The sequence below is a fragment of the Thermostichus sp. MS-CIW-23 genome, assembly GCF_054059455.1.
In genome coordinates this window covers 1-54576 of record NZ_JBSSCC010000012.1, presented here as the reverse complement: position 1 = coordinate 54576, position 54576 = coordinate 1, and the positions used below count along the sequence as shown (strand labels likewise).

At 58.6% G+C, this 54576-nt stretch carries 54 protein-coding genes, 2 tRNA genes and 3 pseudogenes (1 of these 59 only partly in view); 22 read left to right on the top strand and 37 right to left on the bottom strand.

The genetic code is table 11. The features are described 5' to 3' along the window. On the top strand, positions 1-129 hold the final stretch of the coding sequence (locus tag ACVW0B_RS06310; protein WP_457491237.1) for a putative 2-dehydropantoate 2-reductase. 843 nt of this gene lie to the left of the window's left edge; 129 of the gene's 972 nt are visible here — the last part of the coding sequence; its start codon lies off the left edge, out of view; it ends in the stop codon at positions 127-129. Between the two features lie 79 nt (positions 130-208). Next, positions 209-781, top strand: a complete 573-nt coding sequence (locus ACVW0B_RS06305) for a metal-binding protein (protein ID WP_414341609.1) — start codon at positions 209-211, stop codon at positions 779-781. A 1169-nt stretch (positions 782-1950) separates the two neighbouring features. Here ACVW0B_RS06305 and ACVW0B_RS06300 read toward each other — a convergent pair. After that, a complete protein-coding gene (locus ACVW0B_RS06300) occupies positions 1951-2706 on the bottom strand; it encodes an ankyrin repeat domain-containing protein (protein WP_457491236.1) in 756 nt (251 codons plus the stop codon). Positions 2707-2947: 241 nt separating this feature from the next. Here ACVW0B_RS06300 and ACVW0B_RS06295 point away from each other — a divergent pair, with 241 nt between their 5' ends. After that, on the top strand, positions 2948-3556 hold the full coding sequence (locus ACVW0B_RS06295) for a DnaJ domain-containing protein (protein WP_457491235.1): 609 nt from the start codon (positions 2948-2950) through the stop codon (positions 3554-3556). On the opposite strand, the gene ACVW0B_RS06290 is transcribed toward ACVW0B_RS06295, so the two are convergent. Continuing rightward, a complete protein-coding gene (locus ACVW0B_RS06290) occupies positions 3553-4956 on the bottom strand; it encodes a 2-succinylbenzoate--CoA ligase (protein WP_457491234.1) in 1404 nt (467 codons plus the stop codon). The genes ACVW0B_RS06295 and ACVW0B_RS06290 overlap by 4 nt on opposite strands. Positions 4957-5102: 146 nt before the next feature. Between ACVW0B_RS06290 and petG the strand changes: the two genes are divergently transcribed. From petG to ACVW0B_RS06275, 3 genes are all read left to right on the top strand, one after another. Next, positions 5103-5216, top strand: a complete 114-nt coding sequence (gene petG / locus ACVW0B_RS06285; RefSeq protein WP_011433989.1) for a cytochrome b6-f complex subunit V — start codon at positions 5103-5105, stop codon at positions 5214-5216. Positions 5217-5279: 63 nt separating this feature from the next. Beyond that, positions 5280-6908, top strand: a complete 1629-nt coding sequence (locus tag ACVW0B_RS06280; protein WP_457491242.1) for a bifunctional pantoate--beta-alanine ligase/(d)CMP kinase — start codon at positions 5280-5282, stop codon at positions 6906-6908. A 115-nt stretch (positions 6909-7023) separates the two neighbouring features. Beyond that, positions 7024-8061: a hemolysin family protein gene (locus tag ACVW0B_RS06275; RefSeq protein WP_414373590.1), complete on the top strand. Its 1038-nt coding sequence runs from the start codon at positions 7024-7026 to the stop codon at positions 8059-8061. Positions 8062-8097: 36 nt separating this feature from the next. Here ACVW0B_RS06275 and ACVW0B_RS06270 read toward each other — a convergent pair whose 3' ends face one another. The 3 genes and pseudogenes from ACVW0B_RS06270 to ACVW0B_RS06260 form a co-directional block, all read right to left on the bottom strand. Beyond that, positions 8098-8421, bottom strand: coding sequence for a hypothetical protein (locus tag ACVW0B_RS06270; RefSeq protein ID WP_457491233.1), 324 nt, complete (start codon positions 8419-8421; stop codon positions 8098-8100). A gap of 15 nt (positions 8422-8436) precedes the next feature. Beyond that, positions 8437-8706, bottom strand: a pseudogene (locus ACVW0B_RS06265) (DUF4126 family protein); the annotation flags it as partial. Between the two features lie 291 nt (positions 8707-8997). Beyond that, complete coding sequence (locus ACVW0B_RS06260; RefSeq protein ID WP_457491241.1) at positions 8998-10968, bottom strand: HAMP domain-containing sensor histidine kinase; 1971 nt, start codon at positions 10966-10968, stop codon at positions 8998-9000. A 399-nt stretch (positions 10969-11367) separates the two neighbouring features. Between ACVW0B_RS06260 and ACVW0B_RS06255 the strand changes: the two genes are divergently transcribed. After that, positions 11368-12345 carry a deoxyhypusine synthase family protein gene (locus tag ACVW0B_RS06255; protein WP_457491232.1) on the top strand — a complete coding sequence of 326 codons (978 nt, stop codon included), beginning with the start codon at positions 11368-11370 and terminating at the stop codon, positions 12343-12345. Between the two features lie 47 nt (positions 12346-12392). Here the strand turns inward: ACVW0B_RS06255 and ACVW0B_RS06250 are convergent, their stop codons facing one another. Genes ACVW0B_RS06250 through ACVW0B_RS06240 form a run of 3 tightly spaced genes read right to left on the bottom strand, consistent with a single transcriptional unit; the run spans position 12393 to position 14396 of the window. Continuing rightward, positions 12393-12923, bottom strand: a complete 531-nt coding sequence (locus tag ACVW0B_RS06250) for an ankyrin repeat domain-containing protein (protein WP_457491231.1) — start codon at positions 12921-12923, stop codon at positions 12393-12395. A 4-nt stretch (positions 12924-12927) separates the two neighbouring features. Beyond that, a complete protein-coding gene (locus tag ACVW0B_RS06245; protein ID WP_414331279.1) occupies positions 12928-13746 on the bottom strand; it encodes an MBL fold metallo-hydrolase in 819 nt (272 codons plus the stop codon). Next, a complete protein-coding gene (locus tag ACVW0B_RS06240; protein ID WP_011433980.1) occupies positions 13743-14396 on the bottom strand; it encodes an anthranilate synthase component II in 654 nt (217 codons plus the stop codon). The genes ACVW0B_RS06245 and ACVW0B_RS06240 overlap by 4 nt, the downstream gene beginning before the upstream one ends. Before the next feature lie 195 nt (positions 14397-14591). On the opposite strand from ACVW0B_RS06240, the gene ACVW0B_RS06235 reads away from it, so the two are divergent. Together ACVW0B_RS06235 and ACVW0B_RS06230 are read left to right on the top strand one after the other, a co-directional pair. Beyond that, positions 14592-17000 (top strand): DEAD/DEAH box helicase, encoded by a 2409-nt coding sequence (locus ACVW0B_RS06235; protein WP_457491230.1) that lies wholly within the window; start codon positions 14592-14594, stop codon positions 16998-17000. Positions 17001-17040: 40 nt separating this feature from the next. Beyond that, on the top strand, positions 17041-17400 hold the full coding sequence (locus ACVW0B_RS06230; protein ID WP_414331067.1) for a hypothetical protein: 360 nt from the start codon (positions 17041-17043) through the stop codon (positions 17398-17400). Positions 17401-17811: 411 nt separating this feature from the next. On the opposite strand, the gene ACVW0B_RS06225 is transcribed toward ACVW0B_RS06230, so the two are convergent. From ACVW0B_RS06225 to ACVW0B_RS06190, 8 genes and pseudogenes are all read right to left on the bottom strand, one after another. Then, a tRNA-Ser gene (locus ACVW0B_RS06225) sits at positions 17812-17896 on the bottom strand. A 73-nt stretch (positions 17897-17969) separates the two neighbouring features. After that, positions 17970-18398 (bottom strand): DUF2358 domain-containing protein, encoded by a 429-nt coding sequence (locus ACVW0B_RS06220; protein WP_457491229.1) that lies wholly within the window; start codon positions 18396-18398, stop codon positions 17970-17972. Next, on the bottom strand, positions 18395-19192 hold the full coding sequence (locus tag ACVW0B_RS06215) for an MBL fold metallo-hydrolase (RefSeq protein ID WP_457491228.1): 798 nt from the start codon (positions 19190-19192) through the stop codon (positions 18395-18397). Before ACVW0B_RS06215 ends, ACVW0B_RS06220 begins: the two co-directional genes overlap by 4 nt. 15 nt (positions 19193-19207) lie before the next feature. Beyond that, entirely contained in the window at positions 19208-20548 is a 1341-nt protein-coding gene (locus ACVW0B_RS06210) for a TldD/PmbA family protein (RefSeq protein ID WP_457491227.1), read from the bottom strand. Positions 20549-20929: 381 nt separating this feature from the next. Further along, positions 20930-22255, bottom strand: a pseudogene (locus ACVW0B_RS06205) (RNA-guided endonuclease InsQ/TnpB family protein). Between the two features lie 4 nt (positions 22256-22259). Continuing rightward, on the bottom strand, positions 22260-22697 hold the full coding sequence (locus tag ACVW0B_RS06200) for a DUF4351 domain-containing protein (protein WP_457491226.1): 438 nt from the start codon (positions 22695-22697) through the stop codon (positions 22260-22262). Next, on the bottom strand, positions 22694-23149 hold the full coding sequence (locus tag ACVW0B_RS06195) for a hypothetical protein (RefSeq protein ID WP_457491225.1): 456 nt from the start codon (positions 23147-23149) through the stop codon (positions 22694-22696). The genes ACVW0B_RS06200 and ACVW0B_RS06195 overlap by 4 nt, the downstream gene beginning before the upstream one ends. A gap of 20 nt (positions 23150-23169) precedes the next feature. Then, positions 23170-24630, bottom strand: coding sequence for a TldD/PmbA family protein (locus tag ACVW0B_RS06190; RefSeq protein WP_457387919.1), 1461 nt, complete (start codon positions 24628-24630; stop codon positions 23170-23172). Positions 24631-24790: 160 nt separating this feature from the next. Here ACVW0B_RS06190 and ACVW0B_RS06185 point away from each other — a divergent pair, with 160 nt between their 5' ends. Beyond that, positions 24791-25531, top strand: a complete 741-nt coding sequence (locus tag ACVW0B_RS06185) for a uracil-DNA glycosylase (RefSeq protein ID WP_457384204.1) — start codon at positions 24791-24793, stop codon at positions 25529-25531. A gap of 47 nt (positions 25532-25578) precedes the next feature. Here the strand turns inward: ACVW0B_RS06185 and ACVW0B_RS06180 are convergent, their stop codons facing one another. Both ACVW0B_RS06180 and ACVW0B_RS06175 read right to left on the bottom strand, forming a co-directional pair. Beyond that, complete coding sequence (locus ACVW0B_RS06180) at positions 25579-26436, bottom strand: methyltransferase domain-containing protein (RefSeq protein WP_457491224.1); 858 nt, start codon at positions 26434-26436, stop codon at positions 25579-25581. Positions 26437-26558: 122 nt separating this feature from the next. Further along, positions 26559-27218 (bottom strand): CDP-alcohol phosphatidyltransferase family protein, encoded by a 660-nt coding sequence (locus ACVW0B_RS06175; protein WP_457491223.1) that lies wholly within the window; start codon positions 27216-27218, stop codon positions 26559-26561. 430 nt (positions 27219-27648) lie between these two features. Between ACVW0B_RS06175 and ACVW0B_RS06170 the strand changes: the two genes are divergently transcribed. After that, positions 27649-28632, top strand: coding sequence for an ABC transporter ATP-binding protein (locus ACVW0B_RS06170; protein WP_457491222.1), 984 nt, complete (start codon positions 27649-27651; stop codon positions 28630-28632). A gap of 95 nt (positions 28633-28727) precedes the next feature. On the opposite strand, the gene ACVW0B_RS06165 is transcribed toward ACVW0B_RS06170, so the two are convergent. The 3 genes from ACVW0B_RS06165 to ACVW0B_RS06155 all read right to left on the bottom strand — a co-directional run bounded on the left by ACVW0B_RS06165 (position 28728) and on the right by ACVW0B_RS06155 (position 30986). After that, entirely contained in the window at positions 28728-29843 is a 1116-nt protein-coding gene (locus ACVW0B_RS06165) for a glycosyltransferase family 4 protein (protein WP_457491221.1), read from the bottom strand. A 139-nt stretch (positions 29844-29982) separates the two neighbouring features. Then, a complete protein-coding gene (locus tag ACVW0B_RS06160) occupies positions 29983-30123 on the bottom strand; it encodes a hypothetical protein (protein ID WP_414357497.1) in 141 nt (46 codons plus the stop codon). Positions 30124-30254: 131 nt separating this feature from the next. Beyond that, positions 30255-30986 carry a M50 family metallopeptidase gene (locus ACVW0B_RS06155; RefSeq protein ID WP_414419234.1) on the bottom strand — a complete coding sequence of 244 codons (732 nt, stop codon included), beginning with the start codon at positions 30984-30986 and terminating at the stop codon, positions 30255-30257. 176 nt (positions 30987-31162) lie between these two features. Here ACVW0B_RS06155 and ACVW0B_RS06150 point away from each other — a divergent pair, with 176 nt between their 5' ends. Then, positions 31163-31789, top strand: coding sequence for a class I SAM-dependent methyltransferase (locus ACVW0B_RS06150; RefSeq protein WP_414350085.1), 627 nt, complete (start codon positions 31163-31165; stop codon positions 31787-31789). 86 nt (positions 31790-31875) lie between these two features. On the opposite strand, the gene ACVW0B_RS06145 is transcribed toward ACVW0B_RS06150, so the two are convergent. The 4 genes from ACVW0B_RS06145 to ACVW0B_RS06130 all read right to left on the bottom strand — a co-directional run bounded on the left by ACVW0B_RS06145 (position 31876) and on the right by ACVW0B_RS06130 (position 35676). Further along, entirely contained in the window at positions 31876-32703 is an 828-nt protein-coding gene (locus ACVW0B_RS06145) for a thiazole synthase (RefSeq protein WP_457491220.1), read from the bottom strand. Between the two features lie 32 nt (positions 32704-32735). After that, positions 32736-32933, bottom strand: coding sequence for a sulfur carrier protein ThiS (gene thiS, locus ACVW0B_RS06140; RefSeq protein ID WP_414350083.1), 198 nt, complete (start codon positions 32931-32933; stop codon positions 32736-32738). Then, a complete protein-coding gene (locus tag ACVW0B_RS06135; protein WP_457491219.1) occupies positions 32921-34183 on the bottom strand; it encodes an FAD-dependent oxidoreductase in 1263 nt (420 codons plus the stop codon). Before ACVW0B_RS06135 ends, thiS begins: the two co-directional genes overlap by 13 nt. 416 nt (positions 34184-34599) lie before the next feature. Next, complete coding sequence (locus tag ACVW0B_RS06130) at positions 34600-35676, bottom strand: ABC transporter substrate-binding protein (protein ID WP_011433957.1); 1077 nt, start codon at positions 35674-35676, stop codon at positions 34600-34602. A 571-nt stretch (positions 35677-36247) separates the two neighbouring features. Here ACVW0B_RS06130 and upp point away from each other — a divergent pair. From upp to ACVW0B_RS06115, 3 genes are all read left to right on the top strand, one after another. After that, a complete protein-coding gene (gene upp / locus ACVW0B_RS06125) occupies positions 36248-36937 on the top strand; it encodes a uracil phosphoribosyltransferase (protein WP_011433955.1) in 690 nt (229 codons plus the stop codon). A gap of 270 nt (positions 36938-37207) precedes the next feature. Further along, entirely contained in the window at positions 37208-38092 is an 885-nt protein-coding gene (locus tag ACVW0B_RS06120; RefSeq protein WP_457443093.1) for a hypothetical protein, read from the top strand. After that, positions 38079-38786 (top strand): tetratricopeptide repeat protein, encoded by a 708-nt coding sequence (locus ACVW0B_RS06115; RefSeq protein ID WP_414383967.1) that lies wholly within the window; start codon positions 38079-38081, stop codon positions 38784-38786. The genes ACVW0B_RS06120 and ACVW0B_RS06115 overlap by 14 nt, the downstream gene beginning before the upstream one ends. Positions 38787-38861: 75 nt before the next feature. Here the strand turns inward: ACVW0B_RS06115 and ACVW0B_RS06110 are convergent, their stop codons facing one another. Then, a complete protein-coding gene (locus tag ACVW0B_RS06110; RefSeq protein WP_457491218.1) occupies positions 38862-39014 on the bottom strand; it encodes a hypothetical protein in 153 nt (50 codons plus the stop codon). A gap of 63 nt (positions 39015-39077) precedes the next feature. Further along, the gene (locus tag ACVW0B_RS06105; protein ID WP_457491217.1) at positions 39078-40280 is read right to left on the bottom strand and encodes an LptF/LptG family permease; all 1203 of its coding nucleotides are present in this window, start codon (positions 40278-40280) and stop codon (positions 39078-39080) included. A gap of 173 nt (positions 40281-40453) precedes the next feature. Between ACVW0B_RS06105 and ACVW0B_RS06100 the strand changes: the two are divergent. Next, a pseudogene (locus ACVW0B_RS06100) lies at positions 40454-41937 on the top strand (pyruvate kinase). Between the two features lie 12 nt (positions 41938-41949). Here ACVW0B_RS06100 and lptB read toward each other — a convergent pair. Further along, positions 41950-42678, bottom strand: a complete 729-nt coding sequence (gene lptB, locus ACVW0B_RS06095; protein ID WP_414344406.1) for an LPS export ABC transporter ATP-binding protein — start codon at positions 42676-42678, stop codon at positions 41950-41952. 265 nt (positions 42679-42943) lie between these two features. Between lptB and ACVW0B_RS06090 the strand changes: the two genes are divergently transcribed. Together ACVW0B_RS06090 and ACVW0B_RS06085 are read left to right on the top strand one after the other, a co-directional pair. Next, entirely contained in the window at positions 42944-43240 is a 297-nt protein-coding gene (locus tag ACVW0B_RS06090; RefSeq protein WP_011433947.1) for a hypothetical protein, read from the top strand. 167 nt (positions 43241-43407) lie between these two features. Beyond that, positions 43408-43899 (top strand): pentapeptide repeat-containing protein, encoded by a 492-nt coding sequence (locus ACVW0B_RS06085; protein WP_457491216.1) that lies wholly within the window; start codon positions 43408-43410, stop codon positions 43897-43899. Positions 43900-43975: 76 nt separating this feature from the next. Here ACVW0B_RS06085 and ACVW0B_RS06080 read toward each other — a convergent pair. The 6 genes from ACVW0B_RS06080 to ACVW0B_RS06055 all read right to left on the bottom strand — a co-directional run bounded on the left by ACVW0B_RS06080 (position 43976) and on the right by ACVW0B_RS06055 (position 47281). Then, a tRNA-Leu gene (locus ACVW0B_RS06080) sits at positions 43976-44056 on the bottom strand. 90 nt (positions 44057-44146) lie between these two features. After that, positions 44147-45070, bottom strand: a complete 924-nt coding sequence (locus ACVW0B_RS06075; protein WP_011433945.1) for an NAD(+) kinase — start codon at positions 45068-45070, stop codon at positions 44147-44149. Between the two features lie 273 nt (positions 45071-45343). Then, a complete protein-coding gene (locus ACVW0B_RS06070; protein WP_457387930.1) occupies positions 45344-45952 on the bottom strand; it encodes a response regulator in 609 nt (202 codons plus the stop codon). A 251-nt stretch (positions 45953-46203) separates the two neighbouring features. Next, positions 46204-46518, bottom strand: a complete 315-nt coding sequence (locus ACVW0B_RS06065) for a DUF3007 family protein (RefSeq protein WP_457491215.1) — start codon at positions 46516-46518, stop codon at positions 46204-46206. A 28-nt stretch (positions 46519-46546) separates the two neighbouring features. Further along, complete coding sequence (ndhL, locus tag ACVW0B_RS06060) at positions 46547-46768, bottom strand: NAD(P)H-quinone oxidoreductase subunit L (protein ID WP_414331907.1); 222 nt, start codon at positions 46766-46768, stop codon at positions 46547-46549. 108 nt (positions 46769-46876) lie between these two features. After that, positions 46877-47281 carry an NIL domain-containing protein gene (locus ACVW0B_RS06055; RefSeq protein WP_414344412.1) on the bottom strand — a complete coding sequence of 135 codons (405 nt, stop codon included), beginning with the start codon at positions 47279-47281 and terminating at the stop codon, positions 46877-46879. A 306-nt stretch (positions 47282-47587) separates the two neighbouring features. Here ACVW0B_RS06055 and ACVW0B_RS06050 point away from each other — a divergent pair, with 306 nt between their 5' ends. Together ACVW0B_RS06050 and ACVW0B_RS06045 are read left to right on the top strand one after the other, a co-directional pair. Continuing rightward, entirely contained in the window at positions 47588-47758 is a 171-nt protein-coding gene (locus tag ACVW0B_RS06050) for a hypothetical protein (RefSeq protein ID WP_187147233.1), read from the top strand. Positions 47759-47765: 7 nt separating this feature from the next. Further along, a complete protein-coding gene (locus ACVW0B_RS06045) occupies positions 47766-50201 on the top strand; it encodes an endonuclease MutS2 (protein ID WP_457491214.1) in 2436 nt (811 codons plus the stop codon). Positions 50202-50408: 207 nt separating this feature from the next. On the opposite strand, the gene ACVW0B_RS06040 is transcribed toward ACVW0B_RS06045, so the two are convergent. The 3 genes from ACVW0B_RS06040 to ACVW0B_RS06030 all read right to left on the bottom strand — a co-directional run bounded on the left by ACVW0B_RS06040 (position 50409) and on the right by ACVW0B_RS06030 (position 51565). Next, positions 50409-50663 carry a hypothetical protein gene (locus tag ACVW0B_RS06040; protein WP_457491213.1) on the bottom strand — a complete coding sequence of 85 codons (255 nt, stop codon included), beginning with the start codon at positions 50661-50663 and terminating at the stop codon, positions 50409-50411. 121 nt (positions 50664-50784) lie between these two features. Then, positions 50785-51213 carry an urease subunit beta gene (locus ACVW0B_RS06035; RefSeq protein ID WP_457491212.1) on the bottom strand — a complete coding sequence of 143 codons (429 nt, stop codon included), beginning with the start codon at positions 51211-51213 and terminating at the stop codon, positions 50785-50787. A gap of 49 nt (positions 51214-51262) precedes the next feature. Then, positions 51263-51565: an urease subunit gamma gene (locus tag ACVW0B_RS06030; protein WP_011433938.1), complete on the bottom strand. Its 303-nt coding sequence runs from the start codon at positions 51563-51565 to the stop codon at positions 51263-51265. 359 nt (positions 51566-51924) lie between these two features. Here ACVW0B_RS06030 and ACVW0B_RS06025 point away from each other — a divergent pair, with 359 nt between their 5' ends. Together ACVW0B_RS06025 and tilS are read left to right on the top strand one after the other, a co-directional pair. Then, positions 51925-53094 (top strand): HrcA family transcriptional regulator, encoded by a 1170-nt coding sequence (locus tag ACVW0B_RS06025; RefSeq protein WP_457465939.1) that lies wholly within the window; start codon positions 51925-51927, stop codon positions 53092-53094. 53 nt (positions 53095-53147) lie between these two features. After that, complete coding sequence (gene tilS, locus ACVW0B_RS06020; RefSeq protein WP_457491211.1) at positions 53148-54131, top strand: tRNA lysidine(34) synthetase TilS; 984 nt, start codon at positions 53148-53150, stop codon at positions 54129-54131. The last annotated feature ends 445 nt before the right edge of the window (positions 54132-54576 follow it).

Sequence of the window (54576 nt, the reverse complement as noted above, 5' to 3'; positions counted from 1 at the left end):
ATCTTCGGCAACCCACTGCAGTACGCTCGACAAGCTGGGATCCATCTGCCACGGGTTGAAATGCTCTACCGACAGTTGCAGGTGTTGGATCGCCTGAATCGAGGGATCCCTGGGGAGCAGCAGGCTTAAGTTTTTCAAGATCCGGCGGAGCGATCCCAGGGCTGGAGCAGGCTTTCTTCTTGGCTTGCGGGTAGACTGAGCCGCAGTCGTGTACTGTTGCTCTGGCTTTATGCCGCTGGGATCCACCCACGATCGCATTACCCTCTGGACGGCCCCCGGCATCACCCTAGCCGCCGGTGTGTTGGGGAACAGCACCACAGTTGCCCTGGCTGTGGGATCCGCCTATCTGTTCAGCGGCCTGATGTTTTCTGGAGATCTGGACACCTGTTCCCGACAGTATCAACGCTGGCTGTTCTTGCGCTGGATTTGGCTGCCCTACCGCAAGTGGATGCGGCATCGCTCCTTTTGGTCTCATGGGCCGATTGTGGGCACCGCCGTGCGGGTACTGTACTTGAGCCTATGGGCAGGAGGAGCTGGCCTGCTGGGGGCTTGGCTGGGATCCCGGTTGGGCTGGTGGATGTGGCAACCCTGGGTGTGGGGCAGCGATCTCTGGCAATTGCTGCAAGTTCACGCCGAGATGCTCTTTTGGATTGGGATGGGGTTGGAACTGGGATCGGTGAACCACAGCCTAAGCGACTGGATGGTCTCCCGCTGGAAACGCTGGCGCAGAAAACGCCGTCAGGTTCGATCTCCTGCCAGGCGACTCAGCTATCGTGGCTAGGGATCCATTGGGCCAAGGTTTGATTTTTCGCCCGCCACGGCATTTGAATGGCAGTGAGGTTACCTACTGTTCCGCAACGCGTAGTCATTTATCTCACCGTCAAGGTGAAACAAACGACCGGTTGCTTCCTGCTAAGGCCTCCGGCCCGCTACGCGAGCAGTTGAAATAGAGGGTAATAAGAACCACGACTGCTATCAGCCCCTCACCCCCCCTTGAACCTGTGCTGTGCCCACAACTCCGCGACCTATCCTCTCAAGAGGGCTGAAACTGCAAATCTTGGCCAATTACCCTTTAGCCCAGGTACTCTGCTTGTGGCCATTTCGATTCAAACTGGGACACTGCACCCATACCTAAAGCCTTGAATACAGGGAATCAGAAGGCTCTCCTCAGTAGCCCAAGCGTCTCACCCTAACTTGAAACGACTACTTGAAGCAGTTTTGTCAAGAACATTTCCTCTTACGTTGGCTAGGTATTGCGATTCAATCTCAATAAAGCTATGCTGTTACTCAGTTGAGTGGTGGAGTCATATCCATCAGTCTTCCTCTCTTGTCTTGGATGCGGCAGGGATCCTGTGCTGGCAGAGCTGGCCATCTGCGTCAGCAGGGATCCCTTTTTCTCCTCTCCAAGGCTAAGCAAGGTTCTGTGCTAATGAGAGTCAGAATCAGTTGATAGAGAGATTTTTTGCTTGCTCATGTCAATCTGTGGAGGTGGCAGTGTAAAGGAGCAACAGCGGCTGAGGGTTATGGCTTTGGAAGGGGGCAATCTGGCTTCGGGAACCGGAAGACAAGACCGAATACAAAGATTGCTGCTCTAGTTTCCTTTGCAAACTTGTCAGAAGCTAAGGAAAAAGACCAACTTTTTGGGACAAACTGTCTGTCCTATGTCTTGTTTTGTCGTTCAAAAATTTATGTTGGGCTCAAGAGAAACTCTAGAAAAAAGTTGAATCAGGTGGAAGAATCAGTTAGAATCTAGCTGGCGTTAACGCTAACCGCGACGAAGAGACTGGAGGGAGGAAAGCCTAACAGCCTCTCTCCTTTTTTCTGTAGGGGTTACCCTCACTCTCAAACCCCATCTCATGAGAAGGGAGGAAGACCAAATACCCTATGACTTGAAATAGCAGCATTTTCATTAACTTTTGTTTTACTCTCTATGCCAAACTTGATACTAAGCTAAAGAGTTGCTCCTCGATCTTGTAACCATTGAGCAGCCAGCCTGTGTTGGCGTTTTTGTGCATAGGCTAAGGGGGTATGCCCATCTTCATTGCGAGGGTTTAGTTCGGCTCCATTTTCCAGCAAAAGCTCCAGGATTTCGATGTGTCCTTCCCAAGCAGCCCAGTGCATCGGTGTCGCCCCGAATCGGTTGCGCGCATTGGCATTGGCCCCGTACAAGAGCAAAAAGCGAGCAATCCCCAAGTTCCCTTGGGTGGCAGCTTCATGCAGAGGGGTTCGGCCTGTTTCGTCAGTGGCATCCACCGGCGCTCCCTTGGATAAGAGGCGGGCCAGAATGCTTTTTCGACCGGTGGCTGTGGCCCAGTGGAGAACACGACCAGTGTTGGCTCCCTTTTGGATGAGCAGACCGATTACTTCTACCTGATCGGTTAAAGCAGCCCGCTGGAGAGGGGTATAGCCATGGTTATCTGGGAGATTGATATCGCTGCCTGCCCTCAAGAGACGCTCCACCAGCTTGACCTGGCCGCTGGCGGCAGCCAAATGGAGAGGGGTAGCACCTGTGGGATCCAAGGCATTGGGGGAGGCGCCATATACTAAGAGCAAGTCCAGCAGTCCCAGATGGCCAAGGAGTGTCGCTTTGTGAAGCAAAGTCATTCCCTGAGCATCGACAGCATTCACATCTTCCCCCCGCTGCAAATGGGCCAATAATTGTTTTAGATCTCGATTGGCAAGAGCTTGATGAAGCGCTTCACTCATAACAGATGGAAATAAAAAAGCCAAGTTGCAATGAAGTTGGGCAACAGGAAGGGATCCTCGATAGGCCGGAATGGAGTCTCCAAACAACTTGGGCAAAGTCTAACACTGGATCCCTGCTGCTGAGGGAAGCGGGAGAACCAAGCGCTTGGTGGGATCCCTTGGTCAAGCCGGGGCCGCAGCGATAGACTAGAGCTGGTTTTTGGCCAGGTCTTTTCCCGCTCCCTTGACTTCGCCACTGTTTATGGATTACTACGCGATCCTGAACCTATCTCCTGCAGCGGACATTGAAGAGATTAAACAGGCGTTTCGACGGTTGGCGCGGCAGTTTCACCCTGATGTGGCAGGGGAGGGATCCCGAGAGCGTTTCCAACAAATCCACCAAGCCTACCAAGTGCTGAGCGACCCTGAGCAGCGGCGGCGCTACGATGCACAACGTCAATCTGCACAACGTCAATCTGCACAACGTCAATCTGCACCCAGCTCTCCTGCTGCCGGCGAAAGGCGGGTGGTCATTCGCAGCATAGGCCCCTCATCGGCAGAGCAGCCCAATCCGGAAGGGCTCAAGGAGGGGATTGCCCGCGTCAAGGCAGCCTGGCGGGAGCGGAAGTTGCCCACGGCGGTGGCCCAGGCGGAGGCGCTGCTGAAACGGTTTCCCAACTCCAGCGAGGCCATCCACATCTTGGCGTTGGCCTACCAGCGCTTCGGCAACCATTTGATCTACGAGGGGCGCTATCAGCAGGCGGAAGCCTACTTGAGAAAAGCTTTGGCCACGGAGCCGCACAACCGAGAATTGGCCTTTGAAATCAAGCGAGATTTAGCCCGTCTGGGCATTCGGGAGGGATCCCGCTAACTTGCCTGCGTTGGGATCCCCAACGTCTGAGCTGCCCACTGCCGGAGTTGTTGGCGGTTGACTTTGCCCTGAGGGTTGCGCGGGATCCCCGTACACCACAGCCAGTGCTTGGGGTGCTTGAAGGGACTCAGTTGGCGGCTTAGGTGTTGCTTCAGGTGCATCTCCAGCTCTTTGGGGATCCCCGTTTTGGGGACGACCACCGCCACCACCTGCTGCCCCCATTCGGCATCCGGTAGGCCCAACACGCACACATCTTCCACCCAGCCGCTGGCTCGGATCTCCCCTTCCACTTCTGCAGCCATCACCTTTTCCCCGCCGGTTAGGATTAGGTCATCGGCTCGACCTAACCAATAGAGGGATCCCTGTCGGTCTAGATAGCCCAAATCGCCGGGGGTAAAGCCTTGCTGTTGCCCTTCGCGTAAGCGGTGCGTAGCACTTAGGTGCGGGTAGTAGCCCAGTGCCAGCGACTCTGCCTGAATGTGAATGTAGCCCACAGCATGGCTGGGCAGGGGATCCCCTTTTTCGCTGCGGATCTGGAGCGTGGCGTGGGGCAGAGGCCGACCCAGACTGTCGCTCCCTTGCCAAAAGGCTTCTGGCAGTAACGTACACACCTGGGAGGCGGTCTCGGTCATACCGTAGGTGAGGGCAAGGGGAAGGTGAAGTTGCCGGGCCTGTTGCCGCAAGCTGGGCCAGGTGGGGCCACCGCCGACCAAAATGGCCCGAAATTGGCGCAGGCTCTCCAAAACTCCCGGATGGGCGCTGAGCAACAGCCGTTGCAACTGAGTGGGCACCAGCGATAGAAAGCTCCCCGGCAAAGGGGGATCCCAAGCCTTGGCCTGCTGTTGCCGTTTCCAATCCCAGACAACCCACTGCCCACCGCTCAGCCAGGATCGGACTGCCTGCATCAAGCCGCTGACGTGGTACAGGGGCAGAAGGCAATAGCTGTGTACAGGCCCAACGGCAAAGTGCTGTTGGTGGGCTTTGGCCGAGGCGCTGAGGGTCAGCCAAGAGTGCATGGCCCATTTTATCTGGCCGCCGGAGCCACCGGTGGGGATGCCGATCAACGGCCAATGGGAGCTGGGCACAGCTTCCCGCAACTCTCGCAGGCGCGGATTCAAGGGGGCGGGATCCCCTTCCAGCCGTCCCTGGCGCCAGCACCAGCCGGATCCCATATCCGCCAAAGCCTGTCCCCATTCCCGTTCTCCCCAGTGGGGATTACCCAAGAACAGCGGGATCCCCAAGCGTTGGCAGGTCAAAACTGCCGCCCACACCTGCACCGGATCGGAGTCTGCCACCAGCAGGGGAACGGCCTTGTCTGCCAAAGGGCGCAGTTGCTCTTCCAGTTTGGACAGGCACTCCTTCAAGTCTCCGCCATCCCCGGACAAGACAATTGACCTCATGGGCTATGGGTATGCCATCTCAACGGCTTCGCGGATCCCCTGCATTTTATTAGGGGATCCCCCCTCGATTTCCTTGGCAAGGAACGGTGAGGATAGGTTTGGGCTTGGCTTATCATGATCTAGGTTTGAACTGGGAGGTCTGTGTTGTGATCGAGCCGATTTTGTTGGGGATCGTGTTGGGAATGGTGGTGGTCACCTTGGCGGGCTTATTCGTGGCAGCCTACAGGCAATATCAACGCAGCAACAAGATCGGCCTGTAGGAGCAGCCTTTGGGGGGGTTGGAGAAAACCCATAGGGGAGAGAGAGATTGAGGTGGCATGGCGATGCACTGGCTGCGCACAGTCGCTGCTTTGCGGGAGCAGATAGCCAATTGGCGGGGATCCACCATCGGCTTGGTGCCCACGATGGGATCCCTGCATGAGGGCCATCTCAGCCTAATCCGCCGCTGCCGGCAAGAGTGTGACCACACGGTGGTCAGCATTTTCGTCAATCCGCTGCAATTTGGCCCCAACGAAGACTGGGATCGCTATCCCCGCGACGAGGAGGGGGATCGGGCCTTGTGCGAGGCAGCAGGTGTGGATGTGGTCTTTGCCCCTGACCCGCAAGAGATGGGAGCCGACCCCGCAACCGGAAGCGACCGCACCTGGGTCATGCCCCCCGAATCCCTTCTGCAGACCCTCTGCGCCCCCCACCGACCTGGCCACTTTCGCGGTGTAGCCACCATTGTGCTGCAACTGCTGAACCTGGTGCAGCCGCAGCGGGCCTACTTCGGCCAAAAAGACGCCCAGCAACTGGCGATCATTCAGCGTTTGGTTCGGGATCTGCAAATACCCACCACGATTGTTCCCTGCCCCACGGTGCGAGAAGCCGATGGCCTCGCCTGTAGCTCCCGCAACCGCTACCTTTCTGCTGCTGAACGACAGGTGGCTGCCGGGCTATACCGGGCCTTGCGTCGGGGATATGACCATTGGCAGGCCGGGGATCCCTCAGCAGAAGGGATCCTTGCCGCCGCCCGTGCTGAGCTGGAGCATACCCCAGAGCTGCAACTGCAGTACCTGGAATTGGTGGATCCCCAAACGCTACAGCCGCTGCCGCGGGTGGAAGACAAGGGCCTGCTGGCCATTGCTGCCTATGTGGGGCAGACTCGCCTGATCGACAACCTGCTCCTTTCCCCAGAGCAAGGGGATCCCTCGCCGGAGAGAGCCCAGCATGCGGCACCGCCCTCTTCCGGCACGACCTCTCCCCCGCGTCGCCCGCTGATTGCCATCGACGGCCCGGCTGGAGCCGGAAAATCCACCGTGGCGCGGGCAGTGGCAGCCCAACTGCAACTGCTCTACTTGGATACCGGAGCCATGTATCGGGCCATCACTTGGCTGGCGCTGCAAAGAGGGATCCCTTTGGACGATGCCGAGCAACTCACCCAACTGGCCGCCCAAACCCAGCTCACCCTGCAAAGTGGCACCTCTTCGACAGAGCCGACCCGCATCTGGGCCGATGGCGAAGAAATTACCCAGGCCATTCGCTCTCCGGAAGTGACCCGCTGGGTCTCTCACGTGGCGGCAGTGCCGGGAGTACGCCAGGAGCTGGTGAAGCGGCAACGCAGCATTGGCCGGGATGGCGGTGCTGTCTTGGAGGGGCGGGATATCGGCACCCACGTCTTTCCTGATGCAGAGCTGAAGGTTTTCTTGACCGCTTCTGTTGGGGAGCGGGCGCAGCGTCGGCAACACCAACTCCAAGCCCAAGGGCAAATGGTGCCTCTCGAAGAATTGAAAGCGCAAATCGAGCAGCGGGATCGCCGCGACAGCGAACGGCTCATCTCTCCCTTGCGGCCTGCCCCCGATGCCATCTTGATCGACACAGATCACCTGAGCCAATCCGAGGTGCAAGACAAGATTGTCATGTTGTACCGGCAACTTTTGGAGCGATCCGGCTCCGCCCATTTCGATCAGTAGCCTTAACTCAATCAAGAACAAATCAACGGGATGAATAAGATCTTCGAGGAGCTGACTGGCTTGAGCAGCTTGGGTTTAGTCCTTCGACGCCACCCATATCCCGTAACGGAGCGCTATGGTTAATGTCTTTCTCTTGGCCTTTTTGCTGCTCCTCTCAGGAGCTTGCTCTGGGGCCGAAACCGCCATCACGGCCATGGACAACCTGCGCCTGGAATCTCTGATCGAAGAACAAGGGGATCCACAGGGCTTGTATCGACTGGCCCAACAACAGCGCTCGCGGCTGATCACCACCCTGTTGCTGGTGAACAACTTTGTCAACATCGGCATTGCCGCTTTGGCCACAACCCTCTCCATTGAACTGTTGGGAACCCAGATTGGAGCTTTGGCCGCCACCGTGCCCACCACAATTGTGGTGCTCCTCTTTGGAGAAGTAGCCCCAAAGTCTTTAGCGGTGAGCCATCCGCTAGGGGTGTTCCGCTGGGTGGTGCGGCCTGTTCATGTCCTATCGGTGCTGCTGCGCCCTTTTAGCGACGCTTTTGAGTGGGTTGTCAGCAGGCTCTTCAATCTATTGGAATTCTCCCCCCTGACGGCCACCGCTTCTCTCAAGGATTTGGAGCTGTTGATCGATGTGTTGGGGCAGCGGGGGCTGCTGGATTGGCAAAAACGGCGGCTGTTCCGTGGGGCCTTGGCTTTGGACTTGCTGCAGGCGCGGGACGTGGCCAAGCCCAGAGTTAAAATGGAGACCATCTCCCACGACAAAACACTGCAGGATGTGGTGAAGCTCTGTTTGGAAACGGGCTACTCGCGCATCCCCGTGCAGGGAGAATCCAAGGACGAGATCGTCGGCATTATCCACCTCAAGCAAGCCTTGCGCTATCTCGATCAAAAAGGCAATGCCGAAGTGACCCAGGCGATGGCACCGCCTTTTTTTGTGCCGGACACCAAGCGGGTCAGCTTGTTGCTCAAGGAAATGCTGCGCTCTCGCCAACACCTGGGGATTGTGGTGGATGAGTTCGGCGGCACCACCGGCCTGATCACGCTGGAGGACATTTTGGAGGAGCTGGTGGGCGATATTTACGACGAGAGCGATCTCTCCCCCCTGCTGCTGCAGCGACAACGACGACAAGGTGGCTCTTCTGCCCCCTCTGGTTGAGCAACACGAGCAGTTGAGCTATCCACCCTCTGAGTTCTAGCCAGCCCCTGAGGGATCCGTCTCCGCAGCCGTTGGATTCTCGCGTGCGTCGGCGTCGGGAGTGAGCTCGACAAAGCCGGCATCGACAGGATAGCGGGCCACAAAAAAGATCCAGAAGCTGTGGATCCCTAGCCCCAAAGCCCACCAGCCCAACAGGGGCACCAGCCACGGCCAATCCGCGCGGTACAGTTGCTGAAAAAACACCAGCCCAGACCCGCTGCAGAGAAAAACGGCAATGTGGGCGGCATAGGTATAGCGATCATCCAGCTTGCGAAATTCGGGATCCCGACGGGAGGGCTTCCGGGGCCAGCGAGGCGGCATGGCAAAACCATCCAGTTAAAACCTTCTCCAGTGTAGAACAGCCGTCGGCGGGGATCCCTGAGACTTGGGATCGACATTTCTGCTGCGGAACCCCAGTTTCAACGCCCGTTTGCCCAGCCAGTACACCAGCAAACCCATCAGCAGCACTGCCAGCCAAGGGGCCAGCACCGCCACCACCGCCAGCAGCAGAGAAGTGACGTTTTCGCCGGTGGCCAACAGCGGGTTGCCCAGCCCCCCTGTGGTGGTGGTAGAGGTCACCAGTGTGGCACAAAAATGCGAAACTGAGGCCCAACCCCCAAAAAATGGCCGGTATGCCCTTCATATCCTCAGCGTTGATGGGAGTGCTGATACATTCACGCTGAACTCTCCTGAACATGGTTCAGGAAAGAAGCGATCGCATCCTGCCTATCTCTGAGCAGGAAGGCGGTATCCCGCAAAGCCCTGAGGAATACCCCCCGAGCGCTTTCCCCCTTCACTTCCCGGCAACCGTTGCGGTGGACTCAAGGATCAGGGGGAAACTTGGTCTACTATATCCCTCTCAATGACTTTTGCCAAACCGCCTAAAGCTCAGTAAATTCAGCAAAGTTCAGGGTTTTGGGGGTTAGAGGCATGCTCCCGCCAGCAGCAACTGGGGGGATCCGTCTCGGCTGGCTGAACCTCGAACTCCAGCGGTCCCTCCTCAGTGTACAGGTGCAGGTCGAACCAGAAGGTGGATCCCTGTTCTAGCTTGCTCTCCAGGCGGATGCAGGTGTGGTGCTTTTCCAGAATGTTGCGCACAATGGCTAAGCCCAAGCCCGTCCCCTCCAGGGTATGCACGCGGTTCTCCACCCGGAAAAAGCGGTCGAAAATCCGCTCCTGATCTTCTGGGGCAATGCCAATGCCCGTATCGGCCACTGCCACCCGCACTGCCTGCGGGGATCCATCCGCCTGAACCACCAGGTGGGCATGCACCGTCACCAGGCCCCCTGAGGGGGTGAACTTGAGGGCATTGCCCAGGAGATTGGTCATCACCTGCAGCAGCAGATCGTAGTTGCCCCAGACCAGCGGCAGATCCGGATCGACGAACTTGCGCAGCTGGATCCCTTTGTCGCGGGCCTGCAGGTGATGGGTGCGCAGCGTTTGCTCGATCACCGCCGAGATATCGACGCCCTCAAAGTGGTACTGCTTGCCCGATTCCAGACGAGACAAATCCAAAACATCGTTAACCAGGCGGGTGAGGCGGTCGGTTTCGCGGTTGGCAATTTCCAGGTAGTCCAGCCGCTCCGCCGAGGACATCTGCTCGCCGTACTCGTAGAGGGTCTCGATAAAAGACTTGATGCTGAAGAGGGGGGTGCGCAGCTCGTGGCTGATGTTGCTGATGAATTGGGCCTTGGCTTCGTTGAGCTCTGCCTCGCGGGTGATGTCCTGCACCGTCATCACGATCCCCTTGAGATTTTGCCGCCGCGGATCCGACACCGGCGAAAGCAGGATGCGAATGACGCGCTTGGTAGGGCCGGTGAGGTTGACGCGAACTTCCTCTGCTTCTTGATCCCCGCGGGCAATTTGCATCAGGGGGCGGGCCAGTTGCTGCTGCAGATCCTCCGGCAACAGCTCCGGCAAGGGTTTGCCCAAAACGGGATCCCCTTCCCAGCCAAACATGCGGGAGGCGGCAGGGTTGAGCAGCAGCACCCGCAACTCGGCATCCAGCAAAATGGCAGCATCGACGATGGAGAAGACCAAGGTCTCCAACTTGGCTTTGGCGGCAGCCAGTTCCTCGATGTTCTGTTCTTCGTAGCTTTGCAGCCGCTCCGCCATCTCGTTAAAGCTGTCGATGAGCTGGGCCAGCTCTCCCCCGAAGGGCAGGTCGATGCGCTGCTTGAAGTTACCTTTGGTGATCTCCTGGACACCTTTGACCAGCTCTTTGATGGGATAGGTGATGGTGAGGGCATTGACCACCGCTCCCAGGATGGCCAAGACCCACACCGCCAAAAACACCCCAATCGAGACCTCCCGCGCCAGCTGGGTGGAGCGCACCAGGGCGGGATTGGGATTGATGCCCAAGCCGAGGGTGCCCAAAAAGCGGCCCTGATGGTAGATGCCGACGAAAATATCCGTCACCCGCCCAGCAGGGGTAAGGTGGGTGCGCACCAGCGGTTGGCCCTCAGCAGGAGGGCGATTGTCCGGCAGTTGCATGCGACGGGTAAGGCTGAGGGAGGTTTTCACCTCCTGATTGGAGAACGGGATCCCGTAGTAGATGTTTCCTTCGGGATCGGCGTAGAGCAAATAGCGGATGCTGCTGGTGCTCTCAAAGTACTGGCGGGACAGTTGCGCCACTTCGCCAATGCGATCTTCCGCAATTAGAGGGGCAACATTGGCCGCCAAGAGCAGCCCCAGATCCCGGCCAAAGCGGGCCTCGTTGAAGCGGGCATCCTGCTGCACAGTGCTGACGGCCCAGAAGGTGAAACTGCTCACCACCAATGAGACCACCAGCGTTGCCACAAAGAGCAACTGAGTTTCCAACCGCAGTTTTTGCTTCCATCGCGCCCACCAGCGCTGCAGGGATCCCATCGAAGACCCGGCTGGCTTCGACTGCGAGGGATCCACAGCCCCAGGCAATGGCTCTGGAGACGGAGCAGTCGCTTCTGGAGATTGGGCTTCAACAATTGGCTCGGCTGGCTCGACGGTACTGACAGGAGGCATGAACCCAACGTGAACAGATAGCGTGAACGGATATAGGGCGGTGATTCGCCACCATTCTGACATGGGCAGGCGATCCCTTTGTCTCGGCCAAGGCCGGGTGAGAACCGGTATGGGATCCCGGCTTCGCAACGCAACCTGCTCCAGCCGACCTGCAGGGGAATGGTTGCCAATACCGATAAAGGTATCCCCAAGCAAAGCTTGTCAGCGCCCCTAAAGTTGATAGACTAGAAAATCGTGCTTCACCAGGTCAGAGTGACCGGAAAAATCGTGACCAACAGCCCCGTCAGCCAATTTATCCAACATCATTTTCGCCACTTCAACGCAGCCGCGCTGGTGGATGCGGCCAAGGGCTACTGTGCTCACCTGGAAAAGGGCGGCAAAATGATGGTGACCCTGGCCGGCGCCATGAGCACAGCAGAGCTGGGCCTTTCCCTAGCTGAGATGATCCGGCAGGGTAAGGTTCACGCCATCTCCTGCACCGGCGCCAACCTGGAAGAGGACATCTTCAACCTCATCGCCCACGACTTCTACGAGCGCGTGCCCCACTACCGCGATCTTAGCCCGCAGCAAGAGCAGGAGCTGCTGGAGCGGCACCTGAACCGGGTAACCGATACCTGCATTCCCGAAGAGGAGGCGATGCGGCGCCTAGAAAAAGCCCTCTTGGAAGAGTGGATGGCTGCCGACCAGGCGGGCGAGCGCTATTTTCCCCATGAGTTTATCTACCGCATCCTGCGCAGCGGCCGGCTGGAGCCCTACTACCAGATCAATCCGCGGGACTCTTGGGTTTACGCGGCTATGGAGGCCAACTTGCCCATCTATGTGCCGGGATGGGAAGACTCCACCACCGGCAACATGTATGCCGCCCACTGCATCACGGGTGAGATCCGCAATGTACACACCGTCCGCACAGGGATCGAGTACATGATCCACCTGGCGGACTGGTACACGCACACCTCGGCGGAGTGCTCCATTGGCTTCTTTCAAATTGGCGGCGGCATTGCTGGGGATTTCCCCATTTGTGTGGTGCCCATGCTCCATCAAGATCTGGGTCGCCAGGGCGTACCCCTGTGGGGCTATTTCTGCCAGATCAGCGACTCCACCACCAGCTACGGCTCCTATTCGGGAGCAGTGCCCAATGAGAAGATCACCTGGGGCAAGCTGGCTGTCGATACCCCCAAGTTTGTCATCGAGTCGGATGCCACCATTGTGGCACCTTTGATCTTTGCCTGGGTGCTGGGGTGGTGAGAGAAGCGGAATCAATCCATATGCCCGTCAGCGGATGCCGAGCGGGGTCAGCGGGACAAAAGGATCGCAGCTTCCCAGCGCCGCATGTCCTGGGCAATTTGCAGGGGGGTGAGGCCGTAGCCATCCGGCTCGTCGATCTCGGAGCCATGTTCCAGCAGCAGCCGAACGACCTCGGGGTTGCCGGACCAAGCGGCAAAATGCAGGGGAAGGCCACCGGCGCCAAAACGAGCGTTCACCTCGGCCCCTCCCTGGAGCAGGGCTTTCGTAACCTCAGGGTTGCCCAGGCGAGCCGCTTGGTGCAGTGGGCTAGCTCCCCCATGGTCTAGTTGATTGGGATCCGCCCCCGCTGCCAGCAAAAGACGGGCGTTGAGGCCGCTCTCCACGAAAAACAGGGCTGTCTTGCCCCGCTCATCGACAGCGTTGGCGTCTTTCCCCAGCCAGAGAGCCAGTTGCAGCCGCAGCGGGTTGGCTTGGGCCAAGGCTTGTGGATCTTCTGGTAGGGAGTATCCATAGAATCCCAGACCCCCCACTAGCAGGGATCCCAGTCCGACAGCGATTTTTAGGACCTGACCTCGCATAGCCCTATTCCTCAAAGAAAAGGATGGCGAGCCCCTGCCTGGGCAGAGCCTGGGCCGAGAGCAGCAACGGGTTGCTGAGGGCAGGTTGCGGGGCAGCAGCGGGGAAGAGACGCAAAAACTCCTGCAGCGGCAGCAGCTCGCATTGGGATTCCTCGGCGGCGGCCGTGCGATACATGGTGGGGATGACCAGCTTGGGCTGCAGCGCCTCAATGGCCGCCTTGGCCCCGGCAGGATCGTAATTTTTCGGCCCACCCCCCACTGGCACCAGCAACAGGTCGGGACGAGCAAGCAGGATGGACTGCTCCCGCGTAATTGGCTGCAGCGCCCCTCCCAAATGGACAATGTCGATCCCAGCCATGCGCCAGCGCCAACCCACGTTTACGCCAAAGCGAGGGCCACGGGGCATGCGTACTCCTTGCACCCGGATCCCGTCAATCAGATAGTCTCCCGGCTGAAACAGCACCTTGGGGTTGCCGGGCACCACATCCAAAGCACCCTCATCCAACAAGCGGCTGCTGAGCAACACCAGATCGGCAGCAACTCGTGGGGCAGGATAGCCAGCCGTACAGCCCGCCGGCCGAAACGGGTTGACCAGAAACCGTCGGCCCTCCCCCTCGAACAAAACACAACTGTGGTGCAGCCAAGTCAGTTGCAGCCCCTGCGAGCTGGAGCCGGGAGTGAACTCTATAGACCCTGGGGTTGTTGGCGTTTCCGAACCTTGTGCCGGCGCTGTCTGAGCGCCCGCTTTGCGCCCTCTGGCCAGGTTCACGGCCATCGATCCCAGCAGCCCAGCGCTGGCTTGCAGAAGCTGGCGACGCTTCATGGAGTGGGGATCCCTGATGTAACAACGGCAACGGTTTCCTGAGGTTTCTGCGAAACATTGGGCTGAGCAGCAGTTGAGGCTTTGGCGCTGCGCAGGAAGTTGCTCAACAAGCGCTTGCCCTCTGCAGTCAAGATGCTCTCCGGGTGGAACTGCACGCCCTGAACGTGGGGATAGCGGCGGTGGCGTACCCCCATGATGATCCCATCGCCTGTTTGAGCCGTCACCTCCAGCTCGTCAGGACACGTAGAAGGCTCGATCACCAAGCTGTGGTAGCGGGTGGCCGTGAAAGGCTGGCTCAACCCCTCAAACACCCCCACCCCTCGATGGTAAATGAGCGAGGTTTTGCCATGCATCAGCTCAGGTGCGCGCACGATCTGACCACCATAGACCTGGCCAATGCACTGGTGCCCCAGACAAACCCCCAAAATCGGCAGCTCTGGCCCCAGCTCCCGAATCAACTCCAGGGAGATCCCGGCATCTTCCGGCCGCCCTGGCCCAGGAGAGATAACTACAGCTTGCGGCTGCATTCGGCGCAGGTCGTCAACGGAGAGCTGGTCATTGCGAAAAACCTGAAGCTGAGCTCCCAACTCCCCCAGGTACTGCACCAAGTTGTAGGTAAAGCTGTCGTAGTTGTCGATGACGACCAGCACGATAGCATCCGGCAACGGCACCCCATTTTAGCACTTGCTTGAGCTGCTGTTCTTGATCCAAAGAAGCAGAGTAACTGGCGCTTTTTGCAGGGGAGCAGTCGACGCCCCAAGAAAGCTTGTATCCTAGAAGGTACAACCCACAGGAAGCGGTGAGTTGGGCGGGTTTCCAGGTTTCCCAATGTTGATTTGGATCCCATGAGTGCGCTTCTCCCCCCGGCAACCGATTTGCTGGACGAGTTGCGGCAGCTTTTCCCCTTTGAGCTGGACGACTTTCAGATCCGAGCCATTCAGGTTCTGGCTGCTGGGGAATCGGTGGTGGTTTGTGCTCCCACGGGATCCGGCAAGACCCTGATTGGAGAATATGCGATCTATCGAGCCTTATCCCAGGGCAAGCGGGTTTTCTATACAACGCCCCTGAAGGCCCTCTCCAACCAAAAGTTCCGGGATTTTGGCCAGCAATTTGGCCCGGAACAGGTTGGCCTGCTCACCGGCGACATCTCCATCAACCGGGATGCACCGGTCTTGGTGATGACCACCGAGATCTTCCGCAACATGCTCTACGGCACACCGATATCCTTGGCAGTGCAAAGGTATGCCTACGGCGAACGCGATGACGGCACAGAATTCTCAGAGGGCGAGGTGGATCCCTTGCGGGATGTGCAGGCGGTGATCTTGGACGAATGCCATTACATGAACGACCAGCAGCGGGGCACCGTCTGGGAAGAAGCGATCATCTACTGCCCCCCCACGATCCAGCTCATTGCCCTTTCTGCCACCTTGGCCAACAGCGACCAGCTCACCGATTGGATGAACCAGGTGCATGGCCCCACCCATCTGATCGACTCCAACCACCGCCCGGTGCCGCTGCAATTTCACTTTGCCAATCGCAAAGGGCTGTTCCCCCTGCTGGAGCAAACCGAGTCGGGGCAGTGGGTTCGCAACCGCCGCTTGAAAAGCAAACGGCCCAACTCCCACGAGCCCTCCTGGGCAGGAGTGCCGGACATAGCGCAGGTGTTGGAAAACTTGCGCCAGCGGGACATGCTGCCGGCCATCTATTTCATCTTCAGTCGCAAAGGCTGTGATATGGCCGTGGCCAGCGTAAGGGATCTGGACTTGGTAGCCAGCGAGGAAGAACGGCAGCAGTTGGCCGAGCAGATCGACCGCTTTTGTCGAGAAACGCCCGAAGCTGTCCGCCGAGATCAGTTGGATGCCCTTTACCGGGGTATTGCCGCTCACCATGCCGGCATGTTGCCTGCCTGGAAGGGACTGGTGGAGCATCTGTTTCAGCAGGGGCTAGTGAAGCTGGTCTTCGCCACTGAGACTTTGGCCGCCGGGATCAACATGCCCGCCCGCACAACTGTCATCTCCTCCCTTTCTAAGCGCACCGACAACGGCCACCGCCTCTTGACCGCTTCCGAGTTCATGCAAATGTCGGGCCGAGCCGGACGGCGGGGCAAGGACATCATCGGCCATGTGGTGACGGTGCAATCCCCGTTTGAGGGGGCCCAAGAAGCTGCGCGGCTGGCCACCTCTGGAGCGGATCCCTTGGTGAGCCAGTTTACCCCCACCTATGGCATGGTGCTGAACCTGCTGCAAAAGCACTCTTTGGAAGCAGCACGGGATCTGATCAACCGCAGCTTTGGACAATATTTGCTCTCGTTGCAAAAGTTGCCCGAACAACAGGAGATCCTGCACACGCGCGCCGAGCTGGAGGAGATCGACCGTCTCTTGGGAGGCATTGCCGACGAAGATATCGCCCGCTATGAGAAGATGCAGGCGCAACGGCGGGAAGAACGACGCATTTTGCGCTACTTGCTCAAACAACGGGAAGCTGAGCCGGATCCCACCTTGCGGCTGTTGGCTTTTCCCCACATCCAAGCCCAAGAGGAAAAAATCCGTGCCCTAGAAGCTCAAATCCGAGAGAACCCCGCTCACCAAGTGGGGAAAAAGTTGCTGGGTTTGCGAGAAAAACGACAGCGCTTGCTCAAGCGCCTCGAGCACCTGGAGCGGCAGAGCGATTCCGTGCAGGAGTTGCGCTGGCAACAATTTATGGCCTTGGTGGGGGTGTTGCAGGATTTCGACTGTCTGCAAGAATATCAACCTACCGATAGCGGAGAGGTGGTGGCTGCGCTGCGGGGGGATAACGAGCTCTGGCTGGCGCTGGCTCTGCTCTCCGGTGAGTGCCAGGGCTGTGCTCCTCATCATTTGGCCGGAGTTGTGGCTGCCTTGGTCTCAGAGGCTCCCCGTTCAGGCATCTACAGCCGGTTGCGCACCTCAGGACTGGTGGAAGATGTGCTGCACGGGTTACGGGGTTTACGGCGGCAACTGTTCCGCAGCCAACGCCAACACCAGGTGTTTCATGTGCCGATTGGGTTTGAGCCCAGCTTGGCCGGGATCGTCGAACATTGGGCGCAAGGGATCCCTTGGGAGACCCTGGAAACCAGCACCAACCTAGATGCCGGAGACCTGGTGCGCCTGATCCGCCGCACGCTGGATTTGCTTTCTCAGATCCCTTATGTTCCCCATCTGCCGGCGGAGTTACGGGAAAATGCCCGTCAAGCCCAAAAAATGCTGGATCGCTTCCCGGTGAGCGAGTTGATCTAGCGAGCTCAGACCGTTTGCTGTTCAGTGAGGTTGCAGCTCTATGATGCCCGCCGGTGAACCCACCCTCAGGGATGTGTTGAGTGTTATTGAAGAGATCCGGCAAGATGTGGAAGAGATCCGACAGGATGTGGAAGGACTCCGGCAGGATGTCTCCAGAACCAACGAGCGGCTAGAAGCCCTGGCAGCCGATCAAGCAAAGCGCTGGGCCGAGCAGGAAAGACGTTGGGCTGAGCAGGAGAGACGTTGGGCCGAGCAGGGGATAGAAAACCGGGTGATCCTAGAACGAATTGACACCTATCAAAAGGCTAGCGCCCAAGTGGTTAACCTGGCTTTTGCCTTGATTGGAGCTGCCACCGTAGCTCTTGTCGGCATTGTCCTACGGTTGGCCGTTAGTCTATAGTCAGCTGGTTCGGCAAAAACTTCGGCAGGCAGGATGGCCTTGCTTCTCTATTCGGCAACTGGTACGGCTTGTCCTTGAGTTTGGCATTCCGAATGGCCATCTCTGACAGGGCCATGTCCCACCCCGTCTGTTATATTGTGTCCCACTTTAGCCTGGATTACAGTGGGTTTCCCCGGTCTATCGTGGACACTAAAAAGCCCAGAAGCCTTGCTGGGTAATAGCTTTCTGGACTTCAGTGGACGTTATCGGATTACGGAGAGAGTGGGATTCGGTCGCGCCAGCGGGCCGGATGGCCCTACCCACGGTGAGTTGCTCTCACAAACAAGTTCCAGCGGAGAGAGTGGGATTCGGTCGCGCCAGCGGGCCGGATGGCCTTACCCACGGTGAGTTGCTCTCACAAACAAGTTCCAGCGGAGAGAGTGGGATTCGAACCCACGGTGAGTTGCCCCACACAGCATTTCCAGTGCTGCGCCTTCGACCACTCGGCCATCTCTCCAGATTGAGAACAGGGGCGACTTTCCAGAGAGCTAAAAAGTCAGCTTTGTGATCCTAGCAGAGGATGGAAGCCATCAATGAGATCCTTTGGGATCCCCAGGCCGAAACATTTGCAGCAACACTTGCCGGCGAGAGCACCGCCAGTAGTCAATGTGGGATCCGATTAACCCCGACTCATTGATCTGCATCTCTGTCCAGCCAGGGATGCACAGGCGGGGACGCCAAGGCAAAGCCAAAGCACCGCTTAGGATCCACTCGGTGCGGATCTGGCTGCCGGTTTGTCGAATATCCTGCAGCTCGAGACGGATATCCTCTATCCAACGCCCTATCCCCTCGATCATGCGGCGATAGCGATCCAAGCCGCGAAACTCGTTGAGGGGATCCCGGAAGTAAACCTGGGGATCGTAAATCGAATAAGTTTGATTTTTGGGAAAGCGAGCATAATCTGCCCGCAAGATGGCCACCAGATCGGCGCTAGGCGGGGCTTGGGAAGGAAGGCTCATGTCTTGGCCACGACAGAAAGAGACACCGTTTCTCCGGGGGCAGGGCAACACAACCGGATAGATTGGGACGTGGCGGCATTCAAGGCTGCCAGCTTTTCTCGAAACTCCTGCAGGCTGCCCAAGGGGCGGATCTGGGCGGCAAACCACCCGTGGTAGTCCACCTCTCCCATCGCGGTTGGGATCACCTGCTGGGGGCGTAGGGCTGCCACCACCTCCAGGGCCCGCTCTGGCCCCATGATCACCTCTCCCAAGAGGGGAAAGATCTGCCCCACCACCGGAATCAGTAGGGTATGGATGGAGCCAAACTCCTGCTGCAGCCGCGGGCGGACATCCGGCTGGGACAGATGAGGCTCGTAGTAAAGCCGTGTCTGGGAGGACACCTCTTCCAGCAGATAGCCCAGCTCACGGACAGGCCCTAGGGGCGCACCGGGAATGGCTGTGACCCGCAGATCCCCCCACTGAGCGGACTGCCAGGGATCCAGAGCCTGAACCGTTGCAAATCCTAGACTCTTCACGACTCTGGCTGCAGCCGGCGAGGCCAAAACGGGGATCCGCTTATCCAGGCGCTGCAACGTTGGTGGGTGGCAGTGATCCGGCTGGGCTTGGCTGAGGAGGATCCCGTCGATTTTGGGCAAGGTCTCCGGCGTAAAAGGGAGCGGCTGGCGGTGCTCCAGGCGGATGAACCAGGGCATCCCCAGAAACACCAAGGGATCCACCAGCCACGGATCCAACAGGAAGGTTTGCTCCCGGGTGTGGATGAGCCAACTGTTGAGGTCGATGCGGGTCAGTTTCATGAGTTGAAAGTAAGGTTATTGGCCGGTAATGGAGAGATCGGCAACCCAGATGCGGGGACACAGCCCACCCGGTGTGACTTGCGGCTCGGGCTCGACGTAGAAAATCGACTTCAACAACTCCAGAAAGTCTCCGGCCACTGTGGCGGCTTCGATGCTGATGCGCTCTCCTTGGCGCACCCACCACCCCTGAAACGGCAGGGAGAAGGATCCCTGTAGGGGCTTAACGCCGGCATGAAGCGCTTGCAGCTCATCGATCCAAACTACATTTTCAGCCGTAGCCAAGTCATAGGTGCTCTCCGGCGGTGCCCCGGCAAACACATGGTAGTAGTGGGCAGCAACCGTGACCTTAGCACCGATATTGGCGTGGCCGGTGGGCTTGGCTCCTAGGCGCTTAGCCGTACCGGCGCTGTGCAAAAAGTGGGTCAAGACCCCATTGGTGATGAGGGGGACGCGGCGAGTGGGGGTGCCTTCGCCATCAAAGCTGATCGCTCCCACATTGGTCGGGTGTAGGGCATCGTCACACACCGACAGAAGAGGCGAGGCAATGGTCTTGCCCAGGGATTCTGGGGTGGACAGGCTTTGGTTGTCCAAAATGTTTTGGGCATTGAACACATTGGAGAAGGCGCTCAACAAACTCAAAAAGGCTTCTCCGGAAAAAACCACTGTGTATTTTCCAGAGGGGATCCGCTCGTACTCCAGATGGCTAATCAGTTTCTCAGCAGCTTCCTGCACACAACCCTGGATATCCAACTCATCCAGGCTGCGAGCCACTCGCATGGCTCCGGCGCTGCGGGGTTTGCGGCCCTCTTGCTCTGCCTTGCTGTAGAGAAAAACCGAAGCAAGGGTATGCTCCTCTTGTCGCAGGGCTTGGTGGCTGTTGAGGTAGAAGCGGTTGATTTGCCGCTGCGCTAAGCCGTTATAGGGCACCCCCTGAATGGCGGGATGGGATCCCAGGAGTGCCTTTTCGGCAGCCACCAACTGTTCCAACAAGTCGCCGGCCAAAGCCAACGGCCCTTTGTCGTTACAAGGCTGGGCAATGGGCAGAGTGGCTTCCGGGCTGAATTGAGGGGCATGTTCCCGCAGGCCAAAATGGCTGGCTTCAAAGGCCGTTTGCAGGGCCAGTTCCAGCCCCGCCTCATCCACATCGGTGGTGGAAGTTACTCCCACCTGCCCTTGGTCGTTCCAGGCCCGCACCGTCACGCTGCAGCGATGGGAAGCCTTGACCTGGCGAGGTTCCCCATGATCTACCTGCACGCTGGTTTCATCCACTTGAGCCCCGTAGAGATCAAACTGAGGGATCCCCAGCCGCCGGGCACAGCTTTGTGCCTGTTCTGCCAACACCTCGACTTGCACCATTGCCACTCCCCAAGTTCCTGTTGCCATCCAGCGCCTCTAGTAAACTACCCGCACTCATGCTGACGCAGAGCGCTCCGCACCGCTAAAGCGAAAGAGCATGACTCTAGTCAATAATAAGCTCAACTATACTGAAAATAATGTATAATATGTTCAGTACGGATTACTACCAGTTGATCTTTCTGTTTACTTTCGAGTCTGCCAACATGGTAGCCAAAGCAAGGCAGAAAATTGGTAGTAAGACGACACGGAAACTGCGCTTTGGGTATTCTACTCAAAGCTTTGCGGGATACCGCCATTCTGTTTGGACTCCGTCCCGCTGACGCGAATGGAAACAAACAGAATGCTATCGCTGCATAGTTGAACAGTGATGTTCAGCAGTGTTCAGCGTAAATGTATCAGTGCAGGCTTTCGGTAGCCCTGTAGTTGGCAAGCCAACCACGGACCTCTAGGCTGGTTTACAGCAGCCCCAAGTTTGGCAATCATGTTGGCCCCATTCCAGTCCGCATCCCCTTCCCATCCACAGTGCCCACACTTAAACTGCTTCCCACTGCGATTTTGCTACGCAACGCTGACGCGACAGGATTGCGCAGGGTCGGGATGGATGTGCAAACACTTGTGACAGGTCTGCGAGGTATAAGCAAGCGGAACAAGGATCAGAGAAACCCCTGCAACTCTCGCCTTGTATTCCAGAAACTGCCTCAGTTGGTAGAACGCCCAACTGTTGGCCCTGCGCCGCTCGGCTTTGCTGCGGGGTTGTTGGTTGATACGCTCCCGTATCCCTGTCAAGTCCTCTAAAGCAATAGCGCTATTTGTGGCCTTTGCCCTAGAAACAATAGCTTTAGAGATGCGATGATTGACCCACGTTTTTGCTACGCAACGCTGACGCGACTGAAAGCGTCTCTCCTTACCAGACAGCCGTTGCAACAGTTCTCTGCATCTGCGCCGCGAACTGCGTGTGCCCTTACTGGCTTTGCGTTGGAGTACCGCCCTCAACCGGGAGTAGTGGTCTCGGACTCTGTTCAACTGCTGTCCATTCCAGTTGTCCCCCTCTGACGTATGGGCAATATCTGTCCTTCCCAAGTCCATGCCTACCACCTGAGCGGTGTTCTGCTGTTCCGGTAACTTTGCTTCCACGCAAATCTGGATGGAGTAGGAACCGTCTTTGCGCTTGACCAGAGTGGCCGTTCGCGTCAGCGGACCGGAGGTCTTTTTGGGATTGGAGCCTGCCGACTGTTCTCTCTGGTAACGGCCAATCGCCAGCTCAAAGCGTTCTCGACCCTCCACCGTGGTCAGCGACACCGTCCAGTCTTTCTCGCGAAACGAAAAGATACGAGCGTCGTAGGTAGCGAAGCCACCCTTGTTCGCGTTAGCGTCGCGTAGCGACAACGCTTTGACCGGGCGGTTTTTCTGTTGTGCCACCTTGCGAGCAGACGCTACCCGTCTGCATATCTGTTGGTCGCGTAAGCGGGACGTAGTCCTTGCCAAATTACTGGACAAGCCGAAACGGGCACGGATTTCGTAGTAGCACAGGGATTGGAGTTTCAGTGGGTTGACGACTTTCTCGGGTGTGTTTTGGTTGACCCAGTTCAAGGCTTGGCCGTTCGCGTTAGCGTCGCGTAGCGACAAAGCATCCAATGTCTCGTCCAATGTGGCGGCTTGCGACTGGGACACCTTGAGCTTGCAAGAAACGGTCAGGACTTGGGTCATAGCCTTATTGCATTTTACTCACATTCCTCCCGACCCTTGCCCTGTGGGCAGAGAGCGGGGCTCCTGCGGTTTCTAGCTGACGGGCCAGCCAGGCGGTCAACTCTTCCGAGCTGCTGAAGTCCAACAGAGCTTCCCCCAGCGCCTCCAGTTGTGACGTTGACAAAGCCCAAATCTTATTCTCAAGGGCCGGGTCAAGGGATCCCAACTTCCGCCTGAGCAGCCGCAAAACCAGCGTTGCTTCCCCGTGTTGCAATCCCTGTTGTAATCCTTGTTGCAATCCCTGTTGTAATCCTTGTTGCAATCCTTGTTGTAGCCCTTGTTGCAGGCCCAGTTGTAGTCCTTCTCTGCGTCCTTCTTTGCGCCCTTCTTCCAGCCCCTCTCGCAGAGCTTCTGCCCGCCACTCTTGGTAGATCACCGATTCCCTCATATCCAAAGACCTCATGATCTGCCAATCAAACCCCGATCCAATGCTAGTCCCGCCAAGACGGCTGTTGCGGCTGCCAATTCCCTTCTCTCACTGGGGTCTGCCAAGCTCTCTAGCTCACTGACCACCTCTCGCAAGGTTTCTGCTGGATCTTCCACCTGGCTTAGAACCCGAAACGGTAGCAGGGCTTGCCGATCCGCTCCGGCCCTCAAATCGCATTCCCACAGGCGGACAACATCAAACTCATGGCTCAGCCTCTCTAGACGAAAAGAGGTCTGGAAAACTCGCTCCGACCCCGTTTTGCGCAAGTCAATCGCGTTAGCGGTGCGGAGCACCTTGACCACCTGCTGCACCGATAGGTGAGGATACCTCCGATAGAGTCGGAGCCGAGCCACTTCTCCCATTAGCCAGCGGACAAACTGCTCTGGGAAACGCTCGGCCAGATATTTGCAGACGTTGTCATAGGCCATGTCGAGGTGGATCCCTGGAATTAGCGACCGCCCACGGTAATGGAATCTACCTTGATGTGAGGCTGCCCGACGGTGACGTAAATGCTGCCACTTACAGAGCCACAGAACCCAGCTGCCAAGCTGAGGTCCTTAGAACACATGGAAATTTTGGTCAAGATGTCTTTGGCTTCTCCGATCAGAGTGGCTCCCTTGAGGGGTTTGGTAATCTTGCCGTTTTCGATGAGATAGGCTTCTTCGACGGCGAAGTTAAATTGCCCAGTGGGGCCGACGCTCCCTCCCCCCATACGCTTGCAGTAAATGCCTTTGTCGATAGAAGCAAAAAGATCGTCCAATTCTGCATCTCCGGGGGCAATGTAGGTATTGCGCATACGGCTGGCGGGGGCAAAGGTGTAGTTTTGGCGGCGACCGCTGCCGGTGCGGGGGTGGCCAGTGCGCATTGAGCCAGCCCGGTCGGCCAGGAAGTTCTTCAAAATGCCCTTTTCAATTAGCAAAGTGCGCTGGACGGGCATCCCCTCGTCATCCACATCCAGGCTGCCAAAGGCCCCTTCAGAGAGACCTTCGTCCCAGGCGGTGAGGTTTTTGTGGGCAATTTTCTGGCCTTTTTTGTCGGCAAAGGGAGTGGTTTTGCGCTCAATCTGGGTGGTTTCCAACAGATGCCCGCAGGCTTCGTGGAAGATAACGCCGCCAAAAGCGTTGGACATCACAATCGGGTAGGTGCCGGATTCCACGTAGTCGGCATAGAGCATCTGGCCGGCGGCTTCTGCCAGTTCCCGGCTATGGGCCTCCAGATCCCAACGGCGCAAAAAGTTGGGATCCCCCGTACCGCCGGAGCGTTGACTGACAGAGGCGCGATGGGATCCATCGGCACAGAGCAGCGTAGAGCTCACGGATTGGGTGAGGCGCACATCCCGCACAAAGGTGCCATCGCTGCAGGCCACCAGAATCTCTTGCCAATCGCGGAAATAGGTGGTGCGGCGGGACTGCACATGGCGGGCTTGGCGACCCAGTTGCTCGTTGGCTTTGAGCAGGATCTCCCCCATCTCCGCAATGGGGCTACATTCCTTCAACCAGCCATCTTTGCGGCGACGCTCGCCGTAGTCCTGCAGCATCTCCAGGTTGATGGCAGAAACCAGCGCTGTGGGGCCAGGAGGGGTGAAGCCCATCAGCGAAAGGCCCTTCTCCAGAGCAGCCTTGAGACCGGCAAAGGACAGATCGTTGGTGCTGACGTAGCAGTCGGCCAAGCCGCGAAACACCCGCACGCCGGCCCCGGTGGAGAGCCGTGGGGTGATGCTGGTGATGGCGTCATCTTCGGCCAGGCAACTGATGGAATTGCCCCGTTCTAGGAAAATCTCCACCAAGTCCGCACCAGCAGCCCGACCCCAACCCAACAGGGCAGAGAGGGGATCCCGCCAATCCTCGTCGAAGCGCTGTAGAGTATGACGGTAGTTCAGGTTGGGCAGTTCTTTGGACAAAAGCAGCATGGCAGGCTCAGGGAGTAGAGACGAGCTAAGGCCGGCGCAAGTTTTCGTTTTCTCAGTTTAACAAGGAGTAAAGGTTCTCCCCTGCCGGCAGGTTGGCCTTGAGCTTGACAAGGGCGGGGGAGCAATCGAAGATCGCTGCACAAGGAAACCTCGACTTGCAATGGCTGCCAAGAAAAAACCGCCGGAGCTTCAGCCCAGCCTGTTTGACGATCCCATCGAGCCGCCAGCCCCGGCGGAGGAGACACTCCCCCAGTGGGATCAGATCCCCCTGTCGGCCCAGGTGTCCATCCCCCCCGGCACTTACAGGGATTTGGAGCAACTGAAGCAGCATTGTTTGGTATGCCAGCGCTGCGACTTGGCAGCCAGCCGTACCCATGTGGTGGTGCATCGGGGCAACCCCAAGGCAAGGATTTTAATCATCGGAGAGGGGCCAGGGGAAAGCGAAGACCTGCAGGGGCTGCCTTTTGTGGGCAAGTCGGGACAATTGCTGGATAAAATCCTGGCTTCGGTGGGGCTGGATCCCGAGCAGGACACCTACATCTGTAATGTGGTCAAGTGCCGCCCCCCTAACAACCGCGTGCCCACCCAGGAGGAGATGGACGCCTGCCGTCCCTATCTGTTGGAGCAGATTCGCCTGGTGGATCCCTGGATTATTCTGCTCACGGGGGCCACCTCGGTGCGCTCCCTTTTGGGCGAGAAGCGAGGGATCACCAAGATCCGCGGGGAATGGATCCAGTGGCAGGGACGCTGGTGTATGCCCATTTTTCACCCGGCCTATCTGCTGCGCAACCCAGACCGCACCCCTGGCAGCCCCAAGTGGTTGATGTGGCAGGATATTCAGGCGGTGAAGCAAAAGTATCTGGAACTCACCGGCACAGCACCGCCCCAGCCCAACTTTTGAGCCCATTTCCCCAAGCGCCCCTCCTCCCAAAGGAGAGCAAGGGATCCCTACCTTGGCTGATCCCCAGGTTTGAACCCAGTCAAGAGGCCAAAGCGGAGCAAGCCGGTGGCATAAGCCTGACGCATCAGGCCCAGCCCCAGCGCCCCGCGAACGGTAACCCAGCCGCTGCGCAGCAAAGCCCAGATCCAGCGCCAGTCGCGGGCAGAAGCGATCACCTCATCCCAGAAAGGGGCCACTCGCTCCGACCAGTCGGCGCTGCGCACCTGCTCAAAGCCCACCTGTTGGGCCAGAGCCTCGTAGCTGGAGAGGCTGATCACATAGGGTAGGCAGTACACCTCGTAGATTTTCTGCAAAAGCTGTTGATCCTGCTGGCTCAGGGATCCCTCGCGGTGGCACCAGGTCACCACCATCACCTGCCCGCCCGGTTGCAAGACCCGCCAGCATTCGGCCAGAAACCGCTGCTTATCCGGCATGTGCTCGCCGCTTTCCAAAGACCACACCAGATCAAAGGTGTTGTCTGCAAAGGGCATCTTCAGGGCATCGGCCACCTGAAATCGCACCTTGTTGCTCAGGCCGGCCTCTTGGGCGCGCTCCCCGGCCTGCTGGGCTTGGACGGGGCTGAGGGTAATGCCCGTAACCTGTGCCCCAAAGCGCCGGGCTAACTCCAAGCTGCTTCCCCCAATGCCACAGCCAAGATCAAGAATGTGCTGGGGAGGGCAGGGATCCCCGATCTGGCCCCACTGGATAACCCTATCAATCAAGTCAATCTGAGCTTGGCGGCGATCCTTACCGGTTTGGCCCGGCTCGTAATAGCCATGGTGCATGTGCTCCCCCCACACCCGCTCCCAGAGGCCGGAGGAGGCATCGTAGAAGTGGCGAATGCGTTGGTTGAGGGTGGAGGTCATGGCAACAGATCTCCATGGCTTTTTTATTTTGGATCCTCTCGCCCGGTGAAATCTGATGGGGAACCCTTGTAACCCAACTCGCGCCAGCCGGACGGAGCCATAGTAACAGACCCTTTCCGGGCTCACCTTGAAGCAGAAAGCGATCCCAGCGCCCAAACCAACCGCTGCACAGCACTCAAGAGCACCAGAATCGCCATCAGCCCAAACAAGCCCACCATGTACTCCGGGAAAAGGAAAAACAAGCCGTAGAAAAAGATGGTTTCGCTGCCCTCGATAAGCCCCGACGGCATACTTAAGCTGGTCAGTTCATCCAAGGATCCCGCCCCGACAGTGCCATCCGTCCTTGTTGCTCCGCAACGCTGTCGCGAACGCCGTTTTTCCAACAGCCCTGCCAAATACATCCAGGAGCAAAGGTTGATGTAAAAGCTGGCCAGCATCAGAGCCAGAGAAGCATAGCCCAGCAGGGATCCCTGGTGAAAGGCCAGCCCCAGGGGAACGACTGCGTAGACCACCACGTCCAGCAGCATATCCAGGTAGCCCCCCAGATCGCTTTGCCGTCCCTGCAGACGAGCCAACGTGCCGTCCAGCCCGTCCATAAACCGGTTCAGCAACCACAGGCCCAGCCCCCACCCGTAGGCCCCGTAAGCTGCCGCTGTCCCAGAGGCCAGGCCCACAGCAAACCCCGACAGGGTAATGGCTAGGGGATGCACCTGTTGGAGAGGGGTTTGCAGCACTGGAGCCAACAGCCGCTCCTTCCACTGCCTAAGCACCTTATCCAGCAAGAAACACTCCTTTCTTATTGCTCTGCAACGCTGTTGCCGATGATCACCACCGGCTGGGATCCCACAAAACCTCTAGATTCAATTTTCTTGCTCCGCACCGCCAACGCGATGGAAATCATCATCCCAGAATCATCCCAGATGATGAGAATGCTACTGAAGGGAGGTCAGAGCAAAGTGCTGTGCCTACGGCAAAGGAACCGCACCGCTGTTGCGAATGAAGCGGATACCTACGCGGAGTATGTTTGCTCTGGCCCCTTTCCTCTACCGGAAGTGCTGCGGCAAGCCTAGGCTGGGACAAAGCCTGTGGGTAAACTAAAGGTTAGGCTGGGTAGCCTATCGCCTGGCGGACTGTGTGCTCCTTAACTCGGTGTTCGCGGGTGTTCGCGGCACCTTTTTCTCCCTCAACTCCAACATACCTACGAGCGAGTCCATGAGCGAGACCCCCACTTCCCCAGCAGAAGCGTTCGCGGCACCAGAGCCGGTCATGGCCATCACCGGCCTGACCAAAACCTATCGCACAGGATTTTGGCTGAACAAGGTGGTCAGCCCCCTCAAAGATTTTTCTCTGACTGTGGCCCGCGGAGAAACCTTTGGGCTGCTGGGGCCCAACGGGGCCGGGAAAACCACCACCATCAAATGCCTACTGGGCATTGTGGAGCCCACCCGCGGCAGCGGCACTTTGCTGGGCAAACCCCTGGGGGATCGCTCCATCAAGCAACAGGTGGGATATTTGCCGGAGAACCCCTATTTTTACGATTACTTGACGGCATGGGAGTTTCTCCAGTTTGCCGGCAAGGTGTTTGGTCTGCCCAATAGCCTGTTGAAGGAGCGGATCCCGCAACTGCTGGAGCTGGTGGGGCTTTCTATAGATACGGCCCGCAAAAAACAACTGCGCACCTACTCCAAGGGCATGCTGCAGCGCACTGGCATGGCCCAAGCGCTGATCAACGACCCAGAGCTGGTGTTTCTGGATGAGCCGATGTCGGGACTGGATCCCATGGGCCGCTATCAAATGCGCGAGATCATTCTGTCCCTCAAGCAGCAGGGCAAAACGGTGTTTTTCAACAGCCATATCCTGGCGGATGTGGAAGTTATCTGCAACCGAGTCGGCCTGATCATCGGCGGCAAATTGGTGCATCAGGGAACTTTGGATGACTTGCTGGGAGAGAGCAAAAGCTATCGGGTACAGGGGCACGGTGGCGCCGTCGAACAGTTCCGCGACCGCCTAGAGCACTTCTCGATTCAGGGATCCCATTGGTCGGGGGAATGGAGTGGATCCCTACCGGAGTTGCTGAGCCTTTTGAACCAAGCGGGGGCACTGGTCACCGACTTGCATTGGCAACGGCAATCCCTAGAAGAATTCTTTGTGGAGCAAGTGCGGGCCATTGAAGGGGATCATCCGGTCTCTGCCTAGGCTGGCCGTTCGCACTGGTGCTATGGAGAACCCCGAGAGCAGGACGGAGTTCTGCCCTGAGTATTTCCCAGTAGGGGACTCTGTGCTCCGCACCGCTAATCGGCGGCAATAACAGCCCGGTAGTAGCCTTCCAACTGTTGGGTGGCTGCCGACCAGCTCCAACGTTCTGCCTCTTGGCGGGCTTGCTGTCGGAAGAGCTGCCGCTGCCCGGCACTGCTGAGCAGTTGCTGGGTAACCTGGACAAAGTCGCTATCCGAATTGGGATCGAACAGAAAGCCATTGCGCCCACTGTCCACCACATCGGTAATGCCACCGCAGCGGGGGGCGATCACCGGACAACCGGCAGCCATGGCTTCCAACAGAACCAGCCCCAAGGTCTCGGTGCGGGAGGGGAACACGAACAAATCCGCCGATGCAAAGGCCGCTGCCAGAGACTCTCCCTGTAGGTAGCCCGTAAACACCACGTCGTGGCCGGCAAAATGTTGCTCCAGGGATCCCCGCTCTGGCCCATCCCCCACAATAGCTAGGCGCGCCTGTGGGATCCGCTCTAGCAACACCCGGATCCGCCCTACTTCCTTCTCAGCCGAAAGCCGTCCCACGTAGAGCAAGAGAGGCCGTTCCGGTTGCCCTGCGGTGAGCCGAGCCCGCATCTCTGGACTGGCAGCCTGGGGATGAAACAACTCCGTATCCACTCCCCGCTGCCACAGTTGCACCCGCTCAATGCCGTGGGCGCTCAGCTCCTGCATCATGGCCGTTGAGGTGCAAAGATTGACCCGCGCCAAATTGTGCCCCAGCTTCAGGAGATTCCACAAAACCCCTTCCAGAAAGCCCAGCCCATAATGCTTCAGATACTTCGGCAGATGGGTATGGTAGGACGCCACCAGTGGGATCCCCATCGTCTGGCTGTAGTAGAGGCCCCCCAATCCCAAAACCGCCGGGTTCACCACGTGGATCACATCCGGTCGGAAACGGCTGAGCAACTTGCCGATGGCCGGGCCAGGGGCGGCCAGCTTCAACTCTGGATACAGAGGCAGCGGCATCCCCGGGATCCCGTAGACCCGTGCCCGTGCAAACCGCCGGGGGGCTCCCCGGGGCGCGACGATGAGCACCGAGTTACCACGAGCGGTTAGGTGACGCACCGTGTGGCAGAGGCGGGTAACGATGCCATCCACCTTGGGCAGAAACGTCTCCGTAAATAGGGCTATGCGCATCAGGGATCCCAAGCCTACTGTTATTGCTCCGCAACGCTGCTGCGACCGCGCCACTCGGACGGAGCCCTTAAAGACTCTAGAATGAGTGTTGCACAAAACGGCAACGCTGCTACGACCTCCGTCAGCAGACTTGAGTACCTCACTCCACCGGAAAAGAATGGGGCGTTGGCTCAGGTTCGGTGAAAGTCTGCACCTGGCTTTGGCCCAGCGTGTCTGCGGCGGTTTTGCTGATCAACAGTAGGGTCGCCGCCAGGGCCAGCCCGATAATATCCCGCCACATGCTCCACTCCTCAGCTCCTCACTCCTCTTGCCCATTACTGTAGCGGCGGTTTTCTCGACTGGGCAGTGATGGAGGACGGATTTTTGCGTGACACAAATCACTGCCAAAATTGCGGCTTTGCCCCCTGCCGGCTAGTCCCGGAACGTCAGCTGCAAGCTGGTTATCAGCAGCACCAAAGAAGAGACCGCCATCACCCCTCCCCAAAACCAGTAGGGCAAGAACAAGTTTTGGGCAATCTGGCTGGAATCGGAGTGGATCACCTGCCCGTTGATCACAGCAGAGGCCGTAAATAAGTAGTCAAGCTGGTGGTAGGTGCTCACACAGGCCTGCACCCCCAAAAATTGTGCAGCGAAGCCCCGCAGCCAGGGGGAGGCCCAGCGAGCTACCGCCAGGATCCCCAGCCCAATAGCCGGGATCAGCAACAGGCCAAATAGAGAGCGCACCCAGAGCACCGCCGACAGCAACAGCAGGGATCCCAAAGCCAACAACCCCAACTGGGCCGTACCTTGACGACGAGAAGCCAGGATAAAAACCGCCCCGGCCATTGGGGGCCCCATTGGCCCACCGGCGGCCACCAAAGCTCGACCCACCGGCCCCAAAAACAAGTGCCCACTGTGAAAGGCCAACCCCGACCCGTCGGGATAGATCTCCAGACGATGAAACTCCCCACCCAACAGCACTGCCGTCAAGCCGTGGCCCATCTCATGAAACCAGGTGGCCAGAATCGTAAAGGGGTAGAGGATATAGTTGCCCCAGGGGAGCTGCCAGAGCAAGACCGTCAGACCTGCAGCAGCCACCAACCAAACCAAGCTGTGCCGGCCAGGTTTCTCGGAAGGGGAGGGAGGCAGCTCAAACTGAGTCATAGAGCAGCAGTGGGTAGACAGAAAAAAGCCTAAAACGCCTCGTCTTCTTAGACGACTGCCGGCAGAGGAGAGTTCCAAGCCAACCCCGAGAAAATCCAGAAAAACATATGTCTCAAACCAGTTTGCAATGGATGTAGGTCAGGTAGGCTGAAAAAGACTCTGAGGGATCCCTGGCGATGGCCACCTTCCTGCGGGATTGGAGCTATCAATTTCCTTGGCTTTACCGCAGCATCAGTCGCGGGGCTGCCCTGGCAGTGGGCGGATATGAGCGGTTGCGGAGATTGCCCATGCAAGGGATCCAGATTCATCCCCAGGATCGGGTGTTGGATCTCTGCTGTGGCCCGGCTGAAGTGACCCCACTGTTGGCGGAGCTGAGCCAGCAGGTTATTGGGTTGGATGCTTCACCAAGAGCCCTGGCAGCGGCCCGCAAACGCCTCCCCAAGGTGGAATTTGTGGAAGCCTTTGCCCAGGATATGCCCTTTCCCAATGCCAGCTTTGATTGGGTGCATACCAGCTTAGCCCTGCACGAATTGTCCTTCGCAGATTTGGAGCAGGTGCTGCGGGAAGTGTGGCGGGTGCTCAAGCCGGGGGGAGGACTCTTGATCCTGGATCTGCATGCGCCTCGGCAACCCCTGATCTGGCCTGGTCTGGCCCTCTTTCTGGCCCTTTTTGAAACCGAGACCGCTTGGGAGCTGCTCAAGCTGGATTTGCCCGAGTATTTGCATCAGCAGGGGTGGCAGTCCATCCGGCAAACCTTGCACGCTGGGGGAGCCCTACAGGTGATCCAAGCCCATTCGCGATAGCAGCCTGCCGAATGAGCTGCTCAACGCGCTCCACACCACTGACGAAAACCAAGAGAGATGGCAACCCTAAACAGGCCCAAAAGACTCTAGCCTTGATGCCAGAAGGGGGTGCCAAGGACGGGCGTACTGGGCTGAGCTGTCTCCTGAGGGATCATGGCCCCGGCAAGGTAAGCTCGGCGGCCTGAACGCACCGCTTCTGCAAAGGCCTCAGCCATGACCACCGGATCCCGAGCCAAAGCCACTGCCGTGTTCAGCAGCACCCCATCAAACCCCCACTCCATCACCTGGCAGGCGTGGGAGGGCAGACCCAAGCCAGCATCCACGATCAGCGGCGCCTCGATCCGCTCCCGCAGCAGGCGCAAGTTGTAGGGGTTGAGAGGGCCTTTGCCGGTGCCGATGGGGGCCGCCCAGGGCATCACCACCTCACAGCCAGCATCCAAAAGCCGCTGGCAGAGCACCAGGTCGTCGGTGCTATAGGGCAGCACCTTAAAGCCGCGCCGGACCAGCTCAGCAGCAGCAGTGGGCAGTTGCACGGGATCCGGCTGCAGCGTGTAGTCATCCCCGATCAACTCCAGCTTGATCCAGTCGGTGCCAAAAACCTCCCGCGCCATCTCCGCCGTCGTGATCACCTCCTGCAGGCTGTGACAACCGGCGGTGTTGGGCAGAACTGGGATCCCCATCTTCTGCAACAGAGCCCAGAACCTCTGGGAAGTTTCTGGCCCCAGTGCCCCTTGCCGCCGCAGAGAAACCGTCAACAAACAGGGCTGCGCGCGCGCCACCGCCTGCTCCAAGATGGCTGGCGAAGGGTAGCGAGCCGTACCCAACATCAGGCGGCTGGGCAACGGTTGGCCGTAGAGAATCAAAGGATCCTCATCGGCCAGAGTTGAGGGAGAGCAATGGAGAAGGGTGGACATGGCTGAGGCAGATAGAAAAGCGGACTTGAGCGCTAGCCGCCAGCAACCGGAGTGACGATCTCCACCTGGTCGCCTTCTTGCAGACGGGTTTGCTCGTGCTGCGCACGTGGCACAAACTTCAGATTAACCGCTACCGCGAAAGGGCCGCTGGCCCCCACCTGAGCCACTGCTTCGGACAAAGTGGTGCCTTCCGGCAAATCGTAAGGCTTCTGGTTGATCAAGACACGCATGGCGACAGGGACTCACCGGAAAGAGGGGCAGCCTGCACCTGAAAGGGGATCCCAAGCTGCTGGGCCAAGCGACAACTACCCTGGTGGAGATACTCCAAGACAGCATCGTGGATGGCCGGGGAGATCAGAAAGCCATGGCGATAGAGGCCGTTGATCTGCAACAGGCGAGGTGAGCGCTCCACCACGGCTGGCAGGTTATCCGCCAAGGTGGGACGACATTGGCTGCCCAATTCCAGGATACGCGCTTCGGCAAAGGCAGGATGTACGGCGTAGGCGGCGCTGAGCAACTCCAGGGCGGAGCGGACGCTCACCGGCGAGCGATCCTCAGATTCGATTTCAGTGGCCCCCACTACGAACAGGTGTCCCGGCTTGGGAGCGATGTAGATCGGATAGCGAGGATGCAACAGCCGGGTTGGGCGCCGCAAAGAGACTTCCGGGGCATACAGGCGCACCACCTCACCCCGAACTCCGCGCAGCAGTCTTGGCCCGCCCCATTCTTTTTGGGCCCCCAGGCCGCGGCAATCCAAAACCCAGCCTCCGGTTTGTTGCTGCCAGGCTTGGGCCTGCTTCAGATCCCAGGGGCAACCCCACTCCACCTCCACCTCGTGCTGCCGCAGCTTGGCCAGCAGAGCCGACAACAGTTGGCGGTTGTCCAGTTGGCCCTCTTGGGGAAGATACAGGCCCTGCGCAAATCGCCCGGCTACCGATGGCTCCAGCTCGGCCAGAGCCTGAGCATCCAGAGGCTGGGGCTTAGGGAGAGCGGGAAGGCGCTCCACCACAGCGGCCAGCAGGGACGAGAAACGTCTGGCTTCCCCGGCATCTTGGCGGTGCCAGAGGATCAAAGTGCCCTCCTGCTGAAAGAAAACCGGCTCTGGCAGGCTGGCCAGAAGGGCGGGCCAGCGGGAGAGGGCATAGTACCCCTGGGCCACCACACTGGCTTCGGCGACGGCGGACTCGGCCAAAGGAGCTAGCATAGCAGCGGCAAAATGGGCAGCGCTGCTCTCAGGAGCAGTGGCCGCCTCCACAATGCGGACAGGATGCCCAACCTCGACAAGGCTGGCGGCCAACAGACGCCCCATCAGCCCAGCCCCGAGGACAAGGATGGGATCCCGCTGCGCTGCCCAAGGCCAAGTGATCCCTGCCGCGTCAGCGGCGGGGAATGAGCCCGTCAGACTGGCTGGCGGGTCTGGCGGAGAAGAGGAGGGTGAAAGGGTCAAAGTGCCCTGCGCTGCTGACACAATGGATTCCATACTGGATCCCATGATAGGCTTTCCAGCTCGGCGATGAATCTGTTCCCACCTGTGCCTGCATTTGTTGATGGAGTGCTGGGCCAAGCTTCGCTGGAACGCCTTTTCACTTGGAGCTTTTTGTTTGATCTCGCTGTTGGTCTCCGGGATCCGTCTGGGGGTGCCGGTGTTGCTGGCGGTGTTGGGGGAGGTGATCACGCAGTGTTCTGGCATTCTCAATTAAACCGGAATGAAACATTTCCCTCTAGCCCCCTTCTCCCTCTGAGAGAAGGAATGGGGGTGAGGGCAGTGGCGCGGAGCGTTTAGGGGGTGTCTCAATCTAGTTTGAAATGACTATAGTTCCCCTCTCCCTTGGTGGAAGAGGGGCTGGGGGCGAGGGGGGATCCCTTGGGCTGAGAAGCGCCAAGGGTGGAAGTCCGTCAGGCAGTGTAGTAGGCAGTGCCTTTATTGACGAAGTCCAGTGTGTAGGCAGCCCGGTAGTTGATGGTTGGCTCAAATACGCCGGCCACCGTCATGCTGTCGAAGAAGTCTTGCCAGCGTTTGTCGGTCATGGCGCCAATGCCTTTTTCCAACGCATCGCCGGACAAGATGATGCCGTACTCCTGCAATTTCTCGAAGCTGTAGGCCAACTGGGCATCGGTCATCTCCGGGTTGTCCTGCTTGATCAAGCGATAGGCCGGACGGGGATCCTCCAAGAAGCTGTACCAGCCTTTGATAGAGGCATCCACGAATCGCTCCACCAAGTCGGGCTTGGTTTCCACCAGTTGGCGACGGGTTTCGATGGTGGTGGCGTAGGGTTTGTAGCCCAAATCCGCCAGGAGGAAGACCACCGGCTCAAATCCCCCTTCCCGTTGGATGGCAAAAGGCTCGGATGTCAGATAGCCTTGCTGAGCTGAGCTGGGATCCGCCAAAAAGGGGCCGGGGTTGAAGTTGTAGGGACGAACCTGATCGTCGGTGAAGCCAAAGCGGGCCTTTAGGTAGGGCCAGTAGGTGGCAAGCCCCCCTTTCGAGACGAAAATGGGCCGGCCCTTGAGCTCTTCAAAGCGCTGGGTGCCGGGGTGGGTCATGATGATCTGCGGGTCTTTCTGGAAAATGGCTGCCACACACACCAAAGGGATCCCTTCTCGCACGGCATTGATCACCCCTGTGCTTCCTCCCATGGCAAATTCGGCAGCTCCACCGGCCAAAACTTGGGTGATGTTGATGCCGGGGCCACCCATCTTGATGGTTACATCCAGGCCATGCTCGCGGTAGATGCCGGTCGCCACCGCCTGATAGAAGCCGCCGTGTTCCGCCTGAGCATACCAGTTGGTAGCGTAGGAAACGCGATCCAGGCCGGATCCCTGAGCCACGATCAGGGTGGGAGAGGGTTTGCGCTGAGCTTGGGCGCCCCCTGCCGCCAGCAGACCGCCCCCAAGGGCTGCGGCCCCCACTTTGAGAAGCTGACGGCGGCTCAGAGCCTTGGTGTTCGAGTCAGAGGGTTGAGACGAAGCCATAATCCATTCTCCCTAAGCTAATCCTTGCAAGGTGTGAGGGGGCCAAAGATGCAGGTACAGCCTATTGAGGGGCTACGGATACGGTTGTAAACCTACTTGTTCTAAACCTCATCGGAGTCAAGCCTCAGAAACACGATGTTTTGTATCCCTTAAGTTTTGTATCCCTTAATTTGTGAACAGGCTGTAACTTGCGACACCCCATTAAGCCAGAAACCCTTGGACAGAGCGGTATCTCCGGCTACCGGTACTTGCAGACGAGATCCGCCGGCATTGGGTTCCATCGGCGGGAGGCCAAGCTGCCCTGGGGCCAGCACCTCAGTTCGCAAATGGCAAGAGGAACAAAACCCGAAACCAGCCTTGCCCTGGTCTATCCCAAACCTGTAGCCACCGAACATGACCGGCGCTCGAAGTAGCCTGCAGATCTCATTCTGCCGCAATCTTGCTGGGTCAAAGAGCCCCACCCCTTGAGCATTTGCCGGAGCTGTTGGCAATTTATCCCCGGTCGGGATGGAGTTGCGGCCAATTGGAGAGCTTGCTTTCTAGAGCTTGCTTTCTGCTAAGGCAACCCGCTATGCTACCGCCCAGATTGAGGCATTCTCCCGTGGCAAGTCAGCAGCTTCGTGTCTATGTCCCCCCTCACCCGCTCATTAAGCACTGGCTAACCGTGGCTCGGGATGCGGAGACGCCCATGCCCCTGTTTCGCACGGCCATGTCGGAGCTGGGCCGCTGGCTAACCTATGAGGCGATGCGGGAGTGGATCCCCACCCAAACCGTTCAGGTGCAAACCCCTTTGGAACCCGTTGCCGCAGAGGTCATCGCGCCGGATACCCTGCTGGGCATTGTGCCTGTATTGCGGGCTGGCTTGGCGATGCTGGAAGGCTGTCAGGCCCTTTTGCCCCAGGCGCGGATCTTTCACATTGGCATGGTGCGGGATGAGGAAACGCTGCAGGCCAGTTGCTACCTCAATCGCCTTCCAGAGCGGATCCCTGAACAGATGCGCATTCTCATTCCCGAGCCGATGTTGGCCACCGGGGGCACGCTGCTCTGGGTTTTGGATGAGCTAAAAAAACGGGGGGCGGATCCCAGCTTGGTTAGAATTGTCAGCGCATTGGCAGCGCCCCCAGGGTTACAGCGGTTGGGATCCCACTACCCGATGGTGCAAATCTTCTGCGCCATGATTGACGAGCGGCTGAACGATCGAGGATTTATCTTGCCCGGGCTGGGGGATGCAGGGGATCGTGCCTTTGGCACAGAAAACTAGCCACTGACCCACTCAATCTGTCTGTCTTCTCTGCTGCTGGTTTTTGAGCCAAGATCTTCGGCGACACACGCATTCTGTAGTGCTCAATCGAGCTTTTACCACTTCTGGCGCACGGATTGCCCATTCACCCAGATGCTTTGAGGGAGAGCATTTGGGGCTAACCCCCCTCAGGTTGGTCAAGCTATTGGATCATAGGTACTGTAGGACGCTTCAGCCGGTCGTGCTGCTTGAAATTTTGACGGGGCCAGCGCCTTTCCCTTTCCTGCGCCTATGCGACTTGTCCTTACCAGTTTGGATGGCAGCTTGCTGGATCTAGAGTTCAACAGCTATGGTGCTGCCCGACAAGCCTTGGCTGCCCTAGAGCGCCGCTCCATTCCCTTGGTGCTCTACAGCCTGCGCACCCGCGCTCAACTGGAACATGTGCGGCGGCAGTTGCGCCTGGAGCATCCGTTCATCTGTGAGGATGGCTCTGCCGTTTACGTTCCCGAGCATTACTTCCCGGCGGGCATCCTAGACGAGCAGTGGCAACACCGACCGCCCTACTACGTGTATGCTTTGGGTCTGCCCTATTCTCGCCTGCGCAGCATCCTGCAACAGGTGCGTCAAGAGTCCCACTTGGATTTGATCGGGTTTGGGGATTGGACTGCCTCTGAGCTGGCCGCTGCCACTGGGATCCCTTTGGAAGAGGCAGAGCGGGCGCAGCAGCGAGAGTACAGTGAGATTTTCAGCTATTCCGGGGATCCCGAAACCCTACGGGAAGCTTTTGCCCAACAAGAGGCCAACCTCACCCAACATCTGCTGCGGGTGCGTCAGCTCCACTTCTCCAGCCTGCCGCAATGGTATCTGACCGGATGGATACGGCCAACGATGGCCGCAGAACCCAATTGGTTACCGGGGGAGCAGGCGGTGCAGCGGCTGCTGGATTGCTATCAACGGCATTTGGGCCCTATCAAGGCTTTGGGCATTGGTTGTTCCCCGCCCGATGTGGCCTTTTTGCGGTGGACGGAGCAAAAAGTGGTGCTTCCCAGCCCAATTGCGGATAGCCTCTGGAGTGAGGCCCTGCCCCAATGGCAATTGGCTCAGCTCCCCGGCCCAGAGGGGTGGAATGAAGTGGTGTTGATGTGGTTGGAGGAAACAGATCATGGTGATGAATAGGCAGCAGATTGGTCGTCAGGCTGTACCCTTAGGCCTGAAAACGGTGGGGTGCCTGCTGAGCTTGGCGGTGGCCATGCCTGCCCACGCGCAACCGCCCATGACCCTACTGACAGGGGAGCCGACGGTCGCCCAACTGAAGGAAGACGGAGCCCGCTACCTGCAGATGGGCTTTCATACCTTGGCCATCAACGCCTACCGGAGCGCGATTGAACTGGAAGAAAAAACCTTGGTGCTGCCCAGCGAACGGGATCCCGATGTGCCTTTTAACCTCGGCTTGATCTATGCCCGTCAAGGCAAGCTGGCGGAGGCCCGCGCCGCCTTTCAGCGCTCGGTGGAGGTGGATCCCAGTGGCTTTAAGGCTCGCTATCAACTGGCCTTGGTGGATCTCAAGCTGGGGAACCTGGTCGCAGCCAAAGAGCAGCTCACCCTCTTGGCCCATGCCGCCAGCAACCATCCCGAAACCCACAGCCATATTCAAGCTCTGCTGGCCACTCTGGAGTCTGTTCCCTTGCCCGGCCAACAAGGGGAGAACCCGGCTCGCCCTCCAGCCGTTGAGTCAGAAGCCGCCAAGCTCTTGCTCGAACCTCAGAAAACAGAAACAGCCGCCCTGCCAACTGCGACTGAAAAGAAAGGGCCAGAGGAAGAGAAACCCCTCTCGCTTCTGCAGCGGCTCCGCCAACAGGAGCGGGACTAGTTCTCTCTCGGCCCAGACTGACAACCCATGAAGGCATGTAGCTGGATGCCAGGGATCCCGTCACCGGGCCTTGGGCTAGGCTCGCCCCTTTTTGGGATCCGACTGAGAATCTTCGGGCTGGGGCCCTTTGGTGGTGAACACCGTGGTGAACATCATCAGCATGCCTCCCCCCAAAATCAGCAGGGCCAATCCTCCGAACATCCAATTCATCCAGGCTTGGATTTCCATGGGGGGCTCTCCAGAATGCATAGGCAACCCTGATCCTACATCTGGAAAAACGGTGCCCAGCAGCTATTGATTGGCTCGGTGAAGCAACCCCAGTCCTACGACGGCACAGATGAAGTTGGGCAACCAAGCCGCCGTTGCCGGCCCCAGCGTCCCAATTTGTCCCAGCGCCTGGGTGATGAACAGCAGCACATAGAAGGCAAAGATAATCAGCACACTGATGCCCAACCCCAAAGAGGAACCGGTGCGCTGCGGGCGCAGCCCCAAAGGCACCCCAATCAGGGTAAACGCCAGACACGCGAAAGGAATGGCATACTTTTGGTTGAGGCTGACCTGCAGACGGCGCACCCGTTGCAGATCTCCAGAACTGGCGATCACCTCGATGTAATGCTTCAGCTCCCGAATGTTCATTTCCTCAGGGCTGCGAATCTCCTGAGCCAGCTCCAGCGGCGCGCGAGGCAGACGCAACTCCTGCCGGCTGAAGGTGGCAATGTTGCTGTAGGTGCCATCCGGAGAAACGATGTAGTTGGTGCCATCCTCAAACACCCAAAGATTCTCTTGGGGATCCCAGCGCCCCCGCTGGGCCAGCAGAATTTGGTTGAGCGCCTCGTTGGAAAAATCCAGGACGATAATGCCGCGCATTTGCTTCCCATCGAAGCTGCGGGCGTAGAACTGACGGGTTAGCCCTTGTCGCCGGGAAAAGGTGCCGTCTGGCTCAGGCATGAGGATCTCGCCAAATTCTTGGTAGAGGATATTCTCCCGCCGGAAGTCCGGATCCCGATTTAAAGCTCGGTTCAAAGTCGTGGCTGCCTGGCGATTGCTCACCGGAACCACCAGCTCATTGAACAGAAAGGTTAAAGCCGTCACCAGCAAGCTGAGGATGAGGGCAGGCACCATGAGGCGGTAAAGGCTCACCCCGCAGCCGCGCAGGGCTGTGATTTCGCTATCGGCAGACAAGCGCCCATAAGCCAGCAACGTGGCCAGCAACATGGACATCGGGAACGTCAGGACGATGATCCCCGGCGCCCGCAGCACGAACACCTGCAAGGCTGCTGAAATCGATAACCCTGCCTCCACCACCAGGCGCACCAGCTCGAACAGGGATCCCACCGCCATCACCAAGGTTGTGAAAGCTCCCACCCCAAAGAGAAACGGCAGCAGCATCTCCGAGAGGACATAGCGATCCATCAGGCCCACCGCGCAAACGAGGGAGAGCCTGTGGTCAGGCCGCTCGCGGGAACGGGCAGGAGGGAGAGAATGAAGTTTCACGCAACCCAAGGAAGTAGTAGGCAGGACAGCCGAAGGCTGTTAACGACTCTAGACCGGAACACTGGGCAATGAAAGGCTATCGCCTTCCTTTCTCAACCTAACCCGCCTATGATCGACCCCAAGTAAGCTCAGGCATAGAATTGGGCCGGGTTTGTCTTGGGAAGACTTTCGACATGGTTTCCTCCTCTTCCCCCTCCTGCAATCTTAGGAGTTTGCTGGAGCGCCTCCTGGAGCTGCGGCAGCAGGTTGTAGAGGGATCCCAGAAATACTTGGCCGCTTGGGGCTGCCTTACGAGCCCTCCTGCGGCCATCCACAACCTGGCGCGCTACCTGGCGCTGCGCCAACAGGATCTGCGCAGCTTGCAACTGGAGCTGGCGGCTGCGGGGCTGTCCTCGCTGGGGCGCTGTGAGTCGCGGGTTCTGGAGAGCCTGGATGCGGTGATTGCTATTTTGGCAGCCACCCAGGGTTTGACCCATACGGCACCCAGCTATGAAGAGTTTTACGCCGGAGATACGGCACTAGAGCAGCACGCCGAGGCGCTGTTTGGCCCCCCTTCTCCCCATCGCCGCGCGCGCATCATGGTGACCCTGCCCAGCGAAGCCGCCGAGCAGCCGGAGCTGTTGCTGCAGTTTGGAGCGGGGCATGAACGTGGCCCGCATCAACTGCGCCCACGACGAGCCCTCGGTGTGGGAGAAAATGGTGGCCCACTTGCGCCAGGCCGAAGCCCAGACCCAACGGCGTTGCAAGATTTTGCTGGACCTGGCCGGCCCCAAGATCCGCACCGGCCCAGTGGCCATGCCCCCCGGCAAAACCAAGGTGTACCGCGGGGATCGCATCCTGCTCACCGCGAAGGTTCCTGAGGCCAGCGCCGATATCTCCTGCCAGGTGACCTGCAGCCTGCCGGAGGTTTTGGCCCACCTGCAGGTAGGGGCAAGTGTTTGGATCGACGACGGCAAAATCGGCGCCCGCGTGGTAAGGATCGAGCCGGCAGGCGTGGTGCTGGAGGTGGACAAAGTTGCCCCTCAGGGCAAGAAGTTGCGAGCAGAAAAAGGCCTCAATTTTCCTGACAGTCAGCTCCAGATCCGTTCCCTTACCGACAAAGACTGCCAAGACCTGGACTTTGTGGTGCGGCATGCCGACTTAGTGGGCTATTCCTTTGTCCAGCAGCCCGCGGACTTGCAGTTGCTGGTTTCTGAGCTGGAGCGGCGGCAGGCTCGCCCCGATCTGGGCTTGATCCTCAAGATGGAAACGCAGCAAGATGGAAACGCAGCGGGCGGTGAAAAACCTGCCGGCCTTGATCGCGACCGTTGCCGGCTGCCGGCCCCTGGGGGTGATGATTGCCCGTGGCGATCTGGCCGTGGAGATCGGTTGGCTGCGCTTGGGCGAGATCCAGGAGGAACTCCTGTGGATCTGCGAGGCAGCCCAGGTGCCGGTGGTCTGGGCTACCCAGGTGCTGGATCAGCTCACCAAGGAGGGCTTGCCCTCGCGGCCTGAGCTTTCCGATGCGGTGATGTCTGCCCGCGCCGAATGTGTGATGCTCAACAAGGGCCCCTACCTGCTGGAGGCGGTTGCCCTCCTGGACGAGCTGCTGGCTCGGATGCAGACCCACCAGCACAAAAAAAGCCAACGCCTGCGAGCTCTGTACTCCTGGAGGTGACCTGGAGCTGCCCTAGAGGCGGAACTTCTCTCCTAGGTAATACTTGCGCACCAAGGGATCCGCTGCCAACTCAGCAGAAGTGCCTTTGGCCAGGATTGCCCCGTCGTTGAGGATATAGGCGCGATCGGTGATCTCCAGAGTCTCCCGCACGTTGTGGTCGGTAATCAACACGCCGATGCCCCGCTGCTTCAGCTTGGCCACCACCTCCTGAATATCCGCCACCGCAATGGGATCCACCCCCGCAAAGGGCTCATCCAGCAGCAGAAATTTCGGCCCGTGGATCCCAGCGGCCAAGGCACGGGCGATCTCCGCTCGGCGACGCTCCCCCCCCGATACCTGCAGGCCCAGGCTGTGGGCCACGTGGGCGATGCGAAACTCCTCCAGCAGTTGGTTGAGCCGCTGCTGCCAGAGGCGGCGAGGCACCCCCGTTTGCTCCATGATCAGCAGCAGGTTGTCTTGGATGCTGAGGCGACGAAAAATACTCGGCTCCTGGGCCAGGTAGCCGATCCCCAATTGGGCACGACGATGCATGGGCAGGTGGGTGATGTCTTGGTCATCCAACCAGACATGGCCGCGGTTGGGCTGGATCAGGCCAGTCATGATGTAGAACGTGGTGGTTTTCCCCGCCCCATTGGGGCCCAGGAGCCCGACGATTTCCCCCTGCTGAATGTTCAGGCTAACGTCGCTCACCACCTCACGGCGGCCATAGCGCTTACAGATGTTTTCTAAGTAGATCTGCATAGGGCCGGCACAGGGCTGCTGATCAATGCTTACTGATTCTGTAGGGCTGATTCTCTCCAACCGACAGGGATCCCGGCTGCCGCAGCGCACAGGCTACTTCCTCAAAGATGCCCCAAACCCCGCCCACAATCCAGGGGAGTGTAGGCAAAGTGGATCCCTCTCAAGCCAACTGGAGGGATCCTTAATGGGGTTCTCATATAGCTCACGGCAACTGCTCGCCCCCCTCAAAATGGGATCATTTCACTAGGGGATCCCTGGCCTTCCCATGCTTCGCTGCCCAGCTTGCTACTGGCTCAACTCCAACTCCGATTATCGCTGTCGTCGCTGTGGGCACTTTTTGCGCCATCGCCCGCTTCCTGTTGCCGAGAAACTCAACCCAAGAAGGCCAACAACCAGCCCTGCCGGCTGGCGGGAAATCCGCTGGGATCGCGTCCTGACTTCCTCGGCAATACTCGGGGTTTTGGTGGGGTTGGGGCAACTGTCTTGGCATTGGGTGCAGCCGCTGCTCAAAGATCCACCCCTTCCCAGTGTTGGCAACGGCCCGGCAGCTTCGGGACGATAGGACTCCAAACGTCATCCCGCCCTGAGAGAGCCTGCTATCAGGTGGGCCAGACAGACCTGCGGAGTGGCCGAAGCCAGAAGATGCCACTATCATGTGACCAGCGCAGAACCATCCCCCTCTGCTGTGTCCCTTCACGTAAACCTTCAAAATTGTGAGGCTTGGTAACCATGAACCTCAATCTCAAAGTTCCCGCCATTTGGGCACTACTGGCCACGGCAGCCTTGGCTTCCTCTGCCGTAGCCACAACCTACAACTCTTGTTTTATGCGCTACCTCATGGCTTCCCGCACCTGTCCCAACTGCCGCCTGGGATCCATTGAGCTGAGCAATCTGGATTTGGCGGAGGCCAATTTCAGCGGTTCCGATCTCATCGAGGCCAATCTGGAGCGCACCATCTTGACGGGCGCCGATCTCAGCCAGTCTTACCTGGTGGGGGCCAATTTGCGGCGGGCTCAATTGGGGGGAGCCAACCTGAGTGGCGCTTACCTGGAGGGGGCAGACTTGCGGGGGGCCAACCTGCGGGGGGCCGATCTCTCTTCTGCATCCCTGTACGGCGCCGACTTGCGGGGGGCCGATCTACGCGACGCCAACCTGGTTGGGGCTGACCTGCGCTTTGCTCGCACCTGGGGCGCACGCCTGCAGGGTGCCGTTCGGGAATAGTGCCAAAGGCCGAAGCCAGCTTCCCCTCTCCCTCTCTGGGAGAGGGACTAATGAATAACGCGTACTAATTGCGTAATGCGGATGGCGAGACTCGAACTCGCAAGGCAAAGCCACACGCCCCTCAAACGTGCGCGTATACCAATTCCGCCACATCCGCTTCCGAGCCTAACCATCATAGCGACAGAGGGGTGGAGTTGTTAAGGGCATTGGCCATTTTGCAGCTATGGCTTGTCCTGCCTCGGCAAAGTTAAGGCAACTCCACCGACGTGGGCTTGGAAGCGTGGGGCAGTCCCCACCCCAACTTCTCTCGCATAACCCGGAAAAATTCCGGTCGGCGCAGGCGCATCAAATCTGTCCAATAGGGGGCACGTACCACCCGAATCTGGTCTTCCGGCATGATGTAGCAGCCGGCATTTCCATCTACCACCAAAACCAGTGGCTGAGGGGTAACGGGGCTAATCCATACCTCCTCCGAATCGGGGAAGACCAAGGCCCGCGACGCCATGGAATGGGGGCAGATGGGAATCAGCTGCAAAACCGGCACCCCCGGTGTGATCACCGGCCCACCCGCCGAGAGGGCATAGGCCGTCGAGCCGGTGGGAGTAGCCAAGATGACTCCGTCGGCAGCCACATCCAGAGGTGAGTGATCCCCGATGGTGATCTCGAAGTGGCACATGCTGGTCAAAGGCTCGCGGTGCAACACCATCTCGTTTAAGCTCAAGACCTCCCAGCGCAATTCTTGCCCTCGGTAGGCTTGCACCAGCAACATGCTGCGGCGATCCAGGGTGTATTCCCCGGCAATGGCGGCACTGGCTGCCTCTTCTAGGTGAGGAAGGTAGGTCTCCGTCAGAAAGCCCAGATGGCCCGTGTTCACCGCCAACAAGGGGATCCCTTTGGGGGCCAGTTGCCGTGCTGCTGCCAAGACGGTGCCATCTCCCCCCAACACCACCGCAAACTTCATGGTTTGATCAAATCCAGCCGGGGCCAGGCTATCTACTTTGGTCAGGCAGATGGGGCTGTCGGGCTTGGCATAACCGAGGATACCGCCCCAGTTGGGGGCCACACAGACTTCCCAGCCCTGCTCCTGAAACCAGCGGGCTAGGGTTTCGCTGCTGCGTTTGGCGGCGGGTTTGGCGTCGTTGTAGAGGATCCCGGCTTTGGGCTTGGTCATGGGCAATGGGAAGGCAGAGGTGCCAAAACTCTATCAGTTCTGCAGGCCCCTCTGCTGGCCAGGTGATCCATTCCACAATTTCTGCCAGCAGACTTCGCTGATACATTGACGCTGAACAAGACGGGTAGCTTGCACGGCGAGGCCATACACTGCTGCCCGGGGCTGCAGCGATTGCATCCTGCTCGTTGCCAATCGGCAGCTCAACCCTGGCAGGGCAAGAAGCTACGAGAAGCTACGAGGAAAAACGAGTGACGGCAGGTTGGAACGAGTACCTCAATCGACAGGGCGACCCCGGTACATCAGTCGGTACTTCACCTGCGGGGTCAAGTCTTTTTGCCCTGGATCCCCTTCCGCGGTGATGGGTTGTGGAGGGGCGGTGGGAGAGTGGGCGCTCGGCTGCGGGGGAGGGGTGGAAGAAGATGTACGGCTGACCTCCGCCGGCCATAAGCCCGCTTGCTTCAGAGCCCTGTGGAGCGCCTCCGTGTCAATAGGCAAAAACCACCTGGCAGCCTCGTAAATCCGTTCGAGGGAGTGGAGAAGGTCGCCGGCCTCCGCCAAGCCAGGGATCACATCTGCTGCCCCCTGGTAGATTGCCCAGCGCCGCTCTGCGGGCTCGATGTGGCGGCGGGGGTGATGAGTCAGGATCACAGGGATGTTGGGCAGCTTGCTTTGACACTCTCGACAAAAGGCATAGGGGTTAAACAGCCCCGTCGTCATGTCCACCACCATCAGATCCAAATCCAGAGGCTGGCTTGTTGCCGCCTCCAGCAGATCTTCACGTGGGGAAATCGGCACCACAGAGTGCCCCTGAGACTCCAGCGCCAACTTCCAGAGATGAATTTGCGAGGGCTGGCCCTGAGCTAGCAGTATGGTTTTTCTCACAGTGGATGGAGATATGCGAGTAGAAGGAAAGGCAAAGGCTTGCACCACTTAATAATCCGTCGTACGCCAGAATCTTGTGCGGGGCGTAATGTAGCATTCTTAGGGGAAGCAAATGGTAACCGGATATACAGATATACAAGTGTTGCGGTTTAAGCCCGACGCTCCATACCCTTAAACCTGGATCCCCAGCAGCCGACAGCCAATTTCTGGGTGCGGCCTGTCCGACGGCCTCAACGTTTGTCTTGCTCAATTCAATCTGGGATCCCTTCTTTCTCGCTTTCCAATTCAGCTTGCAGGGCCTGCAACTCTTTTGGGGAGAGGGAGCGGAGCCTCTCTTGAATCTGCTGGGTCTCGAAGCTGGCCCATTGAGCCTTCAGGGTCATTTCCCCACGCAGCACCCGCTTCAGGTAGCCAAAAGTCCACCCCAAGCAGGCCAATAGAAGCACCACGCTCGATATCTGCTGCGCGGCCCCCGTATCCAAGCCCGCCCAAAGCAGCAGGCCGTAGAGGATCCCTCCCCCCAGCAGCAGGGCCAAGCCTATGCCAAGAACGTCCAATCTGCGCATGGCTCAGTGGATCGACAAACGGCTGACCTTACAGCGACCGAGGCTTGGGCCGAAACGTCATGAAGGGAGCCAAGAGCACCATGCCGGGAAAGAAAAACAAGACCAAGAAAAACATCAGCACCTTTTCCCAAGCACTGCCTGAAGTCCAGCGTTTGTCCACGTACAGCAGAGACAACAGAGGCAGCACCAGCAAATAGAGAACAGCCAAACCGGCATAAGTTAACCCAATCAACGATGTAGTAGAAGCCATGTCGAGTGCGCTCCGCAGCTAGACCTATGTCCAACAAATCTAACAGGATTGTAAAGGGATTTGTCAGCTTGGGGGAGTTCGTAACTCAGCCAACTGACCACAAACTGACTACAAGCTGGTGCTGATCGCCCCAACGGGGCAGGTGGCAACACACTGTTCGCACATGACACAGCGGTTGCGAGAGAACTCCAGCTTCCAGCTGGGAGCAGAAATCTTCAGGGCCTCGGTTGGGCAAACTCCCGTACACAATCCACAGTCCACGCACAAGTCTGGGTCGATTTGAATTTCCTTGGCCCGTTCAGTCACCTCAATGCCCAAAGACTGTACCCATTCCAATCCTGCTTCCACCTGGTCGATATCCCCTGACAGCTCCACCACCAAAGTGCCCACTTCGTTGGGGGCTACCCTGGCGCGCACGATATTGGCAGCCACATCGAAGTCTTTGGCCAACCGATAGGTGAGAGGCACATTCACCAAATGGCGGGGGAAAATGAGGGTGACTCGTTTGCGCACGGATCTTGCACGGATCTTGAGTGTTTTGAGTGCAGCAACTTCCTTCAGTATGGCAGGCTTGTGAGGTTCAGTTTGGCCGTGAATGCAGCTCACTTCCACCCTCCACAGGACACCCAAGGCGAACCCCACAGCGGTAGGGCGGGGCTTTGAACCCAGTTTTTCGGTGAGCTCAGCTTCTTGGGAAGATCACCAGAGGCAGCGCGTGAGACAACGGCGCCATTATCAGCGTGCCCCTCTCACCAAAAGCTATCTGTGGAAGCCGACCCAGAGCCTGCCACAATAGGATGGAGAGCGTCCCCGATCCCTATGAACCCATCTTTTGCTCAGCCCCGTCTCAACTCAGAGCAGTACCGCCAGATGCTGGTGCGGGATGGCGAACGTCGCTTCCGCGAGTGGCACACTGCCTTCCTCAAGTATCAACAGCAGTTTTTGCAGGAGATGAAGCAACTGCGTCTCCAGGGTTCTTTGCATCGCTGAATGGTTAATGCCCACCGTCCCCACCTTGCACCCGCTGCCAGTCTTTTCCAAGCCCGATCCCTCCCCAGGGCCTACGGCCCGCCAAGACGAAGGGCAAGAAACTTTGGAATTGTTGGAGTGGCCCCGCCTCTGTCAACACTTGGCCACCTTTGCGGCCACACCCTTGGGCCGTCGTGCCTGCCTAGAGCTGGATCCCTGGCAGAGCCGCGCCGATAGCGAAGCCTACCTCGATCAGACTGAGGAAGCGATCCGCCTCGATCGCACACAGGCCGGGGGACTTTCTATGGCAGGGATCCACAACTTGCTGCCGGCTTTGGAACGGGCCGAACGGGGGGGGATCCTGAGCGGGGAAGAGCTGGTGCAGATCGCTACAACTCTGGGGGCAGCCCGCCGCATCCGCCGCCTGATCGATGATCATGACCATCTGCCCCACCTGCAGGCCTGGGTGAGCAACCTGCGCACCTACCCGGAGCTGGAGCAGGAGATCTTCCGCTGCCTGGAGGAGCATGGTGAGGTGCGGGACAGCGCCAGCCCTACCCTTGCGGATCTGCGCCAGCAGCAGCGGCGGCAACGCAGCCAGATCCAAGAGCAGCTGCAACAATTGATGAGCCAGTATCCCCAGGCGCTGCAGGATACCCTGATTGGCCAGCGGCAGGGGCGGTTTGTCCTGATGGTGAAGGCCACCCATCGGGATCTCATCCGCGGCCTTGTGCACGACAGCTCTGCCAGTGGAGCCACCCTCTATGTGGAGCCCTACGCTGTGGTGGAACTGGGCAACCGCTGGCGAGAAACCCAAGCTCAGATTCAGGCGGAGGAAGAGCGGATCTTGGCCGCGCTCTCGGCTCAGGTGGCAGCCGTGGCCACCGATCTGGAGCATTTGCAGGGGGTGATGGTGGGGTTGGATGTGGCTCTGGCTCGGGGTCGCTACAGCCTCTGGCTGGACGGCAATCGTCCCCAGTTTGTCTCGGCAGGATTGCGCCTGCGTCAGGCCAAGCACCCCCTGCTGCTCTGGCAGTCCCGCGCCGCTGCCCCTTCGGAGGGTCAAGGCTCTGCCGTTGTCCCTATCGACTTCACCCTCGCGGACTCCATTCGTGTCGTGGTTATCACCGGCCCCAACACCGGCGGCAAAACCGTTGCCCTGAAAACCCTGGGCCTGCTGGTGCTCATGGCCAAGGCGGGGATCTTCCTGCCGGCTCAGGATCCGCCCCAGCTGCCTTGGTTCGACGGGGTTTACGCCGACATTGGGGACGAGCAGTCGCTGCAACAAAATCTCTCCACCTTTTCGGGGCACATCCGCCGCATCAGCCGCATCGTGCAGGCCCTGCAGTCTGCTCCGGAGCCGGCCCTTGTCCTGTTGGATGAGGTGGGGGCGGGCACGGATCCCACCGAAGGAGCTGCCCTGGCGGCTGGGCTATTGGAGTACCTCTCGGAAAGGGCACTGCTCACCCTGGCTACCACCCACTACGGCGAGCTAAAGGCCCTGAAATACCAACATCCCGGCTTTGAAAATGCCTCAGTGGAGTTCGACGAGGTCACCCTGGCCCCCACCTATCGCCTTTTGTGGGGGATCCCAGGCCGCTCCAACGCCTTGGCCATTGCCCAACGGCTGCAGTTGGATCCAGAGATTCTGCGGCGGGCCCAGCGGCACCTGCAGGGGGAAAGCCAGGTGGATCAGGTGATTGCCGGGCTGGAAGCGCAGCGGGCTCAATTGGAAGAGCGGGCGGCCCAGGTGGGATCCCTGCATCGAGAGCTGGAGAGCCTACATCAACAAATGCAGCAGCGCAGCCGCCAAATTGCCGAGCGAGAAGCTCAACTGGAGCACAAGCAAAACCAAGAACTGCAAGCCCTGTTGGCTGCTGCCCGTCAGGAAGTGGCTGCCGCCATCCGCAGATTGCAGCAGGGAGAGGATCCCCAACGCATTACTGCCGAGCTGGCGCAAATCCAGCAGCGCTACTCTCCCCCACCGCCGCCCGTGGATATGGAGTTTGTGCCAGAGGTGGGAGATCGGGTGCGGCTGAGAGGCTTGGGGCAGACGGGGGAAGTGATCGCCATCGAAGGAGATGTATATGTAGTGCGCAGCGGCATCCTCAAATTCACAGTGCCACGGGGGCAGTTGGATCCCATTGATGAACACCAGGCTAAGCAACGCCAACGCCCCAAAGCCCCACCTCCCTCCCCTGCAGCCACCGCTCCCCTGAACCTGCGCACCAGCCAGAACACCCTCGATCTGAGGGGGAAAACCGTTGCTGATGCTGAGGCCATTCTGGAACAGCACTTTGCCCAAGCTCCTCCCGGCCCGGTTTGGATCATCCACGGCCACGGCACAGGGCGCCTGAAAGCCGGCGTCCAGGCTTATCTCCAAAATCACCCGCGCGTTCAGCGTTTTTCAGCCGCTGATCCCGAAGACGGCGGTACTGGAGTGACCGTGGCTCACCTGCAATGAGGCTTACCGGTGCCGGAGGGGACTCAGATCCAGATCAGATCCAAAGCCGAGATAAAGCTCCGGGCCCCAAGGATCCACAGGGTTTCCGAGGGCTATCATCTCCAGACAGCCGTGAGCTCAAGCTTCCCTCCCCCCTTCGGAAGAGAGAATAGGGAGGGTTAAGTTGGCTTTATTGGGTCGGAGACCGGACAAGTGCCGGGCAATGTCTCAAGCTTGACTGTGGAGCACTGCCGCTGCTGAGCTGACGGGCTGGGATCCCTTCTGTTGCCGCTGGCTTTGCCAGAGCCAGTAGCCCCGCACCAGTTGGCTATCCCCAATGAGCTTCAACATCACCGCCACCGTTGCACCTGTCCAACTGAGAGGCCCAAAGGCGGTGCCTGCTGCTGCCAACAGCGCCAACCCAGAAAGATTTAGCCCCAAGCCTTGCACCCACATCCACAAGATAGTCTCGCGTTCTGACATCTGCCCGCTCCTAGGGGAGAAATAGGATAGCCCTACTGTCCTGAATCTGAGCGGAGACGGGGATGGGGTTGAGCCTTGACACCGCTGCCCAAAGCTGCACACTTGGGGGGGGCGGTACTCCCTAGGGATTGGCTGCTTGACCCATCCACTCCTGCAATCGGGCCAGAGCCAGCCGCTTCTGGGCAGCGGAGCGTATCGTGCCCTCCGTGAGCCGATTGAAGCCATGCACCAACCCCTTGCCCCCCAAAGCCACCAGCGTTACCCGATGGGTTTGCCCTGGCTCAAAACGCACTGCGTTGCCGGAAGGGATGTTGAGGCGCATGCCAAAGCTGGCGGCGCGATCGAAAACCAGGGCCCGGTTCACCTCGAAAAAGTGAAAATGGGATCCCACCTGAATGGGCCGATCCCCTCGGTTGGTAACCTCCAGGGTCACGGTGGCCCGTCCGACGTTGGCTTGGATGGGATCCTCTGCCAGCAGCAGTTCCCCTGGGATTAGGGCTGGCTCCGCGTTGGCGCCAGGCGTGGTTTTGGATTTGCGGCCAGAGGGCATGGGGACAACCTCCTGAAGTTTTTCGGTCTTTGGAGCATCTGGGGGATCCCTAGCGAATGGGGTGGTGTAGGGTAACCAGCTTGGTTCCGTCGGGGAAAGTAGCCTCCACTTGAATTTCCGGGATCATCTCTGGGATCCCGGGCATCACGTCCTCGCGGGTCAGCCACGTCAGCCCCTCGCTCATCAATTGGGCGACTGTTTTCCCCTCCCGCGCCCCTTCCAAAACCGCTGCGCTCAAGTAGGCCACCGCCTCAGGGTAATTGAGTTTGAGGCCCCGCTGCCGCCGATCCCGAGCCAACTGGGCAGCCAGGTAGATCAACAACTTGTCTTTCTCCTGGGGGGATAAGTACATGGGGCAACCTCAAAGATAAAAAAGGATACAAAGAGGACAGCAGCAGGCCCAGTTGGCCTAGAGTTGACTCAACTTTATATCACCTCTGGGCAAAAAAAGGGGTCTAGGCTAGAGGGGATTTCCCTTTCTCCTGCACAACCCACAGCCTCAACCTCTTTCGGCATTGGGTGTTGCGACTCCCTTCCTGGGCAACCCGTCATGAAAGAGTAACAATAGATGCATACAGATGTATTTAGACGCGAAAGTTTGTCTAGATTCGTATCTCAACCCTGAGTTGGTCTATCCTGGAGCAATTTACCGGCTCTGTTTAGCACTTCCCTTTAGATAGATAGGTGTTGACTGGGTTCTTTTGATCGGCTATGAAACTCGAACTGACTCCCCGCCAGCGGAAGATTCTCTGGGCGACGGTGCGCAGCTACATTGCGACGGCTGAACCTGTCGGTTCCAAAACCTTGGCCCAGTCCTATAACTTTGGGGTGAGCACGGCCACCATTCGTAACGACCTGGCCACCCTTGAGCAAGTGGGATTGCTGTTTCAGCCTCACACCTCCGCCGGACGGGTTCCTTCCGACTTTGGCTATCGGGTTTATGTCAACGATTTGTTGACCTCTGCCAACAGCGGTGGGATCCCTCACGATGCTCCTCAGCCGGATCCCCATCCCGCTCTGCAACAGTTGATGGATCAGCTTGGCCGTGAGCTGGGAGATGACTTGGACAGTCTCCTACAAAGGGTGGCCCAGCTTTTGGCCCATCTGAGCGGTTGCATTGCTCTTATCACCCCTCCTCAGGGGCCGGTGGTAGCCATTCATCATGTGCAGTTGGTGTCGGTAGCGCCAGGGCGGGTGATGGTGTTGGTGGTGACCGACTCTTATCAAACCCATTCGGCTCTGGTCAGCCCCCCCGACTGGCCCAGCGACTCCCGCGAGGATTTGGAAGATGAACTGCAATTGCTCAGCAACTTTCTCACCCTGAAGCTGCGGGGCAAAACCTTTGCCGAGCTGCAGGATCTGAGCTGGCTAAAACTGGATGAAGAATTTCGTACCTACAGCCATTGGCTGCAGCAACTGCTGCGCTCGGTGGTGCAACGGTATCTGCAGCCCTCGCTGGGACAGGTGTTCAGTGCCGGCATGGCCGAGTTGATGCGTCAGCCGGAGTTTTCCCAGGCCCGGCAGGTGCAGGCGGTGATGCAGTTGATCGAGGAGGGAGCCAAGCAACTGCAGGGGATGATCGGGCTCCATTTTGCCGATGGGGGTGATCCGCAGTTGGCGCATCTGCCTCCTCTGCCGAGCTCAACGGAGATGGATCAAGAGTCAGGACAGCCTGCCCCCAAGATCCCGGTGATCATCTACATTGGCAGCGAGAATCCACTGGAGTCTCTGCACCACTGCACGGTTATCGCCTCCACTTACCACCGTCGCTCGGCTCCTCTGGGTACGGTCACCTTGCTGGGGCCGACCCGAATGGCCTACGAGCGCAGCATTGCTGCTGTGCAGGCGGTGGCCTCTCATCTGACCCGAGCTCTTGCCTAAGGGATCCCATGAAGGCAGGCAGGGTCTGGGTTGCACCTGAGCAATAGCAAGCTGTGGCCAGGCTCTCTCCTCTCCACCTGCGGGTACAGTGCGCCATTCGGCAGCAGCAACTTCTTCACCCTGGCCAGCGACTGCTGGTGGCTTTTTCGGGCGGGCAAGATTCTTTTTGCCTGCTCCAGATCTTGCGGGATTTGCAGCCTCGCTGGGGCTGGCAGATATTTGTTCTGCATTGTGATCACCGCTGGTCGGCAGATGAAACGGAGTGTGCCCGCTTTTTGCAGGGGTGGCTGCAGCAGCAGGGACTACCTCATGCTGTTGAGACTGCGGATCCCATCCGCCGAGACGAAGCAGGGGCCAGGGCTTGGCGCTACCAACAACTGGAGAAATGGGCCCGCACCTGGGACTGCAGCGCCGTGGTGATGGGGCATACGGCCAGCGACCGGGCCGAGACATTTTTATGGAACTTGCTGCGAGGGACAGGAGCCGCCGGGCTGAGCAGCCTAGATTGGCAGCGTCGCCTGGACGACCGGGATCCCACCTCTGCCCAGGTGGTGCGACCCCTGCTGGAGCTATACCGTTGGGAAACCGAACAATTTTGCCAGCAGCACCAATTGCCGGTCTGGCCGGATCGCAGCAACCAAGATCTGGCCCATGGCCGCAACCGTCTCCGCCTGGAGGTGATGCCCTACTTGAAGCAGCACTTTAATCCGCAACTGGAAGCGGCCCTGAATCGGGCTGCCACGCTGCTGCAAGCAGAACATGAGCTGGTGGTAGCCCAAGCAGCTCAGCTATGGCAGCAGGTGTATGAGCCCGCTTTGCCAGGGCTGCGACGGGATCCCTTGCGGGCTGCCCCCTTGGCTCTGCAGCGGCAGGTAATGTTCCAGTTTTTGTCCCTGGTGTTGTCCCACCACCCCACCTTTGAACAGGTAGAAGCCGGGATCCAGCTCTTAAAAGCAGACCGAGGCAGCCGTAGCCCCGATTATCCAGGTGGGCACTGGCTGGAAGTGAAAGGGGATCACTTGGTTTGTTTCCATTAATTTTTCCATTAATTCCACTTCCCCGAAGGGAAGCGACTGATTCATTAATAGTAAGTATCACCACTGATTGTGGCAATACTTGGATACGATTAGCATCTTATGGTAATAATACAGGCCCGAGTCCATTGGCTACAGCACCTGATATGACCACTGCATTTATACCTACCCCATCACAATGGGCAACCAAGACAATAGATTTAAGCCCGTATGCTTCTCAAACCGCCGCCAGAATCAGATTCCAATTGCGAACCAATTGCGAAGTGGATGGGGAAATGTTACTTATCTGGATGATATAAACATTAGTGCTGCAACCAATACACCACCAAGCGCTTCTTTTAATGTTTCATCAACTACAGCCTGTTAAGGGCTCAAGGGGTACAATAGCAGCACTTAGCAAACCAACTTCGGAAGGAGGATGGATTGATCAGTAGTAAAGAAGTCTTCA

What these genes read in the sequence shown, in the direction of transcription:
- ACVW0B_RS06065 (WP_457491215.1), bottom strand. Translation starts at nt 46,518, where the DNA reads ATGCGCAGATTGGACGTTCTTGGCATAGGCTTGGCCCTGCTGCTGGGG.
- ACVW0B_RS06045 (WP_457491214.1), top strand. Translation starts at nt 47,766, where the DNA reads ATGCCCACCGTCCCCACCTTGCACCCGCTGCCAGTCTTTTCCAAGCCC.
- upp (WP_011433955.1), top strand. Translation starts at nt 36,248, where the DNA reads ATGCTACCGCCCAGATTGAGGCATTCTCCCGTGGCAAGTCAGCAGCTT.
- ACVW0B_RS06210 (WP_457491227.1), bottom strand. Translation starts at nt 20,548, where the DNA reads ATGGTGCAAGTCGAGGTGTTGGCAGAACAGGCACAAAGCTGTGCCCGG.
- ACVW0B_RS06025 (WP_457465939.1), top strand. Translation starts at nt 51,925, where the DNA reads ATGAAACTCGAACTGACTCCCCGCCAGCGGAAGATTCTCTGGGCGACG.
- ACVW0B_RS06135 (WP_457491219.1), bottom strand. Translation starts at nt 34,183, where the DNA reads ATGGAATCCATTGTGTCAGCAGCGCAGGGCACTTTGACCCTTTCACCC.
- thiS (WP_414350083.1), bottom strand. Translation starts at nt 32,933, where the DNA reads ATGCGTGTCTTGATCAACCAGAAGCCTTACGATTTGCCGGAAGGCACC.
- ACVW0B_RS06160 (WP_414357497.1), bottom strand. Translation starts at nt 30,123, where the DNA reads ATGTGGCGGGATATTATCGGGCTGGCCCTGGCGGCGACCCTACTGTTG.
- ACVW0B_RS06230 (WP_414331067.1), top strand. Translation starts at nt 17,041, where the DNA reads ATGATGCCCGCCGGTGAACCCACCCTCAGGGATGTGTTGAGTGTTATT.
- ACVW0B_RS06170 (WP_457491222.1), top strand. Translation starts at nt 27,649, where the DNA reads ATGAGCGAGACCCCCACTTCCCCAGCAGAAGCGTTCGCGGCACCAGAG.
- ACVW0B_RS06120 (WP_457443093.1), top strand. Translation starts at nt 37,208, where the DNA reads ATGCGACTTGTCCTTACCAGTTTGGATGGCAGCTTGCTGGATCTAGAG.
- ACVW0B_RS06180 (WP_457491224.1), bottom strand. Translation starts at nt 26,436, where the DNA reads ATGACCTCCACCCTCAACCAACGCATTCGCCACTTCTACGATGCCTCC.
- ACVW0B_RS06200 (WP_457491226.1), bottom strand. Translation starts at nt 22,697, where the DNA reads ATGAGGTCTTTGGATATGAGGGAATCGGTGATCTACCAAGAGTGGCGG.
- ACVW0B_RS06185 (WP_457384204.1), top strand. Translation starts at nt 24,791, where the DNA reads ATGGCTGCCAAGAAAAAACCGCCGGAGCTTCAGCCCAGCCTGTTTGAC.
- ACVW0B_RS06195 (WP_457491225.1), bottom strand. Translation starts at nt 23,149, where the DNA reads ATGGCCTATGACAACGTCTGCAAATATCTGGCCGAGCGTTTCCCAGAG.
- ACVW0B_RS06260 (WP_457491241.1), bottom strand. Translation starts at nt 10,968, where the DNA reads ATGGGATCCCTGCAGCGCTGGTGGGCGCGATGGAAGCAAAAACTGCGG.
- ACVW0B_RS06090 (WP_011433947.1), top strand. Translation starts at nt 42,944, where the DNA reads ATGCTTCGCTGCCCAGCTTGCTACTGGCTCAACTCCAACTCCGATTAT.
- ACVW0B_RS06215 (WP_457491228.1), bottom strand. Translation starts at nt 19,192, where the DNA reads ATGAAACTGACCCGCATCGACCTCAACAGTTGGCTCATCCACACCCGG.
- ACVW0B_RS06050 (WP_187147233.1), top strand. Translation starts at nt 47,588, where the DNA reads ATGAACCCATCTTTTGCTCAGCCCCGTCTCAACTCAGAGCAGTACCGC.
- ACVW0B_RS06280 (WP_457491242.1), top strand. Translation starts at nt 5,280, where the DNA reads ATGCACTGGCTGCGCACAGTCGCTGCTTTGCGGGAGCAGATAGCCAAT.
- ACVW0B_RS06300 (WP_457491236.1), bottom strand. Translation starts at nt 2,706, where the DNA reads ATGAGTGAAGCGCTTCATCAAGCTCTTGCCAATCGAGATCTAAAACAA.
- ACVW0B_RS06245 (WP_414331279.1), bottom strand. Translation starts at nt 13,746, where the DNA reads ATGAAGCGTCGCCAGCTTCTGCAAGCCAGCGCTGGGCTGCTGGGATCG.
- ACVW0B_RS06150 (WP_414350085.1), top strand. Translation starts at nt 31,163, where the DNA reads ATGGCCACCTTCCTGCGGGATTGGAGCTATCAATTTCCTTGGCTTTAC.
- ACVW0B_RS06165 (WP_457491221.1), bottom strand. Translation starts at nt 29,843, where the DNA reads ATGCGCATAGCCCTATTTACGGAGACGTTTCTGCCCAAGGTGGATGGC.
- ACVW0B_RS06075 (WP_011433945.1), bottom strand. Translation starts at nt 45,070, where the DNA reads ATGACCAAGCCCAAAGCCGGGATCCTCTACAACGACGCCAAACCCGCC.
- ACVW0B_RS06290 (WP_457491234.1), bottom strand. Translation starts at nt 4,956, where the DNA reads ATGAGGTCAATTGTCTTGTCCGGGGATGGCGGAGACTTGAAGGAGTGC.
- lptB (WP_414344406.1), bottom strand. Translation starts at nt 42,678, where the DNA reads ATGCAGATCTACTTAGAAAACATCTGTAAGCGCTATGGCCGCCGTGAG.
- ACVW0B_RS06220 (WP_457491229.1), bottom strand. Translation starts at nt 18,398, where the DNA reads ATGAGCCTTCCTTCCCAAGCCCCGCCTAGCGCCGATCTGGTGGCCATC.
- ACVW0B_RS06235 (WP_457491230.1), top strand. Translation starts at nt 14,592, where the DNA reads ATGAGTGCGCTTCTCCCCCCGGCAACCGATTTGCTGGACGAGTTGCGG.
- ACVW0B_RS06275 (WP_414373590.1), top strand. Translation starts at nt 7,024, where the DNA reads ATGGTTAATGTCTTTCTCTTGGCCTTTTTGCTGCTCCTCTCAGGAGCT.
- ACVW0B_RS06155 (WP_414419234.1), bottom strand. Translation starts at nt 30,986, where the DNA reads ATGACTCAGTTTGAGCTGCCTCCCTCCCCTTCCGAGAAACCTGGCCGG.
- ACVW0B_RS06040 (WP_457491213.1), bottom strand. Translation starts at nt 50,663, where the DNA reads ATGTCAGAACGCGAGACTATCTTGTGGATGTGGGTGCAAGGCTTGGGG.
- ACVW0B_RS06295 (WP_457491235.1), top strand. Translation starts at nt 2,948, where the DNA reads ATGGATTACTACGCGATCCTGAACCTATCTCCTGCAGCGGACATTGAA.
- ACVW0B_RS06110 (WP_457491218.1), bottom strand. Translation starts at nt 39,014, where the DNA reads ATGGAAATCCAAGCCTGGATGAATTGGATGTTCGGAGGATTGGCCCTG.
- ACVW0B_RS06085 (WP_457491216.1), top strand. Translation starts at nt 43,408, where the DNA reads ATGAACCTCAATCTCAAAGTTCCCGCCATTTGGGCACTACTGGCCACG.
- ACVW0B_RS06145 (WP_457491220.1), bottom strand. Translation starts at nt 32,703, where the DNA reads ATGTCCACCCTTCTCCATTGCTCTCCCTCAACTCTGGCCGATGAGGAT.
- ACVW0B_RS06250 (WP_457491231.1), bottom strand. Translation starts at nt 12,923, where the DNA reads ATGCGAGGTCAGGTCCTAAAAATCGCTGTCGGACTGGGATCCCTGCTA.
- ACVW0B_RS06270 (WP_457491233.1), bottom strand. Translation starts at nt 8,421, where the DNA reads ATGCCGCCTCGCTGGCCCCGGAAGCCCTCCCGTCGGGATCCCGAATTT.
- ACVW0B_RS06030 (WP_011433938.1), bottom strand. Translation starts at nt 51,565, where the DNA reads ATGTACTTATCCCCCCAGGAGAAAGACAAGTTGTTGATCTACCTGGCT.
- ACVW0B_RS06130 (WP_011433957.1), bottom strand. Translation starts at nt 35,676, where the DNA reads ATGGCTTCGTCTCAACCCTCTGACTCGAACACCAAGGCTCTGAGCCGC.
- ACVW0B_RS06190 (WP_457387919.1), bottom strand. Translation starts at nt 24,630, where the DNA reads ATGCTGCTTTTGTCCAAAGAACTGCCCAACCTGAACTACCGTCATACT.
- ndhL (WP_414331907.1), bottom strand. Translation starts at nt 46,768, where the DNA reads ATGGCTTCTACTACATCGTTGATTGGGTTAACTTATGCCGGTTTGGCT.
- ACVW0B_RS06035 (WP_457491212.1), bottom strand. Translation starts at nt 51,213, where the DNA reads ATGCCCTCTGGCCGCAAATCCAAAACCACGCCTGGCGCCAACGCGGAG.
- ACVW0B_RS06115 (WP_414383967.1), top strand. Translation starts at nt 38,079, where the DNA reads ATGGTGATGAATAGGCAGCAGATTGGTCGTCAGGCTGTACCCTTAGGC.